58 protein-coding genes and 2 tRNA genes (2 of these 60 cut by a window edge) are annotated in these 57,671 nt (G+C 39.3%); 45 read left to right on the top strand and 15 right to left on the bottom strand.

Annotation, left to right across the window (positions count from 1 at the left end):
* The 5 genes from EKM69_RS04470 to EKM69_RS04450 all read left to right on the top strand — a co-directional run.
* Positions 1 to 859, top strand: the 3' portion of a protein-coding gene (locus tag EKM69_RS04470; protein ID WP_125708537.1) for a glycosyltransferase family 2 protein. Its footprint begins 125 nt before the window's first position; the window shows 859 of its 984 coding nt (coding positions 126-984); its start codon lies beyond the left edge, outside the window; it ends in the stop codon at positions 857 to 859.
* 3 nt (positions 860 to 862) lie between these two features.
* The gene (locus EKM69_RS04465) at positions 863 to 1,297 is read left to right on the top strand and encodes a hypothetical protein (protein WP_125708535.1); all 435 of its coding nucleotides are present in this window, start codon (positions 863 to 865) and stop codon (positions 1,295 to 1,297) included.
* A gap of 1 nt (position 1,298) precedes the next feature.
* The gene (locus EKM69_RS04460) at positions 1,299 to 1,772 is read left to right on the top strand and encodes a SprT family protein (protein ID WP_125708533.1); all 474 of its coding nucleotides are present in this window, start codon (positions 1,299 to 1,301) and stop codon (positions 1,770 to 1,772) included.
* Between the two features lie 127 nt (positions 1,773 to 1,899).
* Positions 1,900 to 1,985 (top strand) — tRNA-Leu (locus tag EKM69_RS04455).
* Between the two features lie 160 nt (positions 1,986 to 2,145).
* Positions 2,146 to 2,370 carry a hypothetical protein gene (locus tag EKM69_RS04450; protein ID WP_125708531.1) on the top strand — a complete coding sequence of 75 codons (225 nt, stop codon included), beginning with the start codon at positions 2,146 to 2,148 and terminating at the stop codon, positions 2,368 to 2,370.
* A 518-nt stretch (positions 2,371 to 2,888) separates the two neighbouring features.
* On the opposite strand, the gene EKM69_RS12265 is transcribed toward EKM69_RS04450, so the two are convergent.
* Positions 2,889 to 3,062, bottom strand: coding sequence for a hypothetical protein (locus EKM69_RS12265; RefSeq protein WP_164505846.1), 174 nt, complete (start codon positions 3,060 to 3,062; stop codon positions 2,889 to 2,891).
* Between the two features lie 255 nt (positions 3,063 to 3,317).
* Between EKM69_RS12265 and EKM69_RS04445 the strand changes: the two genes are divergently transcribed.
* From EKM69_RS04445 to rlmD, 17 genes are all read left to right on the top strand, one after another.
* Entirely contained in the window at positions 3,318 to 5,000 is a 1,683-nt protein-coding gene (locus EKM69_RS04445) for an aryl-sulfate sulfotransferase (protein ID WP_125708529.1), read from the top strand.
* Positions 5,001 to 5,107: 107 nt separating this feature from the next.
* Complete coding sequence (gene rbsD, locus EKM69_RS04440; RefSeq protein WP_125708527.1) at positions 5,108 to 5,503, top strand: D-ribose pyranase; 396 nt, start codon at positions 5,108 to 5,110, stop codon at positions 5,501 to 5,503.
* 31 nt (positions 5,504 to 5,534) lie between these two features.
* Positions 5,535 to 6,449: a ribokinase gene (rbsK, locus tag EKM69_RS04435; protein ID WP_125708525.1), complete on the top strand. Its 915-nt coding sequence runs from the start codon at positions 5,535 to 5,537 to the stop codon at positions 6,447 to 6,449.
* A gap of 374 nt (positions 6,450 to 6,823) precedes the next feature.
* On the top strand, positions 6,824 to 7,024 hold the full coding sequence (locus tag EKM69_RS04430; protein WP_125708523.1) for a cold-shock protein: 201 nt from the start codon (positions 6,824 to 6,826) through the stop codon (positions 7,022 to 7,024).
* Positions 7,025 to 7,247: 223 nt separating this feature from the next.
* Positions 7,248 to 7,823, top strand: a complete 576-nt coding sequence (locus tag EKM69_RS04425; RefSeq protein ID WP_404825393.1) for a glycoside hydrolase family 73 protein — start codon at positions 7,248 to 7,250, stop codon at positions 7,821 to 7,823.
* A 52-nt stretch (positions 7,824 to 7,875) separates the two neighbouring features.
* Entirely contained in the window at positions 7,876 to 8,457 is a 582-nt protein-coding gene (locus EKM69_RS04420; RefSeq protein WP_125708518.1) for a xanthine phosphoribosyltransferase, read from the top strand.
* An 18-nt stretch (positions 8,458 to 8,475) separates the two neighbouring features.
* Complete coding sequence (locus tag EKM69_RS04415; protein WP_125708516.1) at positions 8,476 to 9,606, top strand: ATP-grasp domain-containing protein; 1,131 nt, start codon at positions 8,476 to 8,478, stop codon at positions 9,604 to 9,606.
* A 4-nt stretch (positions 9,607 to 9,610) separates the two neighbouring features.
* Positions 9,611 to 10,906: an adenylosuccinate lyase gene (purB, locus tag EKM69_RS04410; RefSeq protein ID WP_125708514.1), complete on the top strand. Its 1,296-nt coding sequence runs from the start codon at positions 9,611 to 9,613 to the stop codon at positions 10,904 to 10,906.
* 28 nt (positions 10,907 to 10,934) lie between these two features.
* Positions 10,935 to 11,093 (top strand): hypothetical protein, encoded by a 159-nt coding sequence (locus tag EKM69_RS12260; protein WP_164505845.1) that lies wholly within the window; start codon positions 10,935 to 10,937, stop codon positions 11,091 to 11,093.
* A 435-nt stretch (positions 11,094 to 11,528) separates the two neighbouring features.
* On the top strand, positions 11,529 to 13,781 hold the full coding sequence (gene pcrA / locus EKM69_RS04405) for a DNA helicase PcrA (RefSeq protein WP_125708512.1): 2,253 nt from the start codon (positions 11,529 to 11,531) through the stop codon (positions 13,779 to 13,781).
* Positions 13,782 to 13,793: 12 nt separating this feature from the next.
* On the top strand, positions 13,794 to 15,818 hold the full coding sequence (ligA, locus tag EKM69_RS04400) for an NAD-dependent DNA ligase LigA (protein WP_125708510.1): 2,025 nt from the start codon (positions 13,794 to 13,796) through the stop codon (positions 15,816 to 15,818).
* Between the two features lie 68 nt (positions 15,819 to 15,886).
* The gene (locus EKM69_RS04395) at positions 15,887 to 17,020 is read left to right on the top strand and encodes a CamS family sex pheromone protein (RefSeq protein WP_125708508.1); all 1,134 of its coding nucleotides are present in this window, start codon (positions 15,887 to 15,889) and stop codon (positions 17,018 to 17,020) included.
* On the top strand, positions 17,010 to 17,333 hold the full coding sequence (gene gatC, locus EKM69_RS04390; RefSeq protein ID WP_225423836.1) for an Asp-tRNA(Asn)/Glu-tRNA(Gln) amidotransferase subunit GatC: 324 nt from the start codon (positions 17,010 to 17,012) through the stop codon (positions 17,331 to 17,333). The genes EKM69_RS04395 and gatC overlap by 11 nt, the downstream gene beginning before the upstream one ends.
* A complete protein-coding gene (gene gatA / locus EKM69_RS04385; protein WP_125708504.1) occupies positions 17,333 to 18,790 on the top strand; it encodes an Asp-tRNA(Asn)/Glu-tRNA(Gln) amidotransferase subunit GatA in 1,458 nt (485 codons plus the stop codon). The genes gatC and gatA overlap by 1 nt, the downstream gene beginning before the upstream one ends.
* The gene (gene gatB / locus EKM69_RS04380; protein WP_125708502.1) at positions 18,790 to 20,217 is read left to right on the top strand and encodes an Asp-tRNA(Asn)/Glu-tRNA(Gln) amidotransferase subunit GatB; all 1,428 of its coding nucleotides are present in this window, start codon (positions 18,790 to 18,792) and stop codon (positions 20,215 to 20,217) included. The genes gatA and gatB overlap by 1 nt, the downstream gene beginning before the upstream one ends.
* Positions 20,218 to 20,230: 13 nt before the next feature.
* Entirely contained in the window at positions 20,231 to 21,217 is a 987-nt protein-coding gene (locus EKM69_RS04375) for a diacylglycerol kinase (RefSeq protein WP_125708500.1), read from the top strand.
* Between the two features lie 37 nt (positions 21,218 to 21,254).
* Positions 21,255 to 22,610 (top strand): 23S rRNA (uracil(1939)-C(5))-methyltransferase RlmD, encoded by a 1,356-nt coding sequence (gene rlmD / locus EKM69_RS04370; protein ID WP_125708498.1) that lies wholly within the window; start codon positions 21,255 to 21,257, stop codon positions 22,608 to 22,610.
* A 654-nt stretch (positions 22,611 to 23,264) separates the two neighbouring features.
* On the opposite strand, the gene EKM69_RS04365 is transcribed toward rlmD, so the two are convergent.
* The 5 genes from EKM69_RS04365 to EKM69_RS12475 all read right to left on the bottom strand — a co-directional run bounded on the left by EKM69_RS04365 (position 23,265) and on the right by EKM69_RS12475 (position 27,190).
* A complete protein-coding gene (locus tag EKM69_RS04365) occupies positions 23,265 to 24,608 on the bottom strand; it encodes a PFL family protein (RefSeq protein ID WP_125708496.1) in 1,344 nt (447 codons plus the stop codon).
* Between the two features lie 9 nt (positions 24,609 to 24,617).
* Positions 24,618 to 24,884: an ACT domain-containing protein gene (locus EKM69_RS04360; protein ID WP_125708494.1), complete on the bottom strand. Its 267-nt coding sequence runs from the start codon at positions 24,882 to 24,884 to the stop codon at positions 24,618 to 24,620.
* Between the two features lie 88 nt (positions 24,885 to 24,972).
* On the bottom strand, positions 24,973 to 25,863 hold the full coding sequence (locus tag EKM69_RS04355) for an alpha/beta hydrolase (protein WP_225423835.1): 891 nt from the start codon (positions 25,861 to 25,863) through the stop codon (positions 24,973 to 24,975).
* Positions 25,853 to 26,656 carry a PTS transporter subunit EIIC gene (locus EKM69_RS12480; RefSeq protein ID WP_225423834.1) on the bottom strand — a complete coding sequence of 268 codons (804 nt, stop codon included), beginning with the start codon at positions 26,654 to 26,656 and terminating at the stop codon, positions 25,853 to 25,855. Before EKM69_RS12480 ends, EKM69_RS04355 begins: the two co-directional genes overlap by 11 nt.
* Before the next feature lie 3 nt (positions 26,657 to 26,659).
* Positions 26,660 to 27,190, bottom strand: a complete 531-nt coding sequence (locus tag EKM69_RS12475) for a hypothetical protein (protein WP_225423833.1) — start codon at positions 27,188 to 27,190, stop codon at positions 26,660 to 26,662.
* A gap of 580 nt (positions 27,191 to 27,770) precedes the next feature.
* Between EKM69_RS12475 and EKM69_RS04345 the strand changes: the two genes are divergently transcribed.
* From EKM69_RS04345 to EKM69_RS04330, 4 genes are all read left to right on the top strand, one after another.
* Complete coding sequence (locus EKM69_RS04345; RefSeq protein WP_125708492.1) at positions 27,771 to 28,769, top strand: Gfo/Idh/MocA family protein; 999 nt, start codon at positions 27,771 to 27,773, stop codon at positions 28,767 to 28,769.
* Position 28,770: 1 nt separating this feature from the next.
* Complete coding sequence (locus EKM69_RS04340; RefSeq protein WP_225423832.1) at positions 28,771 to 29,991, top strand: DEAD/DEAH box helicase; 1,221 nt, start codon at positions 28,771 to 28,773, stop codon at positions 29,989 to 29,991.
* 38 nt (positions 29,992 to 30,029) lie between these two features.
* Positions 30,030 to 30,103 (top strand) — tRNA-Arg (locus EKM69_RS04335).
* Between the two features lie 58 nt (positions 30,104 to 30,161).
* Complete coding sequence (locus EKM69_RS04330) at positions 30,162 to 30,350, top strand: hypothetical protein (RefSeq protein WP_125708490.1); 189 nt, start codon at positions 30,162 to 30,164, stop codon at positions 30,348 to 30,350.
* An 84-nt stretch (positions 30,351 to 30,434) separates the two neighbouring features.
* Here EKM69_RS04330 and EKM69_RS04325 read toward each other — a convergent pair whose 3' ends face one another.
* Positions 30,435 to 31,421, bottom strand: a complete 987-nt coding sequence (locus tag EKM69_RS04325; protein WP_164505844.1) for a DUF5067 domain-containing protein — start codon at positions 31,419 to 31,421, stop codon at positions 30,435 to 30,437.
* A gap of 274 nt (positions 31,422 to 31,695) precedes the next feature.
* On the opposite strand from EKM69_RS04325, the gene EKM69_RS04320 reads away from it, so the two are divergent.
* The 5 genes from EKM69_RS04320 (at position 31,696) to EKM69_RS04305 (ending at position 39,349) form a co-directional block, all read left to right on the top strand.
* Positions 31,696 to 32,949 (top strand): CAP domain-containing protein, encoded by a 1,254-nt coding sequence (locus EKM69_RS04320; protein ID WP_125708487.1) that lies wholly within the window; start codon positions 31,696 to 31,698, stop codon positions 32,947 to 32,949.
* A gap of 151 nt (positions 32,950 to 33,100) precedes the next feature.
* Entirely contained in the window at positions 33,101 to 33,229 is a 129-nt protein-coding gene (locus EKM69_RS12595) for a hypothetical protein (RefSeq protein WP_263853849.1), read from the top strand.
* Positions 33,230 to 33,386: 157 nt separating this feature from the next.
* Positions 33,387 to 35,345: a hypothetical protein gene (locus EKM69_RS04315; protein WP_125708485.1), complete on the top strand. Its 1,959-nt coding sequence runs from the start codon at positions 33,387 to 33,389 to the stop codon at positions 35,343 to 35,345.
* 882 nt (positions 35,346 to 36,227) lie between these two features.
* A complete protein-coding gene (locus tag EKM69_RS04310) occupies positions 36,228 to 38,180 on the top strand; it encodes a hypothetical protein (protein WP_125708483.1) in 1,953 nt (650 codons plus the stop codon).
* Positions 38,181 to 38,374: 194 nt separating this feature from the next.
* A complete protein-coding gene (locus EKM69_RS04305) occupies positions 38,375 to 39,349 on the top strand; it encodes an alpha/beta hydrolase (protein ID WP_404825392.1) in 975 nt (324 codons plus the stop codon).
* 507 nt (positions 39,350 to 39,856) lie between these two features.
* Here EKM69_RS04305 and EKM69_RS04300 read toward each other — a convergent pair.
* Complete coding sequence (locus tag EKM69_RS04300) at positions 39,857 to 40,387, bottom strand: phosphatidylglycerophosphatase A family protein (RefSeq protein WP_125708481.1); 531 nt, start codon at positions 40,385 to 40,387, stop codon at positions 39,857 to 39,859.
* A 95-nt stretch (positions 40,388 to 40,482) separates the two neighbouring features.
* Between EKM69_RS04300 and EKM69_RS04295 the strand changes: the two genes are divergently transcribed.
* The 5 genes from EKM69_RS04295 to EKM69_RS04275 all read left to right on the top strand — a co-directional run bounded on the left by EKM69_RS04295 (position 40,483) and on the right by EKM69_RS04275 (position 43,181).
* Positions 40,483 to 40,929 (top strand): DUF3290 domain-containing protein, encoded by a 447-nt coding sequence (locus tag EKM69_RS04295; RefSeq protein WP_125708479.1) that lies wholly within the window; start codon positions 40,483 to 40,485, stop codon positions 40,927 to 40,929.
* Between the two features lie 8 nt (positions 40,930 to 40,937).
* Positions 40,938 to 41,567 (top strand): DUF421 domain-containing protein, encoded by a 630-nt coding sequence (locus EKM69_RS04290; RefSeq protein WP_125708477.1) that lies wholly within the window; start codon positions 40,938 to 40,940, stop codon positions 41,565 to 41,567.
* Positions 41,568 to 41,626: 59 nt separating this feature from the next.
* Complete coding sequence (locus EKM69_RS04285) at positions 41,627 to 41,992, top strand: hypothetical protein (protein ID WP_125708475.1); 366 nt, start codon at positions 41,627 to 41,629, stop codon at positions 41,990 to 41,992.
* Between the two features lie 79 nt (positions 41,993 to 42,071).
* Positions 42,072 to 42,740 carry a hypothetical protein gene (locus EKM69_RS04280; protein WP_164505843.1) on the top strand — a complete coding sequence of 223 codons (669 nt, stop codon included), beginning with the start codon at positions 42,072 to 42,074 and terminating at the stop codon, positions 42,738 to 42,740.
* 198 nt (positions 42,741 to 42,938) lie between these two features.
* Entirely contained in the window at positions 42,939 to 43,181 is a 243-nt protein-coding gene (locus EKM69_RS04275) for a hypothetical protein (RefSeq protein WP_125708473.1), read from the top strand.
* On the opposite strand, the gene EKM69_RS04270 is transcribed toward EKM69_RS04275, so the two are convergent.
* The 3 genes from EKM69_RS04270 to EKM69_RS04260 all read right to left on the bottom strand — a co-directional run bounded on the left by EKM69_RS04270 (position 43,178) and on the right by EKM69_RS04260 (position 44,947).
* Positions 43,178 to 43,612, bottom strand: a complete 435-nt coding sequence (locus EKM69_RS04270; protein WP_125708471.1) for a GNAT family N-acetyltransferase — start codon at positions 43,610 to 43,612, stop codon at positions 43,178 to 43,180. The two genes, EKM69_RS04275 and EKM69_RS04270, sit on opposite strands and share 4 nt — an antisense overlap.
* A 105-nt stretch (positions 43,613 to 43,717) precedes the next feature.
* On the bottom strand, positions 43,718 to 44,587 hold the full coding sequence (gene fba / locus EKM69_RS04265) for a class II fructose-1,6-bisphosphate aldolase (RefSeq protein WP_125708469.1): 870 nt from the start codon (positions 44,585 to 44,587) through the stop codon (positions 43,718 to 43,720).
* A 180-nt stretch (positions 44,588 to 44,767) separates the two neighbouring features.
* Positions 44,768 to 44,947 carry a hypothetical protein gene (locus EKM69_RS04260; RefSeq protein WP_125708467.1) on the bottom strand — a complete coding sequence of 60 codons (180 nt, stop codon included), beginning with the start codon at positions 44,945 to 44,947 and terminating at the stop codon, positions 44,768 to 44,770.
* 146 nt (positions 44,948 to 45,093) lie between these two features.
* On the opposite strand from EKM69_RS04260, the gene wecB reads away from it, so the two are divergent.
* On the top strand, positions 45,094 to 46,236 hold the full coding sequence (gene wecB / locus EKM69_RS04255) for a non-hydrolyzing UDP-N-acetylglucosamine 2-epimerase (RefSeq protein ID WP_125708465.1): 1,143 nt from the start codon (positions 45,094 to 45,096) through the stop codon (positions 46,234 to 46,236).
* Positions 46,237 to 46,681: 445 nt separating this feature from the next.
* On the opposite strand, the gene EKM69_RS04250 is transcribed toward wecB, so the two are convergent.
* Both EKM69_RS04250 and EKM69_RS04245 read right to left on the bottom strand, forming a co-directional pair.
* Entirely contained in the window at positions 46,682 to 47,140 is a 459-nt protein-coding gene (locus EKM69_RS04250; protein ID WP_125708463.1) for a GtrA family protein, read from the bottom strand.
* Between the two features lie 2 nt (positions 47,141 to 47,142).
* The gene (locus EKM69_RS04245; RefSeq protein WP_125708461.1) at positions 47,143 to 47,598 is read right to left on the bottom strand and encodes a flavodoxin; all 456 of its coding nucleotides are present in this window, start codon (positions 47,596 to 47,598) and stop codon (positions 47,143 to 47,145) included.
* 137 nt (positions 47,599 to 47,735) lie between these two features.
* On the opposite strand from EKM69_RS04245, the gene map reads away from it, so the two are divergent.
* The 3 genes from map to galU are packed head-to-tail and all read left to right on the top strand — an operon-like array spanning position 47,736 to position 50,415.
* Positions 47,736 to 48,533 (top strand): type I methionyl aminopeptidase, encoded by a 798-nt coding sequence (gene map / locus EKM69_RS04240; protein ID WP_125708459.1) that lies wholly within the window; start codon positions 47,736 to 47,738, stop codon positions 48,531 to 48,533.
* Between the two features lie 13 nt (positions 48,534 to 48,546).
* Positions 48,547 to 49,509, top strand: coding sequence for a YihY/virulence factor BrkB family protein (locus EKM69_RS04235; RefSeq protein ID WP_125708457.1), 963 nt, complete (start codon positions 48,547 to 48,549; stop codon positions 49,507 to 49,509).
* Positions 49,510 to 49,512: 3 nt separating this feature from the next.
* Positions 49,513 to 50,415: a UTP--glucose-1-phosphate uridylyltransferase GalU gene (galU, locus tag EKM69_RS04230; protein WP_125708455.1), complete on the top strand. Its 903-nt coding sequence runs from the start codon at positions 49,513 to 49,515 to the stop codon at positions 50,413 to 50,415.
* Here galU and EKM69_RS04225 read toward each other — a convergent pair whose 3' ends face one another.
* Positions 50,416 to 50,700, bottom strand: coding sequence for a hypothetical protein (locus tag EKM69_RS04225; RefSeq protein WP_125708453.1), 285 nt, complete (start codon positions 50,698 to 50,700; stop codon positions 50,416 to 50,418). It abuts the gene before it with no gap.
* A gap of 793 nt (positions 50,701 to 51,493) precedes the next feature.
* Between EKM69_RS04225 and EKM69_RS04220 the strand changes: the two genes are divergently transcribed.
* From EKM69_RS04220 to EKM69_RS12585, 5 genes are all read left to right on the top strand, one after another.
* Positions 51,494 to 52,648, top strand: coding sequence for a thiolase family protein (locus EKM69_RS04220; RefSeq protein ID WP_125708451.1), 1,155 nt, complete (start codon positions 51,494 to 51,496; stop codon positions 52,646 to 52,648).
* Complete coding sequence (locus EKM69_RS04215) at positions 52,645 to 53,883, top strand: hydroxymethylglutaryl-CoA reductase, degradative (RefSeq protein WP_125708448.1); 1,239 nt, start codon at positions 52,645 to 52,647, stop codon at positions 53,881 to 53,883. The genes EKM69_RS04220 and EKM69_RS04215 overlap by 4 nt, the downstream gene beginning before the upstream one ends.
* 1 nt (position 53,884) lies before the next feature.
* On the top strand, positions 53,885 to 55,036 hold the full coding sequence (locus tag EKM69_RS04210) for a hydroxymethylglutaryl-CoA synthase (RefSeq protein WP_125708446.1): 1,152 nt from the start codon (positions 53,885 to 53,887) through the stop codon (positions 55,034 to 55,036).
* A 407-nt stretch (positions 55,037 to 55,443) separates the two neighbouring features.
* On the top strand, positions 55,444 to 55,977 hold the full coding sequence (locus tag EKM69_RS12590; RefSeq protein WP_125708444.1) for a TraX family protein: 534 nt from the start codon (positions 55,444 to 55,446) through the stop codon (positions 55,975 to 55,977).
* Positions 55,978 to 55,982: 5 nt separating this feature from the next.
* Positions 55,983 to 56,222 (top strand): TraX family protein, encoded by a 240-nt coding sequence (locus EKM69_RS12585; RefSeq protein WP_164505842.1) that lies wholly within the window; start codon positions 55,983 to 55,985, stop codon positions 56,220 to 56,222.
* A gap of 1,125 nt (positions 56,223 to 57,347) precedes the next feature.
* Here the strand turns inward: EKM69_RS12585 and EKM69_RS12630 are convergent.
* Positions 57,348 to 57,671, bottom strand: partial view of an SLAP domain-containing protein gene (locus tag EKM69_RS12630; protein WP_125708440.1) — the end only. 501 nt of this gene lie beyond the right edge of the window; only the last 324 of its 825 coding nucleotides appear in the window; its start codon lies beyond the right edge, outside the window — the gene reads right to left on this strand; the stop codon is at positions 57,348 to 57,350.

Raw genomic sequence — 57,671 nt, 5'->3', positions numbered from 1 at the left:
TGACAGTAAGATCGTCTTTGTCGACGATGGCAGCAAAGATAAAACTTGGGAAATGATCGATGATTATTCACAATCGAATAACTTCGTTTCCGGTGTGAAATTAAGTCGCAACTTTGGTCACCAAGGGGCTTTGTTAGCTGGGGTAACGAGTGCTTCCCAGTCTTGTGATGCCGTGGTAACGATCGACGCTGATCTTCAAGATGATGTCAATGCCATCATCGAAATGGTCGATGAATTTATCGATGGAGCAGAAGTAGTCTATGGAGTCCGTAATAATCGTGACACTGACAGTTCCTTCAAACGGAACACTGCTGAATCGTTTTACAAGATCATGGAAATGCTGGGCGTAAAATTAGTTCCTGACTCAGCTGACTTCCGGTTGATGAGTAAACGAGCTTGCGAAGTCTTGTTGAGTTATAAAGAAACCAACTTATTTTTACGAGGCATCGTGCCAATGATCGGCTTCAAATCGGCAAAGGTCTATTATGCTAGAAAAGAGCGTTTTGCCGGGACTTCGAAGTATCCGTTGAGAAAAATGCTGAAACTAGCGATCAATGGGATCACTTCATTTTCTATCGTCCCCATCAAGATGATCATGGGACTCGGCTTTTTGATCGTCTTGGTCAGCATTGCCTTGCTGATCTACACCATCGTCCAAAAGATCCAGGGTGACGTCGTTACCGGTTGGTCATCGATGATGATTTCAATTTGGGCGCTTGGCGGTGTACAATTGATTTGTATTAGCGTTATCGGAGAATACGTCGGCAAGATTTTTAGCGAAGTCAAACACCGGCCAAGATTCACGATCGAGCGCGACATTTACACTGAAAAAACTTTAAAAGAAAATAATACGAGGTAAGTTATGAATCCAGCACAAAGAAGAGCGGTTCAATATTCACAAGTCATCAGCAAAGTAGTTTCAACAATTGAAGAAAATCAAGATCTATTAAATCCAGAATTCGAAATCTTGCGTAAAGCTTTGGATCGTGACCAAGTCAACAAGATCGACCCAATCAGATACAAACGTTACAAACACGACTTCGAAAAAGGAACAGCTGATTATCATAAATTAGCCGACCAATTGAAAAAAGCTAAGGCACCAGCACGTTTGATGGGCACACACTTGTCATTAGTTTCAACTTTCAACAAATACGTTGAAGGCTGTCAAATGATGACAGATAGCATTAACGAAGACCAAACAATCGAACGTCAAAAATTCGATGATGCCGAAAAGATCCAAGACGAAAACATGGATAAATTCTCAAAACTAATGCAAAAGTTGACTCAACTAGGCTAAAATGACCGATGAGCAATTAACGCAATTGATCAAAAAGGTTTCCCAAGAATATTTTGGGAAACCTTTTGTTCATCAAGCAAACTTTAATCCAAGACTAAAAACTACCGGAGGTCGTTTCCACTTAAAAGACCGCCACATCGACATCAATCCGAAAATGTATCAAGTCTTCGGCATGGAAACCTTAGTAGGTGTCATCAAACACGAACTGTGCCACTATCATTTGTACAACGAAGGACTACCATCACAACACAAAGACCGCGAATTTAAAGTCTTGCTGAAACAAGTAGGTGGCTTAAGATTTGCCCCGAGCCTAAAAAAGCAGACTCACAAAACATTGCACATTTATCAATGCAGTAACTGTGGAAGAGTTTACCAACGGGTGAGGAAACTAGATACGAAAAGGTATATTTGTGGCAAGTGTCGAGGAAAACTGAAATTTGTGAAAGATCTCAAGCTGTCACCTGAGAACAACTAGTTTGTTTTTCTGAATAAAGTGAATTATAAATGCCATCTTTTCACCGTGTTTTTCATGTTTAACACAAAAATTTTAATTTAGTTCTTGATAATCTTTTTCTCTTTGTGTAAAATATATCTTGTTTGTTGCGGGTATGGCGGAATTGGCAGACGCGCAAGACTAAGGATCTTGTGGAGAATTATCTCCGTGGAAGTTCGAATCTTCTTACCCGCATGGTATGTTTATGCACTTAACCATAACATCTATAGATGTTGTGGTTATTTTTTTGTGCTGGGAGTTTTGTTGGGGGTTCACTGCCGGTTCTGCGGGGGGTTCCGGGAATTGCGCCGTGGAACGCTGCGGGCCCACTTTGAGCTATCCAAGGAAGACCGCCTTGGACATCTCAAAGCTGGGTCTTTTCGTAAGCACGGCCCATGCCGTGCAAACGAAAATTTCGCGGCTGACGACGAATTCCCTCCACCCCCCGCAGAACCTAGGTTTGCATAAATGTTTTGGTTTAGTGGGGTTGGTTGGTTGTTGTTTTGTTGGATTGATATTTTTTGTGGTGGGGACGGTGCTCGCCGATTATTGCGGCTCGAATATTTTTGAACCTCATTAATATATCTGGAATAATTTCACTATAAAAATGGTTATTGAATATTTTTAAGGGATTGATACTAAATAAAAGTGATGGAACAAAAAAGGCCACGACTTCAACAGTCTTGGCCTATTATTATGCAGTAATTTTTTTATTGTGATTAAAGAATTAAAAATCAAAAACAAGTTAAAATTAAAGTCATTTTTATTTGTATTTGTCTTTGCTCCAAAAATTGACCAGATAGGAGCCAAAGTCAAAATCGTAGGAACGGATACGATTTGGTAATCCAATCCAAATGTAGCAATTTTATCTCGTAAAGATAGGAACCGTGTCCCCACCAAACAAGATAGCTGAAACTTCCCTAGGTGTTGGGGGATGGAGGAAATTCGCCGTCAGCTGTGAAATTCCACTTAGCGGTTTACCGCTTAGTGGAAGGCTCGTATTGGAGATGTCCGGGTGAACTTCCCGGATAGCTTCAATCGATGCCCACAGCGTTCCACGGCGCAATTTCCGGAATCCCCCAACACCGGCAGTGAACCTCAACTCAAACTACTAACTCTATCAAACTCAACCCCATCAGCATCAAATTCCGCTGCGTTTCCAGCTATCGCCAAACCAACAGCTGTCGCTATTAGGATCGCTAGTAATGCTCGTTGATACATTGGTAGTTTGTCGCGGTTCTTTTTAAAATCGTCCTTATTAAACTTTTTCATAATATCGATCTCCAAAGTATAATATTTAACTTACATCGAATTATAAACAGAAATGGACACAAGTAAATAAATAAGGCTTGATATCAGTCAATTATTACTGGTTATGTCATGGGGTATTGTGGAAAAGCTTTGGGGGTCTTATATTGAAGTTGGATTTATATTTTTTTATAGAATTATTAAGATAAAAGTAAAATCCATGATATATACTTGTTTTTTTTGTATTCTTAAAGTTGGGGAAGAACGGAGGAAGTTATATTGAAGAGAAAGCTACCACTACTGGCGCTATTTTTTGCTGTGGCATTGTTTGTTGTTGCTGGTTGTTCCAAATCCAGTTCTGAGAAGGATACTAGCAGTTCGAAATTGCTGTCTACCGCCCAGATCAAAAAGAATATTGGATCAAAATTGGTGACTACGCGTGAGAAATCACAAGAGAGTGCCACGAAGAAATACCAGGAAATTGTTTCAGAGGGAAATTATTCACTCGAGGATCCTTATGTGAAACTCAATCCATATAAGACTACTCCTTTGAGTGCTTTAGTTATTTTTTCAACTGAGAAGAACGCGACAGTTTCTTACACTGTCCAAGGTAAGACGGACGACGCTGACATTACTAATAAGGTAAATGGCGATTCGTCGATCACGCATCAAGTTCCGATCGTCGGGCTTTATGCTAATAAGACTAATGAGGTGACGATCAATGTCACTTACGATGATGGAACGACTGATTCTAAGACTATCGAGATCAAGACGGGAAGTTTGCCTAAGTACGTTAAGGGGGCTAAGGTGACTGTTTCCAAAAATGATAAGTCGAAGATGGAGCTCGGTGATAATAAACTTACTTTGATCAACCGGACTACTAAAGAACCATTTGCTATTGATGCTAATGGTGATGTTCGTTGGTATATGACTGATTACTCACAACATACTTTCGAACAGATCTCAAACGGCCACGTGCTAGTCTTGACGAAACGGGACGTTAATTCACCGGTTTATAACGATTTAGTCGAGATGGACTATTTAGGTCGAGTTTACAAAGAATACAACTTTAAAAATAAGACTAAGTCGTCAGACAGTGCTAACGACAATAAGAAGAGCGAAACTACTGTTATTCACCATGACTTAGCCGAGTTGCCTAATGGTGACTTGCTAGCTACCGTGAGTGATGGATCTGAATACAAAGAAGATATCATGATTCAGATCTCACACAAGACGGGTAAAATCGTTAAAGTTATCGATCTGAAGAAGATCTTGCCAAAGAGCATGTACATTCATTTCAAGAAGGGTGCCGATGGCAAAAACGATTGGTTCCATCAAAACTCTGTTGAATACGATCCAACCGACAATTCGATTTTAATTTCGGGTCGGAACCAAGATATGATCATGAAATTAGATTACAAGACAACAAACATCAAATGGATCTACAGCGGCAAAAAGAAATCATCATGGCCGAAGAAGTATCGTGATAAGATCTTGACCCCTACTAAGGGAACTTCGATCACTGGTGGACAACATGCCTTGAGATTGTTAGAGGACGTTAATGGTGATCCTGACCAGCAAAACATCTTGCTCTACGATAACAACATTGATGTCACTAACGGTGATGAGAAGAACTCTGGCAAGTACTCGCAAGCTGTTCAATATCACGTTGACGCCAAGAAGATGACGATCGATCAAACTTGGGCTTACGGTAAAAAACTTGGTAAAAAGAACTTTACTAATATTATCGGTAACGCTCAACGCCTAGAAAACGGCAATACTTTGATCGACTTCGGTTTCAAGAATCAAGGTAAGGAAAGTAATATTATTGAAGTTGACCAAGATGGTAACGAAGTTTTCAATGTAACTATCGCAAACTCAGCTTCCAAAGCATATGCTTATCGTGCCTACCGTTTAGCTTTTTATGACGAAGATTATATTTTCAATGTACTAGAAGATTAGCCTTATGATTATCATTGGTACGCACCAATTTTTTAATTAGTGTTTACTAATTAGTTTACTGATGTTAGAATATTTAGCGCAAACGATTTCAAAAAGGATGGAATATTATGAAAAAGACTAGAGTTATTAATTCTGACATTTCTCGTGTGATCTCAACTATGGGACATTTCGACACAATCGGTATCGGAGACGCAGGAATGCCTGTACCCGCAGGAACTGAAAAGATCGACTTGGCTGTCGAAGCAGGGATCCCTTCATTCATGCAAGTTTTAGAAAACGTATTGAGCGAATTACAAGTTCAAAAAGTTTATCTTGCTGAAGAAATGAAAGTACAAAATCCAGAACAATTGGCTGCTGTTAAGAAAGTTATTGGTGACACACCAATTGAATTCATTCCTCATGAAGACATGAAGAAAGACCTTAACGATACAAAGGCCTTCATTCGTACAGGAGAAGAAACACCTTATTCAAACATCTTGCTTGAAAGCGGAGTTGTATTCTAAAAAATAGTAGTTAATTGGAAGGTATAGTTTTATGAACAAGATCGTCGTATTAGGATCAACTAACGTTGATACAATTTTAAGTATTTCACATTTGCCAAAGCCAGGCGAAACTATGCATATGCAAGCTCGCTCAACTGCTGGTGGTGGTAAGGGTGCTAACCAAGCACTCGCCGCCGTACGTGCAGGTGCTGACACTGCTTTTATCTCAAAGATCGGTGACGACCACGCTGCTGATTTCATGATGGATACTTTTAAAGAAGATGGTTTGAACTTGGACCACGTAACCATCTCTGAAACTGAAGGAACTGGTAAAGCTTACATCTTGCTTCAAGATGGTGGCCAAAATAGTATTTTAGTATACGGTGGTGCAAATGCCGACGTAACACCAGCAGACGTTGATGCTGCTAAAGATACTATTGCTAATGCTGATTGCATTATCGCCCAATTTGAAGTGCCAATTCCTGCAATTGTTGAAGCCTTCAAGATTGCCAAAGAAAACGATGTTTTGACATTCTTGAACCCAGCTCCAGCACCATCAAGAAGAGATATTCCTGATGAATTGCTTAACTTAACAGACATCATTGCTCCTAACGAAACAGAAGCAGAAATCATTACTGGTGTTCACGTTGAAGACGATGCATCAATGCAAAAAGCTGCTGACGAAATGCACAAGATGGGAATTAGTACCGTCTTGATCACCGTTGGTTCAAAAGGCTCATTTTACTCATTCAAATCAGGTAAAACTGGTTTCGTAAATGCCTTTAAGGTAAACGCCGTTGATACAACTGCAGCAGGTGATACTTTCGTTGGTGCTTTGATGGCTAAATTGGATCATGATATGACAAATATTGAAGAAGCTATGACTTACGCTAATAAATCATCTTCTTTGACAGTCCAAACACAAGGTGCTCAAAATTCGATTCCTTATGCTAAAGACGTTAAATAATTTAATTTAAGCTTATTATCCTAAAAATTATTAGTATGATTTTTGGGTAATAAGCTTTTTTAATTTATATATCAAATGATGTATAAAAATAATCATTTTTATGTTGATCATATTAAGAGTATCGATAAATCAAGCGTTTTCAACACTTTCTAATGTAAGTGCTTTATTTCACAACTATAATAATTAAATTTATATGAAAAAACGGGATAAAAGTTTAATTTTATCCTGTTTTTCGATTGTAATAATTTTGTAAGAATGTTAATATAATAGTTGTATTTTTGAATGGGCAATGGGTCGAATGGTTTTAGAAGACTATCTTCCAAACGTACCACGAGATAATGCACACAATATTAGTTATCAGGAGGAATAGTCTGATGGAACAAGGAACAGTTAAATGGTTTAACGCCGAAAAAGGCTATGGTTTTATTACACGCGAAGATGGTAGTGACGTATTCGTTCACTTCTCAGCAATCCAAGGTGACGGTTACAAGACTTTGGAAGAAGGTCAATCTGTTACATTCGATATCGAAGACAGCGACCGTGGACCACAAGCTTCAAACGTTGTTAAAAACTAATTAGATAATAAACAAAAGTCAGTCTACCGATTCGGTAGGCTGACTTTTTTCTTACACATTTTTTCTAAATATTAAACTTTAACTACAATCGTCCTTTAACTCAAAAAATAAACCGGACTAGGTTATAATAAGCACTAAATAGTAAAAGGACCTTAAATATTTGCCACAAAAAAGAAAACCTCAACGTCGTCGTCGCCGGCGGAAGAAGAATAAGAACTTAAACATTTATATTATTATCGGTGTGGTCGCAATTTTGCTGATCGGCTTTTTCGGCGTTCAGCGTTATCGTCAAAATCAGCAGACTGACGCTACGGATTTAGTCGCCAAGGAGCATAATGCTTTTATTAAGAAAATCGCTCCAGAAGCAATCGATTTAGGCCATCAATACGGAGTTTTACCTAGTATTACCATTGGACAAGCGATCCTCGAAAGTGATTGGGGAAATAGTACCTTAGCTAGCAAGTACAATAATTACTTTGGCGTTAAGGGAACTGATCCTAATAACACCGTGGTGCTACAGACGAAGGAATATACCGATGGTCAATGGGTGACGATCAACGGACGTTTTAGATCCTATTCGGATTTTCGGGAATCGATGAAAGATCACGCGCTGTTATTAGTCAACGGGACCACTTGGAACTCAGCTCAGTATCAGCAAGTCATTAGTTCCAAAGACTACATTGAAGCAGCCGTCTCGCTGCAAACGGACGGCTACGCGACGGATCCCGGATATACCACGAAGATCATCCACGTGATCCAAAAATACAATTTGATGAAATATGACCGAGGAATCAAGTAGAAACTCGGCTATCTGTGATAAACTTTATAGTAAAAATGACGGGAGAGTAATTTTGAAGGAATTAGAAGAAAGAATTAACAAAGACGGCCGCGTACTTGGCAAAGATGTTTTGAAAGTCGACAGCTTTTTAAACCATCAGATCGACCCAGTTTTAATGGAAAAAATGGGCGAAGAATTTTACAACCATTTCAAGGATGCTAATGTTACCAAGATCTTAACTGTTGAATCTTCTGGTATTGCACCCGCAGTTATGACAGGACTACAATTCAAAGTCCCAGTTGTTTTTGCTAGAAAGCACAAATCTGTGACATTAAAAGATGATTTATACACTTCAGAAGTTTATTCTTTTACTAAGAAGACTTCGAATCACATTAGTATTTCTAAGAAATTTCTTTCTTCAGATGACAATGTATTGATCATCGATGACTTCTTAGCCAACGGTCAAGCCGTTAATGGTTTGAATGAGATCATTGATGCTGCCGGCGCTAATATTGCTGGTATTGGTATCGTGATTGAGAAGTCATTCCAAAAAGGTAGACAATTGATCGATAAAGAACAGATCCCAGTATATTCACTTGCACGGATCAAAGCTTTTGAGAATGGACACGTCGTTTTCGGTCAAGAAGACGAGTAACATTAGGAAGGTGGATTCATGACTTTTATTGCACCTGGGAAAACTATCGGAATTATCGGTGGTGGCTCGGAAACTTATTTATGCGAACTAGAAGCTAAGAGAATGGGCTTTCGGACGATCTTGCTGACTGATCAAGCAGACGATATCGCCACACAAGCCGCTGATAATTTTTTAGTTGGTGAATTACAAAATCTTGATAATTTAAATGGGATCGGGCAGCATTCAGACATTCTTTTGTATATGGATGACAATTTTGACAGTCATCTACTTGAGGACTTAAGCAAACGTTACAATGTGACCCAAGGATCGACTTTATTAGGGATCGCTCAAGACCGTTACATCGAACGGACTTTTTTGAACGACCTCAATATTAATGTGCCACCGTTTTTTTCAATTGTGACGGTCGAAGACATCAACAAGGCAATCAAAGAAATTGGATTTCCTTGCATGATCAAGCCCCTACAAAAGAATCAAGATTTATTGAAACGCCACATTATGTACAATCAAGAAGATGTTAAAAAGATCCAAGACCTCTTAAAGAGTGGGACTTATATTTTGGAAGCTTGGATCGATACCAAGGCGGAATATTCGATCATGGTCAGCAAGAGTAAGAATGGCAAGATCCACACATTCCCAATTGTCCATGAAATTTACGACGGCTCTCAATTAATGAGTGCTTATATTTTTAAGAAGAACGACCCCGCAGTTGAAGCGGAAATGCAAAGAGTAGCTTTACAAGTTGCTCAAAATATTGACTATGTTGGAATTTTTGGTATAGGATTTATCTTGTCTCAAACTGATGTCCTCTATGTCAAAGGTATTTTTCCCGGTATCAACTACGGAGCCAACGTTTATCAAGAAGCTACTGGTATTTCGCAGTTTGAATTGCACATCCGTGCCATCTGCGATTGGCCAATACCAGAGATCTACCCATTAGTTGATACCGCGATACTGAAAATAGTTGAGGGAATACTGCCACAAAGTTTGGATCTTTTACAAGAAAAAGCACAATGGAAATTTAACTACTACACTGGTTTCAAAGCAAAGAATGATCCTGCAAGGGATGTCGGATATATTTCTTTGGTCGGAGATAGCCCCGAAAGTCTCAAGCAAGACATTCAATCAACTAAAATTTGGAGAGTAGAGTAAGTATATGATTGACAGATATGTGACCCCTAAGATGAAGCCCATTTGGACTGATCAAAACAAATTTCAAGCTTGGTTAGAAGTAGAAATAGCTTCCTGTGAAGCTTGGAGCAAGTTAGGTGAGATTCCAGCAGAAGACGTTGAAAAAATCGCTAAGAACGCAAAATTTGACGTTGCAGAGATAGCTGAGATCGAAAAGGATACTAAGCACGATGTAGTAGCCTTCACCAGAGACGTATCTCGCTCCCTAGGCGAAGAAAAGAAGTGGGTCCACTTCGGATTAACATCAACAGACGTAGTCGACACAGCCTACGGTTACTTGATGAAACAAGCCAACGATATCATTCGCAAAGATTTAGATGATTTCCTAGAAGTAGTAAAGAACAAAGCCAACGAATACAAAGACACAGTAATGATCGGCCGGACTCACGGAGTCCACGCCGAACCAACAACATTTGGACTAGTATTAGCCAACTGGTATTCAGAGATCAAACGTGACATCGAAAGATTCGACCACGCAGCCAAAGGCGTAGAAGCCGGCAAGATCAGTGGAGCAGTAGGAAGCTTCGCCAACGTACCACCAGAAGTAGAAGCTTTCGTCTGCAACAAACTAGGCATCAGAGCCCAAGAAGTATCAACACAAGTATTACCACGTGACCTACACGCAGAATACATCACAGCCATGGCCATCATCGCAACATCCGTAGAAAGATTTGCGCTAGAAGTAAGACACATGCAAAGAACCGAAGTAAGAGAAGCAGAAGAATACTTCGCAGCCGGCCAAAAAGGCTCATCAGCAATGCCACACAAACGAAACCCAATCGGTTCCGAAAACGTAACAGGACTAGCCAGAGTAATCAGAGGACATGCCCTAACAGCCATGGAAGATATACCACTATGGCACGAAAGAGACATCTCCCACAGTTCCGCAGAAAGAATCATCATCCCGGACACAACAGAATTACTAGACTACATCCTAACCAGATTCACAAAAATCACCAAAGAACTAACAGTCTTCCCAGAGAAGATGAAAGAAAACATGAACATAACACACGGTTTGATCTACTCACAAAGAGTATTACTAAAACTAGTAGAATCAGGACTAAGCCGTGAAGCAGCTTATGACATAGTACAACCATTAACAGCCAAAGTATGGGACGAAGGAAAAGACTTCAGAACACTACTAGAAGCTGACAAACGAGTAACAGACAACCTAACAGAAGAACAGTTGAACGATGCCTTTGATTATCACTGGCATTTAAAACACGTAGATGACATCTTCAAACGAGTAGGTTTGGAATAAAGATAAAGAAACAAAAGAAAGCAGTGCAATGGGGACAAAAAACCAGAGCACTGTTTTTTTGCATCCTTTAATCTCCAACAAAAATAAAGAGGGGTTTAGAATTGCGATTTTTCAAACGACAAAGGAGCGAAGAAAAGAGCAAGAAAAAGCAGAAAAAGGAAACGAACCGATGAAGAGAACAAAATAAATTAAAGAGATAAGGAACAGAAAAAAACAGGAAGAGAAGGCAAAAAAATAGGGGACAGGGGTATAAACCAAAAAAACATAGCAGGAAAAAAATAAGTACCGTATCCCACAAGAAAAACAGTAGACAACAAACCTAGGTTCTGCGGGGGGTGGAGGGAATTCGCTGTCAGCCATGAAATAAAGGAACGTAAATGCTAACGCATTTGCGCAACTGGTTCTTGGTGGTGGCTACGCCACCGAACAACCATGGAAGCCGCGGCGAAATTCCCGGAACCCCCCGCAGAACCGGCAGTGAACCCCAAACAAAACAGTGAAACCGTCTACAGTTAAAAACAGCCGTTCGCTTTAGTATTATTAGAAACAATAATTTGCTACAATATAAAATAGATGTTTTAAGAAAAAACGTTGATTTAATAAGGATTTGGGAGAGTTATTAATGTCAGACGAAAAATTACTAAAAGGATTAAATCCCGAGCAACAAGATGCAGTAAAAGCCACTGAAGGCCCATTACTCATCATGGCGGGAGCCGGAAGTGGGAAAACCAGAGTATTGACCCATCGAGTGGCTTATTTGATCCAAGAAAAAAATGTCATGCCATGGCACGTCCTAGCAATCACCTTTACTAACAAGGCAGCTAAGGAAATGAAAGAACGTATCGGTAATCTTTTAGGAGAAGAAGGGCAAGACGTTTGGGTCTCAACTTTCCATTCTCTTTGTGTACGTATTTTACGTCGAGATATTGATAAAATCGGATATTCAAAATCATTCACGATTTCCGATCCTGCAGAACAACGTACTTTGATGAAGCAGATCTTAACGAGATTAAACTTAGACCCGAAGAAAAATGATCCTCGGTCTATTTTAGCTGCCATCAGTAATGCCAAGAACGATTTGCAAGACCCAGCAGCTTATGCGCAAAATGCCAAATCTCCATTCGAGCAAACTGTCGCTACTTGTTACGATCGTTATGCTAAAGAAATGGAACGAAACCAAGCTTTGGATTTTGACGACTTGATCATGCAAACTAACGTCTTGTTTGAACAAAACCCACAAGTTCTAGAAAATTATCAAGACCGTTTCCAATACATTCACGTTGACGAGTATCAAGATACTAACGAAGCTCAATACAAATTAGTTAAATTTTTAGGTGCTAAGTACCGTAATGTCTGCGTCGTTGGTGATGCTGACCAAAGTATTTACGGCTGGCGTGGTGCCAACATGAAGAACATCATGGACTTCGAAGATGATTATCCTGAGGCTACTTCGATCAAGTTGGAACAAAACTATCGTTCCACGCAAACGATTTTGAATGCTGCCAACAAGGTCATCAGCAACAATATCAACCGGAAACCAAAAGAACTATGGACTGATAATAAAAAAGGCGAACCAATTGATTTTTATCGTGCTCAAAACGAGTCCGATGAAGCCTTATTCGTGATCGAACAGATCAAGAATTTATTGCTCAAAGGCTTTAATTACGGGGATTATGCGATTCTTTACCGGACTAACGCGCAATCTCGTGTTTTTGAAGAGAAATTGATCCAGTCAAATATTCCTTACAAGATCGTCGGCGGGCACAAGTTCTACGATCGAAAAGAAATCAAAGACATTTTGGCTTACTTACGTTTGATCGCCAATCCAGACGATTCAATGAGTTTCCAACGAATCATCAATTCACCTAAGCGTGGTATCGGACCAGGTACGATCGAAAAATTACAAACTTTTGCCAACGAACATGACTGGTCATTGCTTGAAGCAGCCACTAATGTTGACCTTTCACCGATCGGTGGTAAGCAAAACATTACCATCGGCAAATTTGCCACAATGATCAAGAAGCTCTCACTTCAAAGTCAAAATTCATCAATGACAGAATTGATGACGAGCTTGTTGGATGATTCCGGCTATTTAGATGACCTCCACAAACAAAAGAATTTGGAATCAGATACTCGAATCGAAAATATCCAAGAATTACAAACTGTTACAACACAGTTTGATCAAGGATACGAACCGAACGAGGAAGTCGATGAAACACGACTTTCTTCATTTTTAACTGATCTTTCTTTGACTAGTGATCAAGATGAATTAGAAGAAGATCAAAAAGAAGTAACCTTAATGACCTTGCATGCTGCTAAGGGACTAGAATTCCCAGTTGTCTTTTTAGTCGGAATGGAAGAAGGAATTTTCCCTTCATCTCGTTCGATGATGAAAGAAAGCGAAATGGAAGAAGAACGTCGTCTAGCCTATGTTGGTATTACACGTGCCGAGAAGAAGCTCTTCATTACTAATGCATACAGTCGGATGCTTTATGGACGTATCCAAAGCAACCAAATGTCTCGTTTCGTTAATGAGATTGGCGATGAGAACTTGAACTTAGTCAACGCAACTGCCGGATCAATGGCTTCGCCACGACTAAAAGAAAAAGAATTACCATTTTCAAAGAGAAGACGTGAGTCAGCATTTCATTCTAGTTACCAAGTTAAGACGGCTAACAAAGCAAGCGGTGCTCAAGGTGCTGAAAATGTTAGTTGGAATATTGGCGACAAAGTTAACCACAAGAAGTGGGGGCAAGGAACAGTTGTTAAAGTTACCGGTGACGGCAAAAATGCTGAATTGGATGTAGCTTTCCAAGATGAAGGAATCAAACGTCTCTTGGCAGAATTTGCACCGATCACTAAAGTAACTGAATAAGGAGGAAAAGATATGGCAGAACAAAATGTTACGAAACAAGAAGCTAATCAAGAATTAGCCGAATTACGCGACACTTTGAATAAATATCGTGAAGCATATTACACTAAAGATGCTCCTCTAGTAGAAGATAGTGAGTACGATAAACAATACAATCGATTATTAGCTCTCGAACAAGAATATCCTGATTTAGTAACACCTGATTCACCATCACAATTAGTTGGTGATGTAGTAGACCCCGAATTCAACAAAGTAAATCATGAGATCCCGATGCTTTCCATGGGGGATGTTTTTTCAGAAGAAGAACTCTCCGAATGGAACGACCGGATCGAAAAAAATGTCGGTAGCGAAGTCGACTACAATGTCGAATTGAAGATCGACGGTTTAGCAATTTCGTTAGTTTATGAAAATGGTATCCTCGTTCAAGGTTCAACTCGTGGTGATGGTACAACGGGTGAAAATGTCACCGAAAACTTAAAGACGATCAAATCGATCCCGCAAAAATTACCGAAACCACTCAGCTTTGAAGTACGTGGCGAGTGTTTCATGGATAAAAACGAATTTTTACGTTTGAACAATAATCGTGAAGCTAACGGTGAACAAGTTTTTGCCAATCCTAGAAACGCCGCTGCCGGAAGTTTACGTCAGTTGAATCCACAAGTAACTGCTGACCGAAAACTTGATACGTTCATGTATACGATCGTAACTTTTGACGACTTGAACGTTACGACCCAACACCAAGCCCTACAAACGTTGGAAGAACTAGGTTTCCACGTCAATCCAACGGCAAAAGTCACTACTGGTTTAGATGGTGTCAAAGAATATATTGAACACTACGGTGAATTACGTGATGGCTTAGATTATGGGATCGACGGTGTGGTTTTGAAGGTCAACGACTTAGCTGCTCAACGTCGATTAGGTAATACTGTTAAGGTTCCTCGTTGGGAGATCGCCTACAAATTTCCACCAGAACAAGCAGAAACAATCGTCCGCGACATCGAATGGACCATCGGTCGGACAGGTGTGTTAACACCAACAGCTGTAATGGATCCGGTTAGTCTTGCTGGAACGACCGTTTCTCGGGCAACCTTACACAACATCGATATGATCAAGTCTAAAGACATCCGAGTTAACGACACAGTCTTACTACACAAAGCAGGAGATATTATTCCTGAGGTTTCACAAGTAGTTTTGAAAAAACGTCCGGAAGATTCACAACCTGCTGAGATTCCAACTCATTGTCCATACTGTGATTCTGAATTGATCCGTTTGGAAGATGAAGTGGCTTTACGTTGCATCAATCCTAAATGTCCGGCACAAGTAAAAGAGCAGTTAACGCATTTTGCTTCAAGAAATGCGATGAATATTGACGGATTAGGTCCAAAAATCATCGAACAGTTGTATACTAAGCATTTGATCGAAGACGTAGCAGACTTATTCAATCTAACAGCCGATGATTTGTCTACACTCGATGGTTTCAAAGAAAAATCGATCAATAACTTATTAACGGCAATCAATAACTCAAAAAGCAATTCAGTCGAACGATTAATTTTTGGATTAGGGATTCGTCATGTCGGTGCCAAAGCGGCACGGATCCTGAGTGAACACTTCGGTGATCTTGATGGATTAATGGATGCTAGCAAGGAAGAAATTTTAGCCGTCAACACGATGGGTGAAATTATTGCTGACAGTATAATTACTTATTTTGATAATAATGATGTTCAAAAGCTTATTAATGAACTAAAATCAGTAGGAGTTAATACAAAATTTATTGGTAGTTCGAATAATAATGAAACAAATCAACATTTTACTGATAAAATAATTGTTATAACTGGAACTCTAACGAAATATAAACGTTCAGAATTAACGAGCCTACTTGAAGATATGGGTGCTAAGGTTACGGGATCAGTAACTAAGAAGACCGATATTTTGATTGCTGGTGAAAAAGCCGGAAGTAAGCTAACTAAAGCACAGCAATTAGGAACTCAAATTATTGATGAATCGACTTTATCTGATTACCTCAATGATACCGAGGAGTAAGTCTGGCTTGTTGCCTTTAATATGAGTATTTTTCTTACTCAATGAACGATCAATAAAGGAGATAACTTTTGAAAAAATTCATAAAAACCACTGCCTTGTTGATGGCATCGGTGATGCTTTTATCGGCGTGTGGAAATTTACAAGATTCTAGTCTATCTTCTGGTGGAGGGGACACGAACTCTTCTGTCCAGACGACTAACTCAACTGACTCAAGCAGTTATGATGTATTGCTAAATAATGGTAAATACAAGACTAGTCCGATCAGTGGTTTGACTGCTTCAAATAATACGAACCAGTTCAATACCCGTAGTTTTGAAAGTGGCTTAATGAAACTTTCAAAAGATCAATTTTCAACTAAAGATTATGTCTTCCAAGAAGGACAAATCTTGACAGCCGGAACGGTCAATAAATGGCTAGGCCGCGAATCAAAGAAAAATCCAACTGGTTTAAATCCTAAGTCAAATGGCTCAACTAAAGCTGATAAACGTGAGCCAATGTACTTACAACAAATGCTTGAAGAAGACTATTTAACTAAGCAAGATGGTAAATACAAACTAGCTGGTATGTCGATCGGTATTGCTTTAAATCAAGTCGACTACTACCAAAAGAAACAATATGGTGCAACTTACCAAACTAAGATCTCAACTGAAGCACAAAAGCAAGCCGGTGAACGGATCGCTGCTGAAGTAGTTAAACGACTACGTAAGGATAAACAAGTCGGCAATGATATTCCTATCGTTGTAGGCCTTTATTCGGTTGCTCCAGAAGATACGATCGTAGGTGGAAATTACATCCAATATTCTGTCAGCAAGTCTGGTAAGTTAGGCTCTTGGAAGGATCTTGGCTACAAGAGTCAGATGCTACCAACAGTGAATAACGAAAAGGCTATCAGTAGTAGTGATGAAGATGCTTTTTCAAACTTTAAGTCCCACATCCAAGACTATTTCCCTAACTTGTCAGGAGTTACTGCTCAAGCACACTACGACGGGAAAAACTTGACGTCATTAGATATTACTATTAACACGCAATTTGATGGATTAGCTCAAGTAACTAGTTTCACCCAGTTCGTGCAAGATAGTGCAGGCAAGTACTTGCCATCTGGTGCCGACTTAGATATTTCGATTCAAACTGTTGACCAACAACAAGCATTTATTACTAGAACTGATGGTAAATTTAGTTCGCACGTATTCAATGCAGATTAGTAAAGGAGAAGTTATGATTTCAAAAGAAGAAGTTTTACACGTTGCTGAATTGGCAAACTTAAAACTAAAAGACAATGAAGTAGACGGCTTCGTTTCACAATTGGACGACATCGTTACGATGGCTAGTCAATTATCAACCGTTGATACAGAAGGTGTTGAACCAACTTATCATATGAGTGATACAACTACCGTATTCCGCGCAGATGAAGGTAAACATACCCAAACTCGTGAAGAATTACTCGAAAACGTACCAGAAGTTCAAGATAACTTGATCAAGGTACCATCAATCGTTGATAAGGAGGATGGCGAATAGTGGATTACTTTAACGAAACAATTGATTTATTGCACAAGAAATTAGCTGACAAAGAAATCACAGCTGAAAGCCTTACTAAGGATACTTTGCAAAATATCAACGACAAAGAAGCTAAACTAAATGCTTACGTAACAGTCAATGACCAAGCTACAGAAGATGCTAAAAAAGTCGATGAAAAAGGTATCGAAGGTCGCCTCTCAGGTATTCCCGTAGCTATCAAAGACAACATTTTGACTAAAGGCGTATTAACAACAGCTTCAAGTAAGATCTTGTCTAACTTTATGCCTATTTACGATGCTACAGTTACTGAAAAGCTCAAGAATGCTGGAGCTATCAATGTTGGTAAGACAAACTTAGATGAGTTTGCCATGGGTTCATCAACTGAAACTTCATACTATGGAACTTCCCACAATGCTTGGGATTACACTAAGGTTCCTGGTGGTTCATCCGGTGGTTCAGCTGCTGCTGTTGCCAGTGGTGATGTTATCGCTGCTTTAGGTACAGATACTGGTGGTTCAATTAGACAACCAGCTTCATTCAACGGTATTTTTGGTATCAAACCAACTTATGGTCGTGTATCACGTTGGGGCGTTATTGCTTTCGCTTCAAGTTTGGACCAAGTAGGTGTTATGTCAAAACGCGTTGAAGACTCAGCTGAAGTTCTTACAACGATTGCAGGTCATGACGTTCATGACTCAACTAGTTCTGAAAAAGAAGTTCCTGACTATCGTGCTAACTTGAACAAAGACATGCACGGTGTAAAGATTGCCGTTCCTAAGGAATTTTGGCATGAAGGAACTGATCCAGAAGTCTTGAAGACAGTCGATGAAGCCATCGAAACTTATAAGAAACTCGGTGCTACAGTCGAAGAAGTTAGTTTGCCAAGTTTGAAGCATGCGGTTGAAGTTTATTACGTAATCGCATCTTCAGAAGCTTCTTCAAACCTTCAAAGATATGATGGTGTTCGTTACGGTTTCCGTGCTAAAGATGTTAAGAACATCAAAGAATTATTCGTTAACTCACGTTCAGAAGGCTTTGGCGATGAAGTAAAACGTCGTATCATGCTAGGAACATTTACGCTTTCTGCTGGTGCTTACGATGCTTACTTCAAAAAAGCTGCTCAAGTTAGAACTATTTTTATCAACGAATTGAAAGCTGTTCTCGACAAATACGATTTGATCGCTGGACCAGTTACAACTTCAACTGCGTTTGGTATCGGCGAAAAGATCGATGATCCATTGGCAATGTACATGAATGATATCTTAACTATTCCTGCTAACTTAGCTGGTTTGCCTGCTGCTTCAGTTCCTGCTGGAACAGTCAACGGCTTGCCTGTCGGTTTGCAATTGATGGCTAATTCATTTGATGAACAAGCAATCTTCAATGCTGCGTATGCATTGCAAGAAGAAAACAAATTTTATGAACAGATTCCAACTGCATTAAAGGAGGAAGACTAATGAATTTTGAAACAACGATCGGTCTAGAAGTCCACGTTGAACTTAAGACTAATTCAAAGATGTTTAGTCCTTCACCAGTAGCTTATGGTGCTGAACCTAACACAAACACAAACGTGATCGACTTCGGTTTTCCTGGAGTCCTTCCTTCAGTTAACAAAGGTGGATATCGTCTAGGTGTCATGGTTGCTTTAGCCTTGAATGCAGAGATCGAAAAGCACACTCACTTTGATCGTAAAAACTACTTCTACCCAGATAACCCTAAGGCTTATCAATTAACACAACATGAAAAACCACTAGGGCATGATGGTTGGCTCGAAGTTGAAGTCAACGGTGAAAAGAAGAAGATCGGTATCGAAGAACTTCACGTTGAAGAAGATGCTGGTAAGAATACTCACCACGGTAACAGTTCTTACGTTGACTTGAACCGTCAAGGTACACCACTTGTCGAAATCGTTTCTAAAGCTGATATGCACACACCTGATGAAGCATATGCTTACCTAGAAAAACTTCGCCAAATCGTCCAATTTACTGGCGCATCTGACGTTAAGATGGAAGAAGGATCAATGCGTGTTGATACGAACATTTCAATCACACCAATTGGTTCTGACAAATTAGGTACTAAAGTCGAATTGAAAAACTTGAACTCATTTAACTATGTCAGAATGGGCTTAGCTTACGAAGAAAAACGTCAAGCAGCTATTTTGAAAAATGGTGGAACAATTGGTCAAGAGACACGTCGTTTTGACGAAAAGACCGGTGAAACAGTGCTAATGCGTGTTAAATCTGGAGCAGATGACTATCGTTACTTCCCAGAACCAGACCTTCCAGCATTCAACATCGATCCATCATGGATCAAAGAGATCAAAGACTCATTACCTGAACCAGCGGAAGAACGTCGTAATCGTTATATCAACGAACTTGGAATTCCTGAATACGATGCTGGTGTCTTGACAGATACAAAGGAAATGTCAGACTTCTTTGATGAAACAGTTAAGTATGATGCTAATCCAAAACTAGTTTCAAACTGGTTGATGGGTGAAGTTAATGGATACTTGAACGAAAAGAAAATCGGTTTGTTAGATACTAAATTAACGCCGGAACACTTGGCTAAGATGATCAACTTGATCTCTGATGGAACAATTTCATCGAAGATCGCGAAGAAAGTCTTCCAAGAAACAATTAGTAACGGTACAGAACCTGAAGGTTGGGTCAAAGAAAAGGGCATGGTCCAAGAATCAGATCCTGCAGTCTTGAAGCCAATGATCGTTGATGTATTAGATAACAATCAACAATCGATCGACGACTTTAAGAATGGTAAAGATCGTGCTGTTGGCTTCTTGATCGGACAAATTATGAAGAAGACACGTGGACAAGCCAATCCAAAAGTTGTTAACAAGATACTGATGGAAGAATTAAATATCCGTTAGCGAGGAGTATTTTATGCGTGCTAGATTGATTTATAACCCTACATCTGGACATGAAACACTGCCACACAGTGTAGGTGACATTTTAAATGTCTTGGAAGAGGCCGGCTATGAAGCTAGTGCCTATCGAACAACTGCCAAGAAAAAGTCAGCACTTAAGGAAGCTAGAAGAGTAGCACAAGAGGGGTTTGATTTAGTAGTTGCTGCCGGAGGCGATGGAACGATCAATGAGGTTATCAATGGGATAGCCGATTTGGAAAAACGACCAGAAATGGCCATCATCCCAGCAGGAACCACTAATGATTATGCGAGAGCTTTGAAGATCCCCCGTGATGACGTTGTCGAAGCAGCCAAGGTAGTTTTGAAAAAACAAAAGCTTGATGTAGATATCGGGCAAGCTGGCGAACATTATTTTATTAATATCGCCGGTGGAGGCTCGATGACGGAACTGACTTATGAGGTTCCGTCCGCATACAAGTCCATTTTGGGCTACCTTGCATACTTAGTTAAAGGAGCTGAACTATTACCTAGGATCAGCCCCATTGACATGCACATCGAATACGACGATGGCGTATTTGACGGCAAGGCAACGATGTTCTTGATCGGATTAACTAACTCGATCGGTGGAATGGAACAAATCGCGCCTAATTCCGTCATCGGAGATGGAACGTTCTCTTTGATCATCGTCAAAGAAACAAACTTGCGTGACTTAGTCCATTTGATCACCTTAGTATTGAATGGTGGTCGTCACGTAGACAATCCGAAAGTTATTTATACTAAGACAAAAGAAATCACCGTCAAAGCCAATGATGATAACCGCATCATGATCAACTTAGACGGCGAATATGGTGGAGATGCACCAATGAAGTTTAAGAATCTGCATAATCATGTTAGGATGTATGCAAATGTAGATTCGATCCCGTTGAAAGCTCTTGATACTCGTTCGGACGAGGAAAAAGACGTCGGCGAGAAAATAATTGAAGAAGAAAAACACTTAGATTAACAGTCCCTCGGGCTGTTTTTTCTATGTAAGGAGAAATATGGATAAACCTAATATCAAAAAAAATGACCAACTAGAATTGTCAATCGACGATCTATCATACGAAGGTAAAGGTGTGGCTAAAGTCGATGACTTCACACTTTTTGTCGATAATGCTTTGCCTGGTGAAACTGTCAAAGCAGTCATCACCAAAGTAGGTAAGAGCTACGGCTTTGCCAAGGCCTTGGAGATCTTGAAGAAGTCACCTGACCGTGTCGATAGCGTTGACAATGTCTACGTGCGTACTGGTATCGCACCATTGAGTCATTTAGCCTATCCAGAACAATTGAAGTTCAAACAACATCAAATTGAAGTCAACTACCAAAAGAACCACTTGGACATTCCCGTCAACGAAACTTTAGGCATGGAAGATCCATTCCACTACCGGAATAAAGCTCAAGTTCCTGTTCGTGAAGTTGACCATCAATTAACGACTGGATTTTATCGTCGTCACTCGCATGAGTTGATTCCGATGGAAGACTTTTTGATTCAAGATCCTAAGATCGATGCTGAGATTTTACGCGTTCGTGATATTTTACGGAAATACAAAGTTCGTGGTTTCGATGAAGAAAATCATAAAGGTCAAATCAGAACGATCATGGTCCGTCGTGCTTATTACACTTGTGAAATGATGGTCGTACTAGTTTCTCGTGTCCGTGACATTTCTCATTACAAAGACATCACTAACGAGATCATGGCTAATGAGGACGTCAAGTCACTTTATTTAAACATCAACGAAAAGAAGACGAACGTCATCTTAGGTAACGAAATGAAACTGTTAGCTGGTTCAGCTTACATCGATGACAAGCTTCTAGGTCACACTTACCGTATTTCACCACGTTCGTTCTACCAAGTTAACCCAACGCAAACGCAAAAGCTTTATCAATTAGCTATTGAAAAAGCCGACTTGAAGGGTAACGAAAACGTTGTCGATGCCTATTCTGGTATCGGTACGATCGGATTGTCATTAGCGGATAAAGCTAAACAAGTTACTGGTATTGAAGTAGTTGAAGACGCCGTGAAAGATGCTCAACAAAATGCTGACATTAACGGAATCAAGAATGCTGATTTTATCGTTGGTAAGACAGAAGACGTCCTGAATGACTGGGCTAAGAATAAGGTTGCCGTCGACGTCTTAATGGTCGATCCTCCACGTAAAGGACTAGCATCATCATTGATCGACAGTATCGTCAATATCAAGCCTAAGAAGATCGTTTACGTCAGTTGCAATCCAGCAACACTAGCACGTGACATCAAGGCTCTAAGCGACGCATATCAAGCAGATTCAACAACGCCAGTGGACATGTTCCCAATGACAAACCATATTGAATCAGTTACTAGCTTGAAATTGAAATAATTAAAAAAGATGAATCTCTTCTTGTGTTGAAGGAGGAATTCATCTTTTTTGTATTATCGTCAATGATTGATGGAAATAGATTGACTTGAGTACTAGTAGTGTGTGATACTTCTTGTCGGTGCCAAACCTCGTAAGTAGAATCCGGTCGGCGCTTTGGCGTTTGGAAGATCGGTGCAACTTACAATGAAAAGAGTCCTGCAATTTTGTGGGACTCTTTTTTATTGGAAAATTGTTTGAGAGGTAGAATCTTCTTGTTCACCCATCTAGTTGTGGTGTGCTTTTTGATATCCGCTGGATTGTTTCGTTTGTATTTTTAATTAAAATAGCACTATCCAATTTTGCTGGTTAAATATGCAGCGGTTTGGATAGTGCTTTTTACCTTTATTCTCAAGGATGTTGAAACGGGCTCCAGGCGACAGCGGCCTCCGGTTTAGAAACTGTCAGCAGGCACGACTTCGTCGCACCTTGGGTGCTGACAGTCCCTAAATCCTCAGCAGCTGACCGTCGCCTTCCGCTCTCTGATCTGAAAACGAGCTCCGCGAGGTAGCGGCCTCCGGTTAACACATGTAGTCGCGGCACTGCTTCGCAGCACCTTGTGCGACTACACGCGTTAATCCTCAGCAGCTGACCAACCTCGCTGCGCTCTCTGATCTTTTAATTTTTAAATGAATGTATAGGACTAGGTATGTGTCCACCACGATGTATGAAGTCTGCTGGACTGTTGGTGTTTACGGGCATTACTGGTGCTTGTCCGAATAGTCCTCCGAATTCTACTGTGTCACCGACTTTTTTGCCTGTGTCAGGGATGATTCTTACGGCAGTGGTCTTGTTGTTGATGACACCGATGGCTGATTCGTCAGCGATCATTCCGCTGATCGTTTCTGCAGTTGTGTCACCAGGGATAGCAATCATGTCTAATCCCACGGAACAAACGGCTGTCATTGCTTCGAGTTTTTCGATATTTAGATTTCCTTTAGTTACGGCACGGATCATTTCAGCATCTTCTGATACTGGGATGAAGGCACCAGATAGTCCTCCAACGTGTTCACAAGCCATGACGCCACCTTTTTTAACGGCATCATTTAAGAGGGCTAGGGCTGCAGTCGTACCAGGGGCACCGACACTTTCCAAACCAATTTCTTCTAAGATCTCAGCGACTGAGTCGCCTTCGTTTGGAGTTGGAGCTAGTGACAAGTCGACGATACCGAATGGTACGTTGAGGGCTTTAGAAGCAATGTTTCCGACAAATTGGCCCATTCTTGTGACTTTGAAGGCTGTTTTTTTGATGGTTTCGGAGACTTTATCGATCGGTTGACCTTTGACTTGTTCGAGGGCACGTTTGACCACTCCTGGTCCACTGATTCCGACGTTAATGACGCAATCTGCTTCACCGACACCGTGGAAAGCACCAGCCATGAATGGATTATCTTCGACGGCATTGGCGAAGACAACTAAGCTCATGCAGTTGACAGGGTCTTCTTTAGCCAAGTCTTTGATAACGTGACCCATTTGTTTAACGGCATCTAAATTGATACCTGATCTAGTTGAGCCGACATTGACTGAACCACAGACACGTTCAGTCTCAGTTAAAGCTTGCGGGATCGATTGGATCAAAGTTTCGTCACCAGTTTGATAGCCTTTTTGAACTAAGGCTGAAAAACCACCGATCAAGTCGACGCCGAGTTCTTTGGCAGCTTGATCCATCGTCTTAGCGTAGGCAACGTAATCTTTGTCATCAGATGCAGCAGCGATGATCGAGATCGGAGTTACCGAGATACGCTTGTTAACGATAGGGATACCGTATTCTGATTGGATCTCATCAGCTACTTTGACTAAGTCTTTAGCTTTAGTAGTAAGCTTGTCATAAATTTTTTGACGAGCTTTTTTTCCGTCACTGTCGATACAGTCGATGAGGGAAATTCCCATTGTGATCGTCCGGATGTCGAGTTTTTCTTCGGAGATCATTTGAATAGTTTCTAAGATTGAATTAGTTTCCATGTGGACCTCCTAGAGTTTTTGTGTGGCATCGAAGATTTCTTGGCGTTGAACGTGAATGTCTAAATTAGTATCCTTGCCTAGTTGTTCGAATTTGTCTTTCACGGAATCAAAATCTGATGTATCAGGTATTTCGACCATCATCATCATGGTGAAATTACCATGCATTAAAGTTTGCGAGATATCGATGATGTTAATGTCTAGTTCGGAAAGTTTGTTGGAAACTTTCGCCACGATTCCGGTGTGGTCTTTTCCAAATACTGTGAGAATTGCTTTCATGGTGGGCCTCCTTCCTTAAAAAATGTCTAAATCAATGATAAACGATTTAATTTATCTACACAACTAGGATAATAATTAAATATTAATCTTATTTATTTACAGAACGACGGTCAGTCTTATTAGGCGGTGTAGCATTTTTATCATTGATGATGTATTGATGAAAGAGCGAGATAAATTGCGGATTGTCGATCATATCAGAGTGTTGGGCATTTTTACCAGTTAAAGTGATCAAAGTGTAATGATTGATCTGACCTTCAAAAATGTATTTTCCTGCTTCAACACTACCGATAGGAACGATCCCATCATCAGTATAAGCTTTTGTTCCGGCAATTGAATAGTAGGTTAAGTCAGTAGGTAATTTAGATTTGTTTTTTTCAAAATCACTGAGCATTTGCGTCCGTTTGGATTGATTACGTTCTTCGAAATTGTAAGGCGTCCCGACGGTCATCATCCGGTTCATGTTGATGTCGTTGGAATCGAAATAATGTTCCAAATAATACGTCCAGATCAAGCCACCATTGGAATGACCAAATCCATCGAAGTTATTGAACTTATAACGAGACATTAAATCGTTGAAAGCAATTGAGAACCAGCGAGCTTGTTGCTTGATATTGCTGTAACCGTCTTTATTATTTTCAAAACCGACAACGATGAAAGGACGATTGTCATTATTCTTGATCGAACCTTTGTAAGTGATCGTGTCGTTTTTATGGACAGTCAGTTCAAGCAGGCTGTGGTGCTCGTCGAACTTTTTATTGATGGTGCCAACTAAGTCTTCAAAGCGGGTGGCTGAAGCACTAGAACCTGGAATCATGATGATTGGCGAGAGTGGTGAATTGTAACGTCCAGCAAGCGTTTTGATGTCATTTTTAGTTGAAAAATAAGAGGGGATGGCGACAATGGTCAAAATGATAAAAAGCCAAATTATCGTCTTGAAACCTTTTTTGGAAGCGGGTTGTTTGATGAATTTAGTTTTCACGAGAAACGCCTCCTTTTTCCAAAGTTAAATTGTCTTGAAGTTTAACTTGTTCGGCAATTTTGACGAAGGGGATGTAAATGATCGTCGAGACGAATAAGGAAATGATGGTGAACAATAAAGCTTGCCAACTACCGTTGGTACCTAGGAATGCTATCAAAGGACCTGGCGTGCCAACTGGGACCGAGTAGACGGCTGGTGGCATTAAATGGAGTTGTAAAGCGATGACAGCAAGAATCATGTTGACCATTGGAGCTAGAATGAAAGGAATCAAAAAAATCACGTTGAAAAAGACGGGGATACCCGACATTAAAGCACTGTTGACGTTAAAAATACTAGGTATCAACGACCAACGCGAAACGTTGATGAAATCACGATCACGAGAGACCCAAAGAATCGCAATGATCAAAGCTAAAGTAGCACCTTGACCACCATAAGTAGCAAATGTGTGATAAAGAGTGGAACTGTTAAATAAATTAGGTGCACCCCAAGCTGTATGGTGGTTTAAGGCGTATTGCAAGTTTGTGGCAGCTGAGTTATCTGCGTAAGCAAAGTTAGTTGCCGAATAGGGACCGGACCAACCTAAAAAGGACATGATGATTGAGTATAATCCAAGCCCAAAAGTTCTTAACAAGCTCAAAATCGGTTTAGAACTAGGATTTGTACTGGAAAGGGCAGTGATGATCGTTTCTGGTAAGTTAGAATAAAAAGTGACGGTAACTAAGTCACTGATGATGACTGATATCACGATAGCAATCAAGATCGGCTTGATCGAGATCCCGGTCCGTTGCAACATGTTTTAAGACATCGCTAAGGAGTTAGGAGCGGTGGCTTTTTTACTAGTCCATTTGAATAAGTAACCGATGAATATCCCTAATAAAATGGCAAAAAGCAATCCCCGAATACCTAAAACGGCGCTGTGAAATGACATCGGAGTTTTCCGTGAATAAGTGTAAGCCACGATCAATAACGAGATCGAAGCGGTGATACCAGCTAGTTGATCGTCACGTTTGAAGTGTTTAGCAGTATACTTAGCCGCGGAAAAAGCAGCGATGACAGAGATCCAGCCTAAGGTCATGGTGGAGATTGCTGAAAAAATATCATCTATTTGATAAAACAAATTGTCACTCAAGAAATCAGTCCAGTTGCTGAAAAGACCGTTTTTTCCTAAGAAGACTAATTGGATGGTTCTGGAGAAACTTCCAATTAAGGCGAAGGGAAAGATGGTTAGAACAGTTTTTTGGATGACACGGTATAAAAAAATCTGTTGGATTTTTAAGTTTAAGCGGATCAGCTTTTTTTCTAACGGATGAGTGAACTGTTCTTCCACGATAACACCCTCTTATGTTTTTAATAATTTTTCTGTTCAACTTAGAGTATAGACTATTATAAAAAACTATCCAGAAATTTGGTCCGGGAATTGCGCCGTGGAACGCTGCGGACCCACTTTGAGCTATCCAAGGGAAACCGCCTTGGACATCTCAAAGCTGGGTCTTTTCGTAAGCACGGCCCATGCCGTGCAAACGAAAATTTCGCGGCTGACGGCGAATTCCCTCCACCCTCCGCAGAACCTAAGTTGCATTAAGCCTCCTTTGTTGGTGGGGTTACGGTACTTATCTTTATTGCGGTTGTTGTTTGGTTGATTTTCGGGTATCTATATTTTTTTTTGGAATTAAATTTTGATTGGGGGACTTATCTGTTTCATTTTTGTTTGTGTTTTGTTTGTTGATAAATTTGAAGGCAAAAGTTCAAAGAAGTAAGTTTAAGAGAAAAATTGTTTTTGCTTTTTGATTGAGTGTATTGGTGATTTTGCTGTTCCATAAATAGATGTATATCTTCTTATTTATGGAGAGCTTTTTGAGTAGCTATTTTTTATTTATATCAGTAGAATTGGTGTTGAGGTGATTTTTATGTTGAAACTCGGAATTATCGGTACTAATTGGATTACACAACAATTTGTTTCCGCTGCCGAAGAAACTGAATCATTTGCTTTGACTGAGGTTTATTCTCGGACTGAGGCTAAGGCTAAGGATTTCGCTGACAAGTTTCCTTCTTTTGATGTGCAATTGACTACTGATCTGGATGAATTTTTTGCTAGCGATAAATTTGATGTGGTTTATATTGCATCACCAAATAGTTTGCACTTTGCTCAAGCTAAGCAAGCTTTGGAAAATGGGAAGAATGTTATCGTTGAAAAGCCTAGTACTTCTAATGTCCGTGAGTTGACTATTCTTCAAGAGACTGCTCAACTGCATGGTTTGTTTTTGATCGAGGCTGCTCGTCATATTGAAGAGCCTATTTTTGAAAAAATTCAGTCTTACGTTGATGCTAATAAGGCGGCATTATCCGGGGCAACTTTGTCATATATGAAATATTCCAGTCGTTATGATGACTTTCTTTCTGGAAAAAATCCGAATGTCTTTACTACTAAATTTTCTGGTGGTGCCTTGTATGACTTAGGTGTCTACGTTGTTTATGACGCCGTTGTCTTATTCGGTGAGCCTAAGTCGTTCGACTATCAAGCAGAGATCCTTGCTTCAGGTGTTGACGGTAGTGGTAGTTTAACACTCAAATATGATGACTTTGACGTCAATATTATAATAGGAAAAACGAAGAATTCGGTCATGCCTTCGGAAATTTATTTTGGTAAGAAAACATTGCTACTAGATAGCGGTGGTGACATTACTAAGCTTGAAGAAAGTGTGGCTGGTCAAGATATTAAGGTGATTCCAACTACTAAGGATGACAACCCAATGGATTGCGAAGCTGTGGAATTTGCTCGGATCATCGAACAAAATGACCAAGATAAGTACCAACAGTTGTCGAGATATGCTAGAATAGTTAATCGCATTCTAGAACACGCAAGGGCTTCAGCAGGAATTATTTTTGAAGCAGATGAGGATAAATAAATTGGAAATACCTAAACTTTATCAAGATTATTTCAAAGAACATAATTTTGAACAAATGACTAAGATCCAAGAAACGGTTTATCAACCTTTCAAACAAGGCAAGGACTTAGTAGCAATGGCACCAACTGGCTCAGGAAAGACCTTAGCTTTTTCCATGCCCATGATCGAAACTTTAGTGCCAAAAGATGGCTTGCAAGTTTTGATTTTAGAGCCATCACAAGAACTAGCTATCCAAGTTAGAACGGTTCTTCAACCACTGGCTAAAGCGGTTGGTTGCTCGGTTCAAGCAGTAACTGGTGGGGCTAATCCCCAACGTCAGTTGAAAAAATTAAAAGAAAAGCCTGAGATCTTAGTGGCAACTTTGGGCCGCTTGAAAGAATTGACGGATGCACGTAAAGTCAAACTCGGTAACGTTCAAACTGTGATCGTTGATGAAGCGGATGAAATGTTGAATGAAACAAAGTTAGACGCCGTTCGCGAAACTATCGACGAAATGCCAGCTGACGTGCAGATGACCTTTTTCTCAGCTACCGGGAATGATATTTTTAAAAATATGTCCAAGTGGTTTGGGAAAGATTTTGAAGTGATCGACCAACGTTATGATCGTTCATATACGGCAGGTATTAGTCATTATTTCATTAATACTGGTAGCGACGGGATGAAAAACATCTTGATCCGTGAAATGGCTCATAATAAGAAGTTTCTCGGAATCGTCTTTTTCAACAACTCGCGTTCGTTGCACAAGGCTATTAGTGATTTGGACCACGCTAAGACTAATTTCGTGGCACTCGACAGTAAGATGTCTTCACAGCAAAGAAAGACTGCCTTGCAACTATTTTCTAGCAAGAAAGTTACATTGCTTCTTACTACAGATGTCGCATCTCGTGGGATGGATATTGAAGATGTTACAACGATCATCAATTACATGATCCCTCGTGACAATTCCGAATACTTGCACCGTGCCGGTCGGACAGGTCGGATGGGCAAGAGCGGTGATGTCGTTACTTTTGGTAATAGTCATGACTTCAGAAACTTGCAAACTTTCAATGATCTTGATATTCAAAAAGTATTCTTGAATCATGATGGTACTTTTTCTGACAAAGAGACTTATCACAAACGTAAAAAAGCTACAGCTTCAAGTCAACCGAAACCAAAGCACAAGAAACGTTTACGTGATCAAAAGAATAAAGGTAAGCGTAAACCGAAAAAACCTTTACAATAAATTTTATTGGTGGCACGATATTAGTGTTACCTTTTTTTGGTCCCTTGGCTCAGCAGGATAGAGCAACTGCCTCCTAAGCAGTAGGTCCCCGGTTCGATTCCGGGAGGGATCATTAGTTTCTCTGTTTTATCGTTTGAAAAAATTAGATAAATGTTGGGAGAAATACGAATATGAAAATGGATGATATGCCGGCAAATAACTTAAAGCACCCCCTATCAGAAGAAGAAATTCTTCAATTAGACCTTCCTAAATGTTCACAGGGTGCATCTGCTAACAGACAAGTTATTGAAAGACATGTGATAGAGATTTTAAAAAATCCTCAAATATCATCAGTTGTTAAAAAGCTGTCAGAAGAATAGTTTATTACCTCTAAATACTCGTAACCATAATTTGGTTGCGAGTATTTTTTAGGATGAAAAAAAAAGCCCAGAGGGCTTTTTTTGTTAGTTTAATTCGAGAGTTCCGGTGTCGTAATCATGAGTATAGTTATAAATATCTATCTCATCAGTCTCGCTATTTGCTAAGTTTCCAAGGAACTTCAATCTAAGTGAAGTAATTTCTTTGATATCGTTCATGTTTTCAATCAAAAATACCACTTGTCCTTTTTTCTTGCTTCCAGCCATATATTCTCCACCAATAGTTGAGTCACTTTCGATTAAATCTGCTTTTATTTGATTTCCATTATTTGTTAGGAGTTCAGACTGATTGGGATAAATATTGATGTCGGTGTCTGTGGTCGATATTTCGAAATTGACGATTATTGTACCTTGAGCAGTTTCACCATTAATATCTTGTGGTTCTGTAAATTTTCCGACATTAACATCAGGAATCTTAACTGTTACGCCGGACCAGGAATTATCTGACCAGTTGATATTATAAGTTTTAAATTGTTCTACACCATCAGGTAATTTTCCTTTTCCGTTATTTTTTTTTGATTTTTTTTCATTTTGTGACTTGTTTTTGTCACTGGAATCAGACCTATTTAGGTCTAAAATTAAATCCTGATCTTTATCGGAACTTTTAAATTTCAAAAGAACAGGATCTTTGGTGTTCTCTAATTGATAAATCCTCGTGACTTTGGCAGATTGGTTTTTATCAAGCGTTACATCCAAATCTGCACCAACATTTTCGGTTAATTGTTTATTCGATTTCTTTAGTTTCTGATATGGATAAATTTTTGAATCCGCAATATAATCTGGATTTATTGATTTTGATCCATTATTTTTAATCTCATATAAAATAGCTATTGCATGCTTGCTAGAAGTTTCGTTACCAGCAGTGTGTGGCTTAATGATTTTTGTTTTTTGTACATCAACTTTTACGTCATCAATTACAACGTTATGTCGATCAATACTTTTGGAACAGCTTGCTAAAAAAATAGTGAAGATTAGGACACTTATCAGAGATAAGGTGGTAGTCTTTTTATTCATTAGTATTTCCCCAGAAAGTAAAATCAGCTTTTTGTTGTCGTCAGTGTTTGGACTAACCATGGAAAAATAAGCGAATGCGATTATTGTAACTGTCTGGCGTTAAATGAACGATTCGAAAAAATATCATGGTAACTCTTACAATATAAAAAATATGAAAATATTTCTTTCTTTTGTCATTTTCTTAAAGTTAAATTTAGATTTGATTGTAAATCTTATAAATGTATAATTATATTTATAAAAACGTATTATATTTTGTTTTAGAGGGAGAATTAATATGATTAAATCTAAAGGTAAGTTTTTTACGTTATTCATTGCTGGATTGGTTTTAGGATCCATTGCTTTAACGCAAAATAATGCTCAAGCGGATACAGTTGATTCAAGTGTTGATGCTAACGCTGTTAGTGCCGTAAAAGCTGATACACCTGAAGTTCCAGCTACTAATTCGGAAGTTTCAGACAATGATGCTGATCATTCTGCAGTTTTAACTACTGCACCTGTTTCGACTGGGGATGAAACAGCTGATACTTCTAACGAAGCTACCGCTACGACTTCAGCCCAAGCAGATCAAACTGCTAATACTCAAGCTTCAATTTATATGGACACTCAAGCAGTGGCTGCTAATGTGCTCAGCGAGTTGAACAATTTACGTGCTCAAAATAATCTGCCTGCGATCAACAACGTGGACTCATTGAAGGGGTGTGCCCAATCGCGTGCGGATGTTCAAGTAGGACGCGGTGGAGTCAGTCACGCCGACTGGTCAGCTGATGCTATGGCACCTTACGACTATGATGCTAAAGAGGCTTTGGCTAATTGGGATATTGCTAGTTTGCCAAATGACCCTTATCAAGTGGCAGTTCATTTCATCAAGAATTTTTACACTGAAGAAAAGGCTCCTGAAGGTACCTTTGGTCACCGTAAAGCCTTGCTAGATCCATACTTATCAACCGTTGGTGTTGGTGTTTCCATGGATAACGGCATCATGGTCGTTGCCTTAGAATTTGGTAACGATGCCGCAACTGAAAGCAGTTACGATCAAAAAGCAGTTCAGTCATACAATGACACTTTCAAGAATGGATATGCTAACTACTCGAGATATGATAAATCATCATTGAATGATACTGATCACACAACGAAAACAGATAATTACATACCTTTCGATACTAAAGGAGAAGTTTCAACATTTGATAGTTTAGTTGATATGGTCGACCGTAATGGTAACGTCTACGACAGTCCTAGACTTGCTCCATGGACTACTTGGTATACCGACATCTTAGCTCAAATCAATGGACAATTATATTACCGCGTTTCAAATAATGGTTTCGTTTCAATAAATGATGTTCGTGCTTCGGCATACGTTGACCTCTACCTCAGCACACCACAACCACTAGAAATTTTCAACGATAACATGATGTCAACAGGTCGATACACTCAACCTAATACCGAATATCACGTTGATCGTCGGACAATGGACGGTACCGCTCTTCGTGTCGGTGAGGGCCAATGGTTCATCAATATCACTAACGGATAAGATTAAAAAATTATCATTGATTTGTAATAGTTAGATAACGGTGATTGTTATATCGATTGATCAAAATTAAAAAGTTTTGAATGCTTTTTGATTGACTTTCTTTTAAAAGGGATTAGAATATCAGTTATATTTTAAAAGGAGGTAAATGATTATGAAATATCGTGTACTATTAAATACAGACACACAATTGTTTACCGTAGTAGATAAGAATAACAATAATTCTTTTGCAGACGGTAAGACAATCCAAGAAGCCGTTTCTAAATTACAACAAACAGCTTAATTCAAAAATAAGATTTTTACTGAAACGCTTACAACCACGTGTTGTAGGCGTTTTTTTAGTTTGTGATGTTATTGCTTAAATTGTACTTTATGTATTAGAATGATATTAGGTATAATTATATTGTTATTTAACTAAAAAATAATTAGGGGGAATTGCTATGCGACAAAATATAAAAAAATATTTACTGATTATTGTCTTAGCTTTTGCGACATGTTTTAGTTTGCCGGGGACCAATCAGAATAGCATTTCCTCTCAAAATGTTGAAGCTGCCGAAGCTGCACCAGTACACACACCAAGTGGTGATCCAATCGGAATTATCGGTGCTTATATCGTTGGTGGATATACATTACAACCAACTAGTCAATACACTTATTTGGATCGACCAGTAACTTTGCAGTCCAAAGCTGTGTACAATATGCTGGAGATCAATCCGTTACGTCCATTTTCTTATCAGTGGATGATGAGTAAAGATGGTATTAATTGGGGAGATCCAGCAGATTTAGACAGTGCTAATATAACGTTGCCTGCCGATAGTGTGGGAACCAGATATTACCAATCTACTTATACTAAAGTATCAGGATTATGGGGAAATGAAAGGTCTGGTTATTATTCAAAAATGGTAAGCGTTACGGTCTTACCAGAACCAGTAGAGGCAACAAAGGTCAATGTCACCACCGATGATGACTATTTGTACAATAATCAAGAAAATGCTTCAACAACTTATGCACATGCCCAACTTGAACCGTTTGATTCAACCGCAACAATAACGTGGTCATTAAGTGGAAGCAGTTCTGATTTAGCAACGATCGATCCTAATACCGGATTGATCACAGCCAACAAAAATGGCAAGTCAGGTACGATCGAAGTGGTTGCTACAGCGCACAACTCTGACGAAACAACTGTAACAGGTTCTACCAAGGTAAAAATTGGTGGAGGGCTGGACAATCAAAAAGTTGACGAAGGAAAAACTGCCACCTTTGATATCGGAGGCCAGTTCGCAGCTGTACCAGATTCCATCGTTTGGCATAAGATTGTTAACAACAAAGACACAGTGATCTCAGGTGCCAATAAAATGAGCTACACGACACCAGCAACAGTCTACGATGACAATGGAGCCCAATATTACGCTGTCATTAAGATCACCCAAAATGACAGTGAAGGAAATCCGCAAACGTCAACAATCACTACCAACAAGGCAACCTTAACGGTCATCCCAGATAAAGTTCCGCGAGTATTGTTAAATAGTACAGTCATCAATAACTCATACGATGATCACAATGCTGACAACACAGAGCTTAATAACGTGATTTCTGGTGACAATATCACTATTAAGGGAACCGCAACTGACGATAATAAGAATTCAGCCATGAGTGCGGCATCGATCAAGATCAAATTACCAAAAGATATTGAAAAAGACGACAGTGGGCGTCCAGCAATTACTGATGTTAAAATCGATGGTCAATCGACTGAAAACTATTATGTAGTATCTAACAGTAGTGATCCAGGGACTTACATTATTAATTTTTATGAAATTGATTTTACTCAAACTAAGAGTCATAGTTATGAATTAAGTTTCAACACCCAAAACAAAAATACTTATGATTTTGTCACTGTTCCATCATTAACAGGTGTCGATTCGAATGAAGATCCAATCGATGGTACTTATGAAGGTAACTCCTTAACAATCCATTTCACAGATGGAAAATTAGCAGCAAGTGCCAACAACTTGGATTACGGAACATTGAAGTACGATAACATTGGAAAACCACAAACAGGAACAGTCGACGGTGATGACAGTACGAACGTACTAACAATCAATGACAACCGTCGTGACAAAACAGCTGCAAGCATTTACGTATCTCAAAGCACACCGTTCACGACATCTAATGGAGAAAAAACATTACCAGCAGAATTACGTTTTTACGATGATGACGGAAGTTATAAGGTAATCGGCAACGACAATACACTAGTATCAAGTACAGCCGAAGGCCAACAACTAACCTCAGTCAAAAATGGTGACGACTATGGAATTAAACTGTACATCCAAAAAGGATCTGTTGAGTATGGACAGTTCAATTCAACAATAGAATGGACATTCCAAAACGCGCCAATATAGCAGAGAGTGGAGAGACGCGGTTAGCTGCTGAGGATTTAAACACAGAGAGCGCAGCGAGGTTGGTCAGCTGCTGAGGATTAACGCGTGTAGTCGCACAAGGTACGGCGAAGCCGTGCCGCGACTACATGTGTTAACCGGAGGCCGCTACCTCGCGGAGCTCGTTTCAGCATCCTTGAGGATAAAACATAAAAGCACTACGCAAAACCGTAGCAAGTTTAGCTAACAAGAAAGGATAATACTATTCAATTTGCAGCAGTTTTCTCCATAAAAAATAGATAGCACCATCTCGTATATACGCAGCCGTGCCGCGACACCTGTGTTAACCGGAGGCCGCTGCGTCTCGGAACTCGTTTTCGCATCCTTGAGGATAAAGCATAAAATCACTATCTAATTGCGGCAAGTTTAGCTAACAAGAATCGAATATACTATTCAATTAACAGCAGATTTCTCCATAAAAATAGATAGCACTATCTCATATTTGCGAAGTCGTGCCTCGACCACCCGTGTTAACCGAAGGCCACAGTCGCCTAAAACTCGTTCACCATTCTTGATGATAAACCAAAAATGCAAACAACCAATTCCAACTCCAACCATCAAACAGGTACATACCAATTTTCACAATCAAAAAAATCCTAAAATAACAAAATTATTTTTACCGAGTATGAGAAATACTCGGTATTTTTTTACGATAAAATCAATAGAGATAGCGTTTACAATTATAGAATGATAAATTAAATTTCTCCACAATTTGTAACAAAAAAATAAAGAGCTTGTGAAACATAAATATATCGTTTTAGGATAAAAGCGTGTATAATTAAGAAGAAAAAAATCATTGTTATCAATAGCATGAGGTAATCAATTTGTCAGCTAGGAGGGATATCAATGCCAAAGAAAACTATGAAACTCATCCTGATTTCTATGCTTACTTTTTTACTGTTGATCGGCTTGGGCGGAGCTAGCGAGAATTCAAATCCTGACGCAAAAGCTGAAGATATATCCATTGTTCCGAAAGGAAAACCAACTGGGGATTCAGTGGATTTATTGTTTTTAACTATTATTTCTGGATATGGTTTACAACCGAAGGATCAATATACTTTTATGGGCCAACCCGTTGATCTATCAGTAAAAATAAATATGAATGCTTTTGATCTTGCAGGATCAATAGTTTACCCATTTTACGGTCGACAATGGTATAGTTCCACAAATCCTACTTCAGCTGATAATTGGCAAAAAGTTAGTGGAGGAACGAATCGCAAATTAACCGTTAATCCGACATCAGTTGGAACGGTGTATTATCAAGATTCTTATATCAAAAAAGGATTGTTGCTTGGCAAGTCATTTTACTCAGATGTCGCAACAGTAACGACTTATCCTGATCCAGTCGAAGCTACGGGCGTAACTGTCACGGTTGCACAGGATTACTTGTATAACAATCAAAAAGATCCTGCAATGACTGTAGCTTATGCCAAACCAGAACCATTCAATTCAACTGCCAAACTAAGTTGGTCAGTCGATAACACTGAACTAGCTACGATCGATCCAGATACTGGTGAAATCACAGCTAATAACTCTAGCAAATCAGGAACAGTTCATGCAATCGCAACACTGACGAACAGTAATGGCGACCAAGTTACTGGAAGTGCTCCAGTCAAAATCGGTGGTGGATTAGACGACCAAACCGTTAACGAAGGTCAAAAAGCCACCTTCAAAGTCCAAGGAGAATGGACGACAGTAAATTCAGTCACTTGGCATCGAGTTGTTGATGGCAAAGATGAAACGATTTCAGGAGCGGATAGTCTCAGCTACACAACTCCAGAGACTACTTACGATAACAACGATGATAAATATTACGCTGTTTTAAAAGTTCCTACCCAAGATGCTAGCGGAAATAACACCGTTACGACTATTACGACTAATAAAGCTAATTTAACAGTTATTGCGGATACTAATCCTAAAATAACCGGTACTAGCAACATATACAACAACACTCATAACGACCATAACGCTGATGACACGATGATAAATGGTGTTATTGCCGGTGACAATTTAACAGTACGTGGTTCATTCACAGATACCAACAAGAATTCAATTATGAAGTCTGGAGCGATTCAAGTGAACCTTCCGGATAACTTGAAGACGAATGAAGATCCAGATGGATCAGATTTAACAGGAGTTAAAGTTGATGGCCAACCAACCGATGATTATTACATCGGATCTGGTCCAGCAGGAGACTATCAATTCGTTTACTTGTTTAATATTGATTTTTCCGAATACAAGACCCACACTTATGAATTTAGTTTTGATGTGGAAGACAATGGTAACTCGAAATTCGTAACGACACCTACGTTGTTCGGTCAAAGAGAGGATGAATCCAATATCGATGGGAATTTCCCAGCCAACGAGCTGACGATCAACTTTAGTGATAACAAATTGACCGCCCAAGCGAACGATATCGATTACGGAAAGCTCAAATTTTCTAACGTCGGTAAGCCAGTGACCGGAACCATCAATGGTGATGAAACGGCTGATATTTTAAACGTTTCAGATAACCGTCGTGATAAAAAACAGTCCAAAATTTTATTGGAACAATTGGATGGATTTACTTCTGATTCAGGAAATAAGCTGGATGCTGAATTGAGATATTATTCACCCAATGGCGATTATCAAGTAATTGGTACTTCCGAAGTAGTACTTTCGGACACGCCAGCTGGGAGCACGGTTAATTCAATTGAAAACAGTAGTACAACAGGCCTGAAATTATTCATTCGCGAAAATTTGGTCAAAAATGAAGATTATGGTTCCGTCTTAGGTTGGACGATTCAAAGTGCTCCTTAAAAATCATTCAAATATGCAAAGGAAAAATCAGTAATTCGATCAAGGTTACTGATTTTTTTGTTGCAAAAATTAAAAATGCCGTTGTGGCGAACATAGGAAGAAAAAATTTTTTTAAAAATCATGAGCAAAGTTTTTGTAAATAGCTAATGACAACGATAAGATAATTATTACAAATTTGAAGGAGATGTTGTTACATGATTGACGAAAGTAAAATGACACTGGATCGTATTTCATTGGAAAAGGAAGCCTTAGACTTTAGTTTGGCGACTGATCCCCATCCTCGTATTTACGAGATTCCTTATGAAAAAGGTCGCATGGTTTTGGACCAAGTTCAAAATAGTCCTGTCCATAAAGAAAATGTTGAGATCGAAGATCGTCCAGTTTCCACTGGTGAATGGGGAGATATCAATGTTCGTATCATTCGTCCAGAAGCAAATTATGAAAAACTACCAGTAATTTTTTACATTCACGGTGCTGGTTGGGTGTTTGGGAACGCTCATACTCACGATAAGTTAGTCCGCGAATTGGCCGTTAGAACCAATTCTGTCGTCGTTTTCCCAGAATATTCGCTTTCTCCAGAAGCCCAATATCCAACTGCTATCGAACAAAATTACGCTGCATTGCAATGGGCAGTTAATAATGCTTCTGAATTAAATATCGACGCTAGTCGCTTAACAGTTTCTGGCGATAGTGTTGGTGGAAATATGGCCACAGTGATGACAATCATGTCAAAGAAACGCCAAGGACCAGCTATTAGTCAACAACTTCTTTACTACCCAGTAACTGATGCCAATTTTAATACAGAATCATACAATGAATTTGCGGAAGGATATTTCCTCACTAAAGAAGGTATGAAGTGGTTCTGGGACAAGTACACTACTGATGAAAAACAACGTGCTGAGATCACTGCATCACCTTTAAGAGCGACAATTGATGACTTGAAAGATCTTCCTAAGGCTATGATCTTAAATGGTGAAGCTGATGTGTTACGTGATGAAGGTGAAGCTTATGCTAGAAAGTTACGTCAAGCTGGCGTAGATGTTACTCAAATGCGTTTCCAGGGTATGGTGCATGACTTTGTTATGGTTAACTCTTTGGACCAAAGTAAGGCTACTCGAGCTGCTATGGATGTTTCTACTAAGTGGATCAATAAGAATAATAATAAGTAATTTATCCAATTTAAAAAGCCGACGATTTTTGTCGGCTTTTTTGTTTTAGTTTTTGTGTTGTATTGAAACATAGTTTTTAAGTTATGGTCACTGGTTTGGTTTGATGTTTACGGGTGATTTTTTGAAGTGCTGAGATAGTGCAATAAATTTTTGCCTACTAAATCTGCTGTAAATTGAATAGTGTTATTAATGCTTGTTAATTAAGTATGCTGCGGTTTAGATAGTGATTTTAAGTTTTATCCTCAAGGATGCGAAAACGAGCTCCAGGCGACAGCGGCCTCCGGTTTAGAAACTGTCAGCAGGCACGGCTTCGCCGCACCTTGGGTGCTGACAGTCCCTAAATCCTCAGCAGCTGACCGTCGCCTTCCGCTCTCTGATTTGAAACGAGTTCCGAGACGCAGTGGCCTCCGGTTAACACATGTAGTCGCGGCACTGCTTCGCAGCACCTTGTGCGACTACACGCGTTAATCCTCAGCAGCTGACCAACCCCGCTGCGCTCTCTGTGCTTTATTCTAATTCCCCAGTAGCGAAGTAATCCGCGATTTTATTTTCATTATGAGCCAACCAACCACAGGCTGCAGCTGCGATGGCTCCTACTAGGTCGTCTAGGAATACGTTGATTTTTCCTGTTGATTTGTCGTTCAATTTATCGAGGATCCCGTATTTTAACTTGTCGACATAACCGTAGTTTGTTACGGAGACTGATCCGTATAAGCTTGCTAGGGTGATGGCCATGTTTTCGTCGACTCCGTAGGTGGATTCGTCGGTTTGCATGATTCGTTGCATTGGCGAAGATAATAGGCCTTTTTCAGCTAGAATGTCTAATTCGATTCCTGTCATGATGGCGTTTTGCGCTTCACGTTTGTGTAGAACTTTTTTGATGGCATGAATGGCTAAGGCTTCATTCAAACCGTGGACGTAATCTTTTTCGAGGAAGATGACGATGTTGGCGATATCTTCCAAGGTAACTTCTCGTTTTTTCAAACTTCTGATGATGTGGTTATAATATTGTTCACTTAATTCTGTACTTGATGGCATTTGATCTACTTCCTTTTGATAAAAATTTCAATATTGTTTTATACAATTTGAGCTCAATGAATTAAAATAATAATTGCATAGATAGGAGGGTACTTATGACTTTTTATTCATACAATTATTTGGATGAACAAAACAAAACGCCAAATCTATTATTCATCTTCGTCTCGATGATTCTAGTCCTAGCAGTGGTAATTTCCGGTTATTTGTATTACCGCAATCGGACTGACAACAAATACCGTGATCTTCTGATCATTTTCGTTTTGAGCGGTGCTTTGTTCGTTGGAATCAATTACAATAACTATGAAAAACAGTTAGATGTAACTAATAAGACTAATCAAACTTTAACGCTTATGCGATCAGTTGCAAAGTCAAAAGATGTGTCCGCTAAAAAATTATACTCAAATAGTTCAGCATTGACTGAAGGAATGCTCATAAAAGATGGTAAAAAAATTTATCGAGTAAGTTTTGATACTAATCAAAATAGTTTTACGTTAACGAACGTTCATTTAGTAAACAAAGATAATGTAACTTATAGAAAGTAGGAGTGGGAATGGATCTTTCATATGCAGATTTAACTTTAAAATTCACCGTGGGATTTATTTTCATGGTCATTCAAATCAATCTGTTTGGAAAAAGTAATTTAGCACCAACTAGTGCGATCGATCAATTACAAAACTATGTTCTTGGTGGTATCGTCGGTGGTATGATTTACAACCAAGACATTTCACTGCTGCAATTTACCATGGTCTTGTTGATCTGGACATTGATCGTCTTCATCGCTAAATTCTTGACCAATCACAATAACTTATTCAAAAAAATCGTACAGGGCTCACCAGTGGAGGTCATTACAAATGGCAAAATCAACGTTAACTCAGCGTTGAAGATGGGATTGTCCGCTAGTGATTTAGCTTTTAAATTACGCCAATCAGGCGTTAATGACATTCGTAATGTTAAACGGGCGATCTTTGAACAAAATGCTCAACTGACAGTTATCATGAAAGATGAACGAAACATTAAGTATCCAATCGTTCTCGATGGCAAAGTTAATAGTGACGAGTTAGACATCATTGGTAAAGACTCGGAGTGGGTCGAAGAAAAACTGGCTGAACACAATTTAAAAATATCGGAAGTTTATTTGGCTAACTATATCAACGGTAAAGTTATAGCTTACACTTATTAATTAATATAATGATGAAACTTCATAAAGAATATACTATACTGTTCCATGAGGTGAATATTATGAAAAAATCGATTAGAACTATTATTACTAGTGCTGTTTTAGCTTTAGGGTTGGCTTCAACAGTTGGTTTATCAGCTCCAATCGTTCAAGCAAGTACAACAACTGACACGAACGACGCATATTTGGACATGCCACGCGTTGAAAAAATCGAAACAGGCAATTTCTTTTATGAGATCACACAACCAATTGGTTACCAAACTCTCAGTGGAATCAGTCCACTAATGTTGATCAATCCTGATGGTTTCATATACAACTCAAAGATCAAAGTAACAATGAGTGATGGGACACAGTTGTTACAATGGGGAACAGACAACGCTTATTACGTTAACGCTAGTCAAGTTAAGTTGTATACACAAGTTAGATAAGGAATTGTTAAAAAAACCGCAAATCGCGGTTTTTTTATTTTTTAAACGAGTATCATAATCATCAAAGTGGGGGATAGTTTTGAACAAAGGACATGATTTAAAAAGAAGGATGAGTTACTTAATATTTGCCATCATCCTGGATGCAGCGGCAAACGCTTTGATGATATCCAGTAACATGGGGAGTGCGGTCTGGATGGCTTCAGGGGTCAATATTTCGACCTTGATCCACGTACCATACGGAACGACCTTGTTCGTTTACGCAATATTAGTAACGATCACGAATCAAATTTTATTGAGTAAATTTGACGGACACATATTTATTTCGAATTTATTGTTTTCACTACCATTTAGTTATCTAGTCGGCTTTTTCACCTGGGCTTATGGACCATTGCATTTTGCCCAAATGAATATTGTCGTTAGATTTCTGATCGATATTGTCGGATTGGTCGGAGTGTCAGCCGGAACATCGATCTATCAACGTTGCAACTTGATCCAACATCCAAACGACGAATTGGCATACTTATTGAGATTCAAGTATTTACACGGGTCAGCTGGTTGGGGACAGTTGTTTAGCTATACACCACCAGTGGTGATCATGATCATTTGTTATTTAATCAGTGGTCGGATCCTTTCGGTGGGTATTGGTACTATTTTGGCCATGTTCATTCAAGGCGTTATTATTGGCTGGTCAGATAAGCTGATCGTTCCTTCGTTGAAGCATCATTTGAGAATAGGAAAGACTAATTAGGACTCGATATCATATGATCATCGAGTTTTTTTGTGCTCTCCTTTTCATTCTGAATAAGTAGTCTTATCATTTGCCTGAGGTTACATTTCCATTATGTTGCCTTGTTATGAAATTTAGTTATGAGTTTTGAGCATTTGGTTTGTTTCGTGCCGTAACGGTGTTACAATTAATATAATAATTTTTATGAGGTGACATTAAATGAATGGTAACGATCCGGACTCTAAAAAAAATAACGCTGAGGCACTTTCTTTGGATCAGCGAAGAGCTAAGCTAGTCGCTAGTGTTGTTTGTGCTTTGAGCGTTATTTTTTTGTTTATTTGGTTTTTATTGTTTAAACAGCAGTATAGTTTGATGATTGTTTTGTACTGTGTTGCGCCATTGTTGCTGTATTTATTTTTAAATTGGGCGTTTAATTTTTCTTATGCACGACGCAAGGATTAGATTTCTTTTCGCATGTCGTGATGGAGGATTCCGGCGTCTAAATATTGGCCACCGACCACTTTGAAGCCTAATTTTTTGTAGAAACCGTTGGCTTGGTCTTGGGCTCCCAAAATCACATAACTATAACCGTTTGTTTTTGCATCTTTAATGATGCGGTTGATCACTTCACTGGCTAAACCTTGCTTACGGAAATCCTTGGAAACGGCCACTCGTTGGACGTGGATGCCGTTATCGTCAGTGGGGTAGTAGCGAGCTGTTGCTGCCGGAGTTTGATCAACGTATAAAGTATAATATTTGCACTTGTCCTCGTAGTCATCTACTTCCATGTCTGCGGGGACTTTTTGTTCTTCAACGAATACTTTGGTCCGGATATTTAAACAGTCACGATAAATTTGTGAGTTTAGATCAGTGGTAGTTTTTATTTCGTGCATGGGGACACCTCTTTTACAGAATGGAACTATTATACGTTTAATCGTAAAAAATAGTCAAAAAAAAACAGACCCGAAGGTCTGTCTTTCAATATTGGAAAATATCTATTATTTAACAGATGGTGTACCGAACCATTCGATACGTTCTTTTGTTGTTTCTGTGATTGCCTTTGCACCAGGAGCAAGCAATTTACGTGGGTCATAACCCTTTTCATCGATGTCTAAGTCTTTCTTAGCTTCGATGTATTCACGAGTTGCTTTAGCGAATGAAAGTTGCAATTCAGTATTAACGTTAACCTTTGAAATACCCATCTTAACAGCTTTGATGATTTGGTCCTTAGGAATACCTGAACCACCGTGAAGTACAAGTGGTGTGTCAATAACATCAGCTAATTCCTTAAGACGATCGAAGCTTAGGCCTTTCCAGTTGTCAGGGTAAACACCATGGATGTTACCAATACCAACAGCAAGGTAGTCAACGCCAGTAGCGTTAAGTGTCTTAGCTTCTTCAACGTCAGCTAATTCACCAAGACCAACGATACCGTCTTCAGTACCACCAATTGAACCAACTTCTGCTTCAACTGAGATGCCTTTAGCATGAGCTAATTTAACGATTTCCTTAGTCTTTTCAAGGTTTTCTTCGAAAGGTAAGTCGTGGCCATCGAACATAACCGAGTTGTAACCAACTTCGATACATTCTTTAGCAGCTTCGTAGTTACCATGATCCAAGTGCATTACAACAGGAACAGTGATTCCCATTGATTTTACAGTGTCTTGTACAAGGTGTAGACATAATTCATATCCACCCATGTATTTAGCAGCACCCATTGATGTTTGAACCAATACAGGTGTCTTTGTTTCTTCAGCAGCGGCCAAGATTGAACGTGTCCACTCCAAGTCGTTGATGTTAAAAGCACCAACAGCATATCCGCCTTTACGGGCAGCATTGAAAATTTCATTTCCGTTTGTTAAAACCATCGATAGTCCTCCAATAAATTCATCTTTAGAATACAATTCTTATTTTAACGCATTTTTTTAACAATTTATATACGTTTTCTAAAAGTATTTAGCACCTTTCACAATCAAAGTTAGTGAAAAATTAGTTTTTAAACTAACAATTGCCCTAGCAATCGCTACTTGTGACTGCTACTTTGTGATTTAAAAATGGTGATAGGGTAGAAATGAAAACGTCACCAGAATCAGTAATGCGACGAAAATAAACCACCAATAGCGGGTTCCGTCAGCTTTTATAATTGTATTATAGATCGCCATGACTAGGAAAAATGATGTCAAAATCAATAAGATCCCCACGGCGATCAACCAAAAAATAGAAGTCATAATTAATCCTCATAAATCTTTTCTTTAAAATATAAGTTAAGTATATCCATCTTACCCTAAATTTAACTTAAATTTGAATCTGGATACTTAGCAGTAATGAACCAAAATATCTGATATAATTTTAACTAATTAGTTGAGGTGATATTTTGAAAAAGGTAAAAGTAATGACAGTTTTCGGAACACGTCCGGAAGCAATTAAAATGGCACCATTAGTTTTAAAACTAAAACAAAATTCAGATCGATTCGAAACTGTGACTGTTGTAACAGCTCAACATCGCGAAATGCTTGACTCGGTACTAGAAATTTTTAAGATTAAACCAGATTATGATATGAATATCATGAAGGAACGTCAAACGCTAAGCGGTATTACCGGATTAGTGTTGAAGATGTTGGATGACATCATCGAAAAAGAAGAACCGGATATTATTCTAGTTCACGGCGATACGACAACCACATTTAGTGCTAGTTTATCGGCTTTTTACCATCAAACGACTATTGGTCACGTTGAAGCCGGACTAAGAACCTGGAACAAGTATTCTCCATGGCCTGAAGAAATGAACCGTCAAATGACAGACGATTTAGCAGATCTTTACTTTGCGCCAACTGACAAGAGTAAGGAAAACCTTCTCAAAGAAAACCATCATGAAGAGGGGATCTTTGTGACGGGAAATACTGCCATCGATGCTTTAAGAAGTACCGTTCATCAAGATTACCATCACGACGTCCTAGATATCATCGATCCGAATAAGAAGATGATCCTAGTAACTATGCACCGTCGTGAAAACCAAGGTGAACCCATGAAACAAGTCTTCCGTGCAATGAAGAAAGTAGTAGAAAAGCACGATGACATCGAATTGATCTACCCGGTTCATCTAAATCCAGTAGTTCAACAAACTGCTAAAGAAATCTTAGGAAACGTCGACAGGGTTCACTTGATCGAGCCACTAGATGTACTAGATTTCCACAACATGGCCTCAAGAAGCTACTTCATCATGACCGATTCAGGTGGTGTTCAAGAAGAAGCCCCATCACTAGGGAAGCCAGTATTAGTATTAAGAGATACCACTGAAAGACCAGAAGGAGTCGAAGCCGGAACTCTTAAACTAGTAGGAACAGACGAAGAAGTAGTAGAAAAAGAAATGAGCAACCTGATTGAAAATCAAGCAGAATACGAAAAAATGGCCAACGCCAAAAATCCATACGGAGACGGAAAAGCCTCAGATCGCATCCTCGACGCAATCAGTTACTACTTCAAACAAACAGATCAAAAGCCTAATGAATTTAAGTAAAAAGCCAAAAAAATGGCTGAAACGAAAGGCAAAATATCCAATCTTTTGGGTATTTTGTCTTTTTTTGGTGTCAAGAAGCAGGATTTTTTTGACTATTAAGATACTTAATCAATAGAAAAATAGTGTACAAATTCCTGCAGAAGTAAGAACAAGAAAAACTAGACACCGTACCCCAACAAAAACAATTTATTTTGCGCAAACTTAGGTTTCGAGGGGGTGGAGGAAATTCGCTGTCAGGTGTGAAATTATTCTTAGCGATTCATCGCTTAGAATAAGACTCGTATTTGAGATCGTCGAAGCGTTCTTCTTCGAGGAGCTCAAATCGACGTCCACACCGTTCCACAGCGCAATTTCAGGAACCCCCTCGAAACCGGCAATGAACCTCTACCAAACAATATAAGCAAAATAAATACCAAAACCAAACCAAAAAAGCGACCAAGAAGCTTTATAGCTTCTCAATCGCTTTCTTTTTTGAGCGCTGTCTGAACCTTTCCAATAGGTGGCGGTTAGAGTAACCGAAGATCCACTTAGATGAAAAGTAATTAAACAAACCAACTACTACTTGGTCGATAGCTTTGATCACCAAGTTGTTCCAAGGTAAGATCAACACAGCTAAGATCATAAATAAGTTATCGATCACTAATGATAGAATTCGTGATAGCAAGAAATATGAACCTTCGTGGAGCAATTTCTTGTAGTCCTTCATTTCCGTGTGGAAGACGTACATCTTGGTCACGAAAAATGAGAAGGTATTTGAGATAAACCAGGCGATAGTATTGGCTAATCCAAGTTGTAACTCCATGTTATTGTGGACGATGTTGAAAATAGCAATATTCAGCAGTGATGCTAAAAAGCCGAATATACAATACATCCAAAAATCACGATATTTTTTAATATAGTCCATGATTATGCATCCATTTCTTGAGCCTTTTGATAGAGCGCTTCTGCAAACTTATCTAGTTTGTCGATATCGTCTTGTTCAGGTTCCAATTCAATTTTAACAGGTTCAGCACCCTTAGTTGCGCCAGTTTCCTCAAAAACCTTGGCAAATTCATCAACGGCGCTGCAGAAGTCTTCATAGAATGTGTCTCCGGAACCGCAAGTTCCGTAAACCTTTCCTGTTAGATCAAGGTCTTGCATATCGTCGTAGAAGTCTAGTGCTTCATCAGGGACGATTCCTTGGTCGTAAGTGTAGCTAGCGATAATGCAGACGTCAGCGTCTTCAAAATCGGAAGGGTCAGTTTGGGAGATCTCGCTCATCTCAACGTCGGCTTGGAGTTCTTCGAATTTTTCAGTTAGGACGTATGCAATATCTTCGTCGTTACCTGTGATACTTGCATATACGATTTTTACTTTAGTCATTATTTCGCCTCATTTTAAAATATCTTGCAATATTATAGCAAAAATTATATCCGGCTACCATCTAAATAGAATTATCCAGAAGAAATTAAAGAAAATGTTATACTATTCGTATCATTTACTATGAGAGGCAATTATTTATGATCACATTGAAATCACCCCGTGAAATTGAAGGCATGAGAAAGTCTGGCGAACTTCTTGCCAACACTCACATCGGTTTAAGAAAAATCATCAAACCAGGAATTTCTTCTTGGGAGATCGAAGCTTTCGCCGATAAATACATCACTGATCACGGTGGGACACCTTCAGAAAAAGGATTTGAAGGTTACAAATACGCTACTTGTGTCTGCGTCAATGATGAGGTAGCTCACGGAATTCCCAGAAAGAACTTGATCTTGAAAAAAGGCGATGTCGTTAAAGTCGACATGACGGTCAACTTGGACGGTTACGAAAGCGATTCTTGCTGGACCTATGCCGTTGGCGAACTCAAGCCAGAAGACAAGCACTTAATGGAAGTAACGCACAAAGCACTCTACTTAGGAATCGACCAAGCAGTCATCGGAAATCGCATTGGTGACATTGGCCATGCGATTCAAGAATACGTCGAAACAGAAAATCACATGGGGGATGTCCGTGACCTGATCGGTCATGGTATTCAACCTACAATGCACGAATTACCAAATGTTCCTCATTATGGAGAACCAGGTACAGGTTTAAGGTTACGTGAAGGTATGACGATTACAATTGAACCAATGGTAAATTTAGGAACTTGGGAAATCAAAGACAAGTTCGTTAAAGAAGACGGTTGGGAATATTTCGTTTCTGCAGATGGCACTAACTCTGCACAATACGAGCACACAATTGCCATTACTAAAGATGGTCCTAAGATCTTAACTTCACAAGACCCTGAATACGATGCAAAATATCTTTTGAAATAACGGTCAAGGTCAAATGGAAGAAAAAGAACAGCAGAACATTCCGATTTTTAAGCAAAATATTCCTAAAACTCAAAAACTATTCGGTTTTTTTAAGCTGATTGGTGAAGCAGTAGGTAATTCTAACGTGCCGATGGCTTCAAAGGCAGTCACTTACTATATACTATTGGCGCTTTTTCCCGCAGTAATTATTGTTGGTAACTTGATACCTTTACTGCACTTGAACAAGCCAACGGTCATCGAATACATTGAGTTTATTTTGCCTGCCGACTTGCACCATTACTTAATGCCAACGATTACGAAGGTCTTATCCGATTCTAACGGTGGCGTGTTGTCAATTGGTATTGTTTTAGCAGTTTGGGCTATTTCTCGAGGTACTAATGTTGCCCAAATGGCGATGAATGAAGGATATGGTATCGATGTAAATAGTCTGTTTGCGGACACGACTTTTTTCAACTTTATCATTCGTCGTGGTCTGGCTTTTGTAATGACGTTGGTAATGATCAGTGCTGGAGTGGCGGTAATTATCGTGTTTACTTTCGGTCAAGGAATTTTGAATTGGATCCTACCAACTTTCGGTCTGAACGCGTCGTTTCTGAACGAATTTTCTCGTTGGAAATGGCCAATTGCTATTGTTATAATGTTATTGATCGTCTTTACTTTATTCTATTTTTTACCTAATGTACGTTTAAAAATTCATTACGTATTGCTTGGAACGGTTATCACTACGATCGGGATCTTGTTATTGTCGCAATTGTTCTCCTTTTATTTAGATTATTTCGGAACGGCTTGGAATAACTATGGGACGATCGGTGCGATCATCATTTTTCTATTGTGGATGAATATGACTGTGACGATTTTTTTGTTCGGAAATGCTGTCAATGTAGGATGCGCCGAGGCAAGCCAAGGACCATACCTATATCAAAAAACAAGCAAGCTAACTAATATGTTAAAAACACATGAAAAGGAAGAAGAATAACAGATGAAAGTAAGAAAAGCTATTATCCCTGCAGCAGGTTTAGGAACGAGATTTTTGCCCGCCACGAAGGCTTTAGCTAAAGAGATGCTACCTATCGTTGATAAGCCAACGATCCAATTTATCGTTGAGGAAGCCAAGGCATCAGGGATCGAAGATATTTTGATCATCACTGGTAAGAACAAGCGCTCGATCGAAGACCACTTTGATTCAGTTCCTGAATTGGAACAAAACTTAGAGTCAAAGAAGAAGACTGAACTCCTTAAAGTAGTTCAAGAAACTACTGATCTCGGCGTTAACTTGTATTACAGTCGTCAAGCGCATCCAAATGGTTTGGGTGATGCAGTCGCTCAGGCTCGTTCATTTATCGCAGACGAACCATTCGTCGTTATGCTCGGTGATGACTTGATGGTCGACAAAGTTCCTTTGACTAAACAATTGATTGAAGACTATGAAGCAACTCACGCTTCAACTTTGGCCGTTATGCAAGTACCAAAGGAAGAAGTTTCCAAATATGGCGTGATCGACCCAGAAGGTCAACAACGTCCAGGACTATACAACGTCAAACAATTCGTTGAAAAGCCAAAGATGGAAGATGCACCTAGCAACTTAGCCATCATTGGTCGCTACTTGTTGACACCAGAGATTTTTGACTTGTTAGACACTCAAAAACCAGGTGCAGGAAACGAGATCCAATTGACCGATGCAATTGATCGGATGAATAAAACGCAAAGAGTATTTGCTCATGAATTTAAGGGTGAACGTTTCGATGTCGGTAACAAATTTGGTTACGTCAAGACAAATATCGAATACGGCTTGACTCATCCTGAAGTAAAAGATGAATTAAAACCTTATTTGATCGAGCTAGCCAAGGAACTTCAAGCAGAAGCAAAGCCAGCCAAGAAATAATTAACCTAGTAAAATACAATCATCAGCAATTCGAAAACCAAAGAGTTGCTGGTGTTTTTTTGTGTCGTCATAAAAAACGGGAAAATTATAGAACGGCTTTTTATTCAGCAAAAGCAAAAATTCCCAATTTTTAAGACCACGCAGTTTAGTAGAAGTCTTCAAATAAACAGCCTGATCGACAACGTCCAAATCAACAACAGCCAGCCGACTACCCTGAGTCTCAACCATCACACGGTTATTTTTATTAAAATCATTCAACATCAAAATCAAATCAATTGTTCGCATATAAAACACCATCGTTGTTTTTATTTCCTATTTAAATTATTATTTAAACTTAGGGTAAAGCACAGAGAGCGGAAGGCGACGGTCAGCTGCTGAGGATTAACGCGTGTAGTCGCACAAGGTGCGGCGAAGCCGTACCGCGACTACATGTGTTAACCGGAGGCCGCTACCTCGCGGAGCTCGTTTCAGCATCCTTGAGGATAAAGGTAAAAAGCACTATCCCAATTGTAGCAAGTTTAGCAAGAAAAAATAGCTAGCACTATTTTATATCTTCGAAGCCGTGCCTCGATCACCTGTGTTAACCGGAGGCCGCTGTGTGCCGGAGCTCGTTTCAGCATCCTTGAGGATAAAGCATAAAATCACTATCTATTTGCAGCAAGTTTGGCAAGAAAAAATAGTTAGCACTATTTATATCTTCAAAGCAGTACCGCGACCACCTGTGTTAACCGAAGGCCGCTGTCGCCTGGAGCTCGTTTCAGCATCCTTGAGGATAAAGCATAAAACCACTATCCAAATTGCAGCAAGTTTCGCAAACAAGAATGGAAACCACTATTCATTTACTGCAATTCTAGCAAATAACAATTAAAATCACTATTTTATGCAAATAACCGGGTGCATAATGACATATATATGCTACTCCACGAATCAACTATTAGCATGCTTATGATAAACCGCAAAAATAAGCAATAAGCAGCACCAATCCACCTGTATGAACGAAAAAACAATGCACTCGAACAAGTTTCAAAAAACAACGTAATAATTTCAATCGATTTCAAATTAAAGAGGTAATGAATGTATGGATTCAGTAGTAATTATTGATGCCAAAAGAACTGCTATCGGCAAATTTCGAGGTCAATTTGCCGATCTTTCTTCAGTTGAACTAGGTACACAACTAGTGAAGCAGTTATTGACCAATAACAAAATCGATCCAGAAGATGTAGATCAATTCATTTTTGGAAATGTCTACCAAGCTGGTATGGGTCAAAACATTGCCCGTCAGATCAGTCTGAATGTCGGTGGTAGTGTCAAATCAACTGCCATGACCGTAAATCAAGTTTGTGGATCAGGGATGAAAGCTGTCCATGATGCTACTAATGCTTTGCTACTTAACGATGCAGATATTATCGTCTGCGGTGGGGTAGAAAGCATGTCGAATGCTCCTTTTTACGCTAAGCGAGTGGGTAAGTTGGAAGCTTCCGACGAACAAGGCGATACATTGTTCCGCGACGGCTTAGTTGATGCTTTCGGAAATTATCCGATGGGAATCACGGCTGAAAATGTTGCTGAACAATATCATGTAACTCGCCAAGAACAAGATGAGTTTGCTTTAAACTCGCAAAAACGAGCTGCAGCAGCCACTGAAAAAATCTCTGATGAGATCTTACCGATCACGGTAAACGATGCTCAAATCGTCCAAGATCAATCGATTCGACCAGAATCGACCTTAGAGACCATGGGAAGTTTAAAACCTGCTTTCAAAGAAAACGGAACTGTGACAGCAGGTAATTCATCTCCATTAAACGATGGTGCAGCAGCCATGATCTTAATGAGAAAAGAAACTGCTGAAAAATTAAACTTGTCTTACATTGCTGAATTAACGGGTTACGTTGAAGCAGGGATCGATCCAAGCTTGATGGGCTACGCACCTTATTATGCCATCAATAAATATTATGATAAGTATCAAGTCAACCAAGATGAGATCGACTTTTTCGAGATCAATGAAGCCTTTGCTTCTCAATCAGTCGCTGTTGCTCGTGACTTACAAATACCTGATGACAAGCTCAACATATATGGTGGAGCGATCGCTATCGGACATCCGCTCGGGGCAACTGGAGCTAGATTGATCGTTTCGTTGATCAACATTTTGCAACACGAAAATAAGCAGACCGGGATTGCCTCACTTTGTATCGGTGGCGGCATGGGAATGGCTTTAGGACTGAAACTATCATGAAAATATACGAGATGAGCAACCAACAACGGATCGATTATTTGCTCGAACATGACTTCATCGATCAAGGACAAGCCGACTTTTTAGCAAAAAAACAGCCTTTGTCGGAAGATCTAGCTAACAGCTTAAGCGAGAATCAGATTGGTATTTTTGGTTTACCTTATGGCTTTGCGACTGATTTTTTGATCAACGGTAAGGACTATTTAGTGCCAATGGCTATCGAGGAACCTTCGGTCATTGCTGCCGCTTCAAATGGTGCCAAACGGGTCAAAGCTAACGGCGGCTTTAAAGTTATCACTAGTCCTCACATCATGTATGGTCAAATCGTCCTAGAAGGAAGTAGCCCTGAATTACTAGCTAAACTTGAAAAAAACAAAGCAACCATCATCGAATCAGCCAATCAAGCACGTCAGAGTTTGTTGAAACGTGGCGGAGGCGTAGTTTCCTTAACGTTTGAAAAAATCGGTGACGATACGGAAGTCTTGCTCGGGGTCAACACCGTGGATGCCATGGGAGCTAACATTGTTAACTCAATGTTAGAAACAATTGCACCACAAATTTCTGAATTGACAGGAAATGATGTTTTGTGTGCAATTTTATCTAACAGTGGCAAGTCCCAACTGGTCAAGGTCGAAGCCAGGATGAAATTTTCTGACCTACAGACTAAGCAAATGACAGGGCAAGAAGTTGCCCAAAGAATCGTGCGTTTGTCGGATTTTTCCAAGCATTCAGTCATGCGGGCGATTACCCACAATAAGGGGATCATGAACGGGATCGACGCGGTTTTGTTGGCAACCGGAAATGATTTCCGTGCTGAAGAAGCAGCAGCTCACAGTTTTTATTCGCAAAAAGGTTATCAGCCATTCAGCAATTGGCAGATCAAAGATGACCAATTAGTAGGAACCTTGGAACTTCCAATCGAGATCGGTAGTGTCGGTGGGGCGATCAAGGCTTTACCGATGGCGCAATTGAGCTTGGCCATAATGAAAATCGATAATAGCCAAGAATTACAAGCAGTGATCGGATCCGTCGGCTTGGCCAACAATTTGTCAGCCTTACGAGCCTTAGTCACAACAGGAATCCAAGCTGGCCACATGAGCCTCCAAAGTAAATCTTTAGCCGTATCGGCAGGAGCCCAGGGTGATGAGATAACGGAAATATCGAAGCAATTAAATCAAATCAAAGAATACACATTAGAAAAAGCTTCAGAACTCTTAGAAAAATTGAGGAAACAGTAAATTGGATATAGGAATTGAAAAAATTGGTTTTTACACACCAAAGAATTATATCGATATCGTCGAATTAGCTAAGGCGAGAAATCAAGAACCAGATAAGTTCACGATCGGGATCGGTCAATCAAAACAAGCCGTGCCAGCCGAGTATGAAGATGCCGTCACCATGGCAGCAGAAGCAGCGGAACAAATTTTGTCAGATAATAGAACAGACATCGGTCTAGTCATCGTCGGAACTGAGAGCAGTGTCGATGAATCAAAAGCTTCAGCTTTATTTTTGATGGATCTACTGAACTTGCCTGAAGATGCTCGTGCTTTTGAAATCAAAGAGGCTTGTTATGGAGCCACAGCCGGTGTCCAAATGGCCTACAATTTCATCGCCAATAATCCAGATAAAAAAGCATTAGTCATTGCCAGTGACATTGCTAGATATGGCATCAACACACCAGGTGAAGTAACACAAGGTGCTGGGGCAGTAGCTATGCTGATCAGTAATCAACCAGAAATTTTGAAGTTAGAAAATAAATCAGTTTATATGAGCTGCAACGTCGGTGATTTCTGGCGTCCGACTTTTTCAAAAACAGCCTTTGCCAGAGGAAAATTCAGCAATCAGATCTACATCGAATTTTTCCAAACGCTCTGGGAAAAGTATCAAGCAAAATATCAAGCAACCGCCGAAGACTTCAAAGCAATGCTTTTCCACATCCCATACACAAAAATGGGAGCCAAAGCCATGCGGACCTTGGAAGGAAACATCCCAGATGCCACTTACGCTGAATTAAAAAATCAATATCAAGAAAGCATCAAGTTCGGCCGTGAAGTAGGAAACCTCTACACCGGTTCACTATACTTAGGCTTGTTATCATATTTGATCAACTCCGACGTAAAAGCAGGAGAAGAACTATTACTCTTCAGCTACGGATCAGGAGCAGTTGGAGAACTATACAGCGCCAAAGTAGCGAAAAACTTCAAAGACAACCTAAATAGCGAAGAAATCAAACAAACACTAGAACAACGCCAACAAATCAGCATTGCAGACTACGAAAAAATCTTCTCGAAGTCGATCAAAAACGGTGAAAAAGTAGACCCGGCCGAAGTAACAGGCAAGTTCTACTTAAGCGAGATCAAAGAAAACGAAAGACTATATAGCAAAAAATAAGCCAGCAAACGAGACCACTGAAAAAGCAGTCTCTTTGAAAGAAAAGCGCATCTAATCATTCCTTCAGATTAGATACGCTTTTTTGCTATAAGTTATGCATCGAGCTGGCTAAAGATGCTTGAACAACAACCTCAATTGAAACTAAGTAAATCCTCAGAATTAGATAATATTCCAATTCCACAATATTACGAGTAACTGCAACTAGTTAACTTGTGAACTTCTCATTGGTCCTGCTAATGCGAAGACCACGTAATGACCGTCTGAATGCAAGAATCGATTGAATTTTGAATAATTTGCCCCTTAATCTTACCGATTTGTAATATGGCACTAACAGTTGTGTTAGGTATATTTACAATCCTTAGAGGAGTCAGGATAATGTGAATTATCGATAAAAGAGGAGATTATTCATGCAACAATTCACACCAAATATTTCAAATAAGGCGATGAATCGCGAGACTTTTAAAATCATCTTAATGGGATTGATGGTTTTAGATCATATAGAATATTTTATTTCCCCATATTTAGCAGATTTCTTTCACATTATTACTAGAGTCGTTGCCGTTGGTTTCGCGTATTTAGTAGTAGAGGGGATGCATTACACGCATAGTCGTAAAAATTATCTAACGCGTTTGATTGGTTGGAGTATTTTTATGGCTCTAGGAAATTATTTATTAAATTCATTTGTCTTACGACAACCAAGTCAAATGTCCATCCTAGGCGACAATATTTTTGCCACTTTAGCTCTAGGGCTGGCAGTTATTTGGCTCTGGGATAACCAAGCAAAGAATGCAAATTCGAAAAAAGGGTTACGAATATTATCAGTGGTTTTATTGATTTTCAGTATCGTGCCGTTTCTTGAAGGTAGCACGGTAATAGTTCCATTCATGTTTATCACACAATTGACGCATCAAAACGTAAAAAAAGAAATTTGTCTTATTTAGGCTTGATGATGATTTTACTCATGATCGAGCTACCAATGGCTTTATCTATGCCAATAAGCAATCCATTAATGTTGTTTGATAGTATAGCGATGAATGCAAGCGATATTTTCTTTATTTTAATAATTCCGTTATTGCATTTTTACAATGGAAAAATCGGTTCACACAGTCGGCAATTGAAGTATCTTTTTTACATTTTTTATCCGGCACATCTGTGGGTAATTCACTTAATTATGAACGTGCAATAATAAATTGTTTGCAGAAGCTGTATTGATTTTGAAACTAAAAACATAAAGAGGCAAAGTAATCATTAAACAAAAACCGAGCACAAGCCATTTTGAACAGCCATAAATATTTTTGAAAAAAAACACAAAAAAATAAGTTCAGAAAAACGCACTAAACAAGGCATTTTAAACAACGAAATTCGAGTAAAACACCGTCATATCAAACAAAAAACAAAAACTTGCAAACGCTTACAACTAATGCTATAGTGAAAGCGTGGTAAAGGTGAATTGCCAAAACTGTAGACCTATAAAAATAGTTTAAAGTTTTACTTTTCGTTTGGAGATGGTAGGATTTTAGATCAAATTAACAGTAGAGTATTACAGCAAAGAGGCACGATTGGAACTAGCTAAATACGTTAACATAAAATCGACTATAAATTTAATTAGTCGCCTAAACTCAATACATGATGTGCTAGGATCCTTTTTGAAGTATGACAAGAAACAAGTAGTAAGATTTGTTTTCAGTAGTAAGATTCATTTTGATGAAACTACAGTGTGATTTCATCTTGCCACTTCAAATGTTTAGAGACCCCGTCGGGAGACGTGGTCTTTTTGTTTACCTAAAAACAAAATAGAGAAAAAGTGGCCTATCGTGAAACGATGGGCCACTTTTACGATAAGAACTTAATTTTTTGTTTAAAACAATGATGAACCGATTTCACCAAACGAAATAAAAACCGATGATAACAACTAAAATAAATCAACAAGATAGGAATCAGTGACAAAAATCCTAGGAGGAAATAAAGCAAGGTAGAACAATATAAACCAAAACTATCACCACTATAAAAATAAGTACCGTGCCCCCACACAAAAAAAGATATTATTGTGATCCTAGGTCCTGGAGGGTGGAGGAAAATCGCTGTCAGCCATGAAATAAAGGAACGTAAGTGCTGACGCACTTGCGCAACTGGTTTTTGGTGGTGGCTACGCCACCGAACAACTAAGGAAGCCACAGCGCATTTTCCGGAACCCTCCAGGACCGGCAGTGAACCACCACCAATCAAACATAACTCAATAAAAAAAAGCAACCCAGACATAATCTGAGCCACTCATCCAACGGTATCCATTCTAATTTATCAATAAGTATCTCTACCCAACAACTTGAACAGTAATATTTTGACGTCCAAATTGTAAAGCTTGAGAGTTAGGCATAGCAATATCCAATTGGTTAGGATTGCTGTAAGCAAATGTACCAGTATCATTAACAGTTCTGTTAAGTACAGTACCATCGCCTAAAGTGATCTTAAGTTGAGTACCCTTAGGGTATTTTGAAAGGTTAGCAGCAACGCCACCGTAACCCATGCTTGAACCTAAGACAGCTGGATCATAAGCAGTTGCACTCATAGAGATCTTTTCAGCAGGCTTTTCGTCTGACATGTATTGACCATTGATCCATGAGTTTTGACCTAAGTT

The organism is Companilactobacillus zhongbaensis (genome assembly GCF_003946515.1).
GTDB lineage: Bacteria > Bacillota > Bacilli > Lactobacillales > Lactobacillaceae > Companilactobacillus > Companilactobacillus zhongbaensis.
Note: the sequence above shows the minus strand (reverse complement) of the source record. Positions and strands in the feature narration are given on the sequence as shown.

Excerpts from the sequence above, each read along its gene's own strand:
- EKM69_RS04465 (WP_125708535.1), top strand. The coding sequence starts at position 863 with ATGAATCCAGCACAAAGAAGAGCGGTTCAATATTCACAAGTCATCAGC.
- EKM69_RS04460 (WP_125708533.1), top strand. The coding sequence starts at position 1,299 with ATGACCGATGAGCAATTAACGCAATTGATCAAAAAGGTTTCCCAAGAA.
- EKM69_RS12265 (WP_164505846.1), bottom strand. The coding sequence starts at position 3,062 with ATGAAAAAGTTTAATAAGGACGATTTTAAAAAGAACCGCGACAAACTA.
- rbsD (WP_125708527.1), top strand. The coding sequence starts at position 5,108 with ATGAAAAAGACTAGAGTTATTAATTCTGACATTTCTCGTGTGATCTCA.
- rbsK (WP_125708525.1), top strand. The coding sequence starts at position 5,535 with ATGAACAAGATCGTCGTATTAGGATCAACTAACGTTGATACAATTTTA.
- EKM69_RS04430 (WP_125708523.1), top strand. The coding sequence starts at position 6,824 with ATGGAACAAGGAACAGTTAAATGGTTTAACGCCGAAAAAGGCTATGGT.
- EKM69_RS04415 (WP_125708516.1), top strand. The coding sequence starts at position 8,476 with ATGACTTTTATTGCACCTGGGAAAACTATCGGAATTATCGGTGGTGGC.
- purB (WP_125708514.1), top strand. The coding sequence starts at position 9,611 with ATGATTGACAGATATGTGACCCCTAAGATGAAGCCCATTTGGACTGAT.
- EKM69_RS12260 (WP_164505845.1), top strand. The coding sequence starts at position 10,935 with ATGGGGACAAAAAACCAGAGCACTGTTTTTTTGCATCCTTTAATCTCC.
- pcrA (WP_125708512.1), top strand. The coding sequence starts at position 11,529 with ATGTCAGACGAAAAATTACTAAAAGGATTAAATCCCGAGCAACAAGAT.
- ligA (WP_125708510.1), top strand. The coding sequence starts at position 13,794 with ATGGCAGAACAAAATGTTACGAAACAAGAAGCTAATCAAGAATTAGCC.
- gatC (WP_225423836.1), top strand. The coding sequence starts at position 17,010 with ATGCAGATTAGTAAAGGAGAAGTTATGATTTCAAAAGAAGAAGTTTTA.
- gatB (WP_125708502.1), top strand. The coding sequence starts at position 18,790 with ATGAATTTTGAAACAACGATCGGTCTAGAAGTCCACGTTGAACTTAAG.
- EKM69_RS04375 (WP_125708500.1), top strand. The coding sequence starts at position 20,231 with ATGCGTGCTAGATTGATTTATAACCCTACATCTGGACATGAAACACTG.
- rlmD (WP_125708498.1), top strand. The coding sequence starts at position 21,255 with ATGGATAAACCTAATATCAAAAAAAATGACCAACTAGAATTGTCAATC.
- EKM69_RS04365 (WP_125708496.1), bottom strand. The coding sequence starts at position 24,608 with ATGGAAACTAATTCAATCTTAGAAACTATTCAAATGATCTCCGAAGAA.
- EKM69_RS04360 (WP_125708494.1), bottom strand. The coding sequence starts at position 24,884 with ATGAAAGCAATTCTCACAGTATTTGGAAAAGACCACACCGGAATCGTG.
- EKM69_RS12480 (WP_225423834.1), bottom strand. The coding sequence starts at position 26,656 with ATGTTGCAACGGACCGGGATCTCGATCAAGCCGATCTTGATTGCTATC.
- EKM69_RS04345 (WP_125708492.1), top strand. The coding sequence starts at position 27,771 with ATGTTGAAACTCGGAATTATCGGTACTAATTGGATTACACAACAATTT.
- EKM69_RS04330 (WP_125708490.1), top strand. The coding sequence starts at position 30,162 with ATGAAAATGGATGATATGCCGGCAAATAACTTAAAGCACCCCCTATCA.
- EKM69_RS04325 (WP_164505844.1), bottom strand. The coding sequence starts at position 31,421 with ATGAATAAAAAGACTACCACCTTATCTCTGATAAGTGTCCTAATCTTC.
- EKM69_RS04320 (WP_125708487.1), top strand. The coding sequence starts at position 31,696 with ATGATTAAATCTAAAGGTAAGTTTTTTACGTTATTCATTGCTGGATTG.
- EKM69_RS12595 (WP_263853849.1), top strand. The coding sequence starts at position 33,101 with ATGAAATATCGTGTACTATTAAATACAGACACACAATTGTTTACCGTA.
- EKM69_RS04315 (WP_125708485.1), top strand. The coding sequence starts at position 33,387 with ATGCGACAAAATATAAAAAAATATTTACTGATTATTGTCTTAGCTTTT.
- EKM69_RS04310 (WP_125708483.1), top strand. The coding sequence starts at position 36,228 with ATGCCAAAGAAAACTATGAAACTCATCCTGATTTCTATGCTTACTTTT.
- EKM69_RS04305 (WP_404825392.1), top strand. The coding sequence starts at position 38,375 with ATGATTGACGAAAGTAAAATGACACTGGATCGTATTTCATTGGAAAAG.
- EKM69_RS04300 (WP_125708481.1), bottom strand. The coding sequence starts at position 40,387 with ATGCCATCAAGTACAGAATTAAGTGAACAATATTATAACCACATCATC.
- EKM69_RS04295 (WP_125708479.1), top strand. The coding sequence starts at position 40,483 with ATGACTTTTTATTCATACAATTATTTGGATGAACAAAACAAAACGCCA.
- EKM69_RS04290 (WP_125708477.1), top strand. The coding sequence starts at position 40,938 with ATGGATCTTTCATATGCAGATTTAACTTTAAAATTCACCGTGGGATTT.
- EKM69_RS04285 (WP_125708475.1), top strand. The coding sequence starts at position 41,627 with ATGAAAAAATCGATTAGAACTATTATTACTAGTGCTGTTTTAGCTTTA.
- EKM69_RS04275 (WP_125708473.1), top strand. The coding sequence starts at position 42,939 with ATGAATGGTAACGATCCGGACTCTAAAAAAAATAACGCTGAGGCACTT.
- EKM69_RS04270 (WP_125708471.1), bottom strand. The coding sequence starts at position 43,612 with ATGCACGAAATAAAAACTACCACTGATCTAAACTCACAAATTTATCGT.
- fba (WP_125708469.1), bottom strand. The coding sequence starts at position 44,587 with ATGGTTTTAACAAACGGAAATGAAATTTTCAATGCTGCCCGTAAAGGC.
- EKM69_RS04260 (WP_125708467.1), bottom strand. The coding sequence starts at position 44,947 with ATGACTTCTATTTTTTGGTTGATCGCCGTGGGGATCTTATTGATTTTG.
- EKM69_RS04250 (WP_125708463.1), bottom strand. The coding sequence starts at position 47,140 with ATGGACTATATTAAAAAATATCGTGATTTTTGGATGTATTGTATATTC.
- EKM69_RS04245 (WP_125708461.1), bottom strand. The coding sequence starts at position 47,598 with ATGACTAAAGTAAAAATCGTATATGCAAGTATCACAGGTAACGACGAA.
- map (WP_125708459.1), top strand. The coding sequence starts at position 47,736 with ATGATCACATTGAAATCACCCCGTGAAATTGAAGGCATGAGAAAGTCT.
- EKM69_RS04235 (WP_125708457.1), top strand. The coding sequence starts at position 48,547 with ATGGAAGAAAAAGAACAGCAGAACATTCCGATTTTTAAGCAAAATATT.
- galU (WP_125708455.1), top strand. The coding sequence starts at position 49,513 with ATGAAAGTAAGAAAAGCTATTATCCCTGCAGCAGGTTTAGGAACGAGA.
- EKM69_RS04225 (WP_125708453.1), bottom strand. The coding sequence starts at position 50,700 with ATGCGAACAATTGATTTGATTTTGATGTTGAATGATTTTAATAAAAAT.
- EKM69_RS04220 (WP_125708451.1), top strand. The coding sequence starts at position 51,494 with ATGGATTCAGTAGTAATTATTGATGCCAAAAGAACTGCTATCGGCAAA.
- EKM69_RS04215 (WP_125708448.1), top strand. The coding sequence starts at position 52,645 with ATGAAAATATACGAGATGAGCAACCAACAACGGATCGATTATTTGCTC.
- EKM69_RS12590 (WP_125708444.1), top strand. The coding sequence starts at position 55,444 with ATGCAACAATTCACACCAAATATTTCAAATAAGGCGATGAATCGCGAG.
- EKM69_RS12585 (WP_164505842.1), top strand. The coding sequence starts at position 55,983 with ATGATGATTTTACTCATGATCGAGCTACCAATGGCTTTATCTATGCCA.